Source organism: Rhodococcus sp. SJ-3 (assembly GCF_051918125.1).
Lineage (GTDB): Bacteria > Actinomycetota > Actinomycetes > Mycobacteriales > Mycobacteriaceae > Rhodococcus.
This window is the reverse complement of the sequence record NZ_CM123306.1, coordinates 5,213,064-5,270,734: the sequence shown is the minus strand read 5'-3', so window position 1 is coordinate 5,270,734 and position 57,671 is coordinate 5,213,064. Positions and strand designations below refer to the sequence as shown.

Below are 57,671 nucleotides of genomic sequence, written 5' to 3'. Positions count from 1 at the left end.
ACTTAGCGCGACTTTGCGCACCACTGGACCCCACATGCGTACTCGGGAACACGAATCCACCGCATGTCGCGCCGTTCGCAACATGCGGTGGACTTTTCGTTGCGGCATGCACGAGGGAAGTGTCCGTGAAATTGGCCGCTTCGAAATCGGATCTCGACAAGTCCGCGCTCGACAGATCGGAACGACTGAGATCGACACCTGCCAAGTGTCCGTGCCGCAGGTCGATCGACGGAAGGACTGAGGATGTCAGTCCGGTTCTCAGGTGTGACCAGCGAGATAGTCGCGACAGACGAGGCACGCTCGTTTCAGGCGGAGCAACTCCGCGAGCGTCGGCCCACCAACTCGATCGAAGCGACAACTCCTCGATTACTACTTTCCGGACGAACATTTCACTCCGCAAATCTGCGAGGTCTTGGGGTGGACGACCACAGTTATACCGTCGGATTACGTCGATGGCGGTTTGCGCTTCGCTATCGTTTCCTGAGGACACCCAGTCGTCCGCGAGCGAGAGCATTCCGTAGATTCCAGCCATGCGGACAGCAGGGGAGGTGTGTCCCAGCTGTTCTGAACATGCAGAGTACCGCTCTGCTCTCAGGCGATCCCGGTCGTGGCCTCTCATCTCTTCATGATGAGAGATATCGACCTGACGGTTCAGGGCTGCGCTTCTGAAGGCGAGCACGGCCGCCGTGACGACACCTCCCCCGGCGACTACCGTTGCGAGCGGCTGAGCCAACTCGATCATGAATCCCCCTCTTAAACTGATTGTGACAGAACATATTACCCAAGTTCGGTGAGCGAGACCGGCGCCCACACCGGCCACCGGATCACCCCCACCGGAGCCCCCGATGCGAACCTCGCAATCACCGCCGGGGTACCAGACGCCGTGTCGTACACGGTTGCCTGATCGGCGCGACCGATCGCGTCGACGACCAGCGGCCACAACCGCCGATACCGCGACCGGATCTTGTCCTCCGGCACCGAATGCCCACCCGATTCGACCCGATGCGCCACACGCCGCACCGACATCGCCTCCGGCACCAACATCACATGCAGCACGACCGTGAACCCGGCAGCCTGCGCCCGGTCGATCAGCTCGAGCTTCGACGGGTGGGAGAACACCGTCTCGGCGATGAACGACCGCCGCTGCCCGAGCAGTCGATCGCGCGCCGCAGCCGCCAATTGTGCCGCCTCGTACGACATTTCCTCCGCCCGGTCAGGCCAGCGTTGCCGCGCGATCACATCCGCGTTGACGAACACACTGCGCGGCAGCAGGGGAGCGAGGGTCAATTCGACGAACGTCGACTTACCGGCCCCGTTCGGGCCGACGATCAGGTCCAGACGCCTCATTCAGTGTCGAGAACCCGCGTCGTGCCGTCGGGGTGCTGTTCGACCAGCCGGCCCTCGGCGTCGAGCACGACGGTGGTGACGCCGCGCGCAGCGAGGACTCCGGTGTAGTCGGCGCCGGCAAGATCGTCGGCGATGCGGGCGTCGATCTCGGCGTTGAACAGCCGACCTTCGGCGGGGGTGAGCTCGGCGGTGGGGCGGGTGCCGGCGAGGGCGTCCCGTACGCGATGCAGCGATGCGGTTTCGTGGGCCGTCATGGCTCGGCCGATACGCGCCCAGTATTCGAGTTGCTGGCGACCCGTGCGATTCTGCCGGCCGCCCTCGGCAATGGCGCTGTCGACGAGCTCGGCGTCGAAGCGGGTGACCTTGTCGGTATACGAGGGCATCACGACCTCCATGTGTAGCAAACTGCTACTCATCGTAGCGGAGTGCTACAACCCGCGCATCCTCCCGTGCTGCACATGTGGCGAACCGGAAGGCTGCGGCGGGGGAGCAGGTCAGCGCTGGAGTGGACTGTAGAACACCAATCCGTTGCCCTTATTGTCGTACACCACGGCGCGGCGTTCGTGCGCGTCGTCGTACGGGTCCTTCACGATGCCTCCGCCGGCCTCTTCGATCGCCTTCGCGGCGGCGTCCACGTCGTCGGTCTTGATGCCGACGACGACCTGACCGTGGATCGGATGGTCGACGTCGGTGGCGAGTGCGAGGGTGACGCCGCCGCCGTCGAGGGCCGCGAAATGCGTGCCGTCGCGAAACTTCAGGCCCATACCCAGGGTGTCGCTGTAGAACTTGATCGACTCGTCGAGATCGTCGGTCGACAGCACGATCATCTTCACTTCATGGCTCAACATTGCCTCCTCGAACGAAAGTTGCCTCAGCGTAACCCGTTCCGAGTCCGATCGGTCAGGGCCGATGGTCACCCATCGTCGGCACTCCGCCGCACTCCGCGCTCTCCGAGGCTGCGGCGACGGAGGTGCACCCCAGCACGCCTAGAATGTGATGTACATCACTATTCCGAGGAGGTGTGCAATGGCCACACCTGACATGGAGGAAATCGACCAAGGCAAGCTGGAGCAGGCACTCGGGCAGCTGGTCATCGACATGGGCGCCGCGCTGAACAGTGCATTGGTCCTGATCGGCCTCGACCTGGGGTTCTGGGAAGCGCTCGACGGCAACGGCCCGACGACTCCCGAAGCGCTGGCAGAACACAGCGGCGTGCGTGAACGCTATGTGCGGGAATGGTTGTCGGCGCAAGCCGCAAGTGGGTACCTCATGCACGATGTGAGCACCGGGACCTTCACGCTCGCGCCGGAGCAGGCGATGGCCTTCGCCCGCATCGACAGCCCGGTCTATCTGGCTGGTGGCTACCATCTGATCAGTGCGGTCTTCAAAGACAGGGAAAGGATCACCGAACGAATTCGTCAGGGCCGAGGATTCGGCTGGCACGAACACGACACCGAGTTGTTCACCGGAACCGAGCAGTTCTTCCGGCCGGGCTATCGCGCCAATCTGGTCGACCAGTGGCTCCCTGCACTGAATGGCGTCGTCGACACACTCACGGCAGGCGCCGAGGTAGCCGACATCGGATGTGGGCACGGCGTCTCCACGACACTCATCGCGCAGGCTTTCCCGAACTCGACGGTGCACGGCTTCGACTATCACGACGGATCCATCACCCGGGCGCGAGCACTGGCGGCCGAGCAGGGCATCGACAACGTGGACTTCGCTGTCGCATCGGCGGCGGACTATCCGGGCCATGACTACGCCCTGGTGTGCTATTTCGACTGCCTGCACGACATGGGCGACCCGGTCGGTGCACTGGCTCATGCACGCGAGACGTTGGCCGACGACGGCACCGTGATGCTCGTCGAGCCGTATGCGCACGACGATCTCGCCGAGAATCTCAATCCGGTCGGGCGGATGTACTACGCGGCCTCGACGGTGCTGTGCACGCCGTCGTCGCTCGCTCAGCCGGTGGGGCTCGGCCTCGGCGCACAGGCCGGTGAACGGCGTCTCGCCGCGGTAGCAGCGGAAGCAGGGTTCCGTAGCTTCCGCCGGGCCACCGAAACGCCGTTCAACCTGGTGCTGGAGGCGCGTTCCTGAGGCGCTACCGTCCACCTCTCAAAACGTCACGTGACGTTTTGAGAGGTGGAGAAGCGGTGCCGGGGAGTGAATGGGGAGCCGGCGGACCGGGCCGCGGCGGAGAGCCCACGCAGACCGGGCACCGGCAGTCAGGTGTGCCGGTCACGGAAACGGACATGCGCTCGATGAGACGGGCTCGGAGTGATCCCGCAGAGGCCGACCCGAAAACCGGGTGACCGCCGATCGACGACAGCAAGGCCGAACCACGCGACGACGTGCACGGCACGATTCGTCGCACCGATGCGGCACACACCGATGCAGGCTGGGAACGCCCGATAGTGCGACAAAACCGCAGGTCGCAATTTTGCCGATAATCTACATTATGTCAAGTAATCGGAATCCGGGCCTACCCGATGGGGTGCTCGGGGCGGGTTCTGCTGATGTGGGTGACGTTGTGGGATGGTTTCGGCTCTGCAGATGAAGGCCCGCTGGTCCGCCCTGCTCGGCGGACTCGCTCCGGTCTCACGGTCCGCATCGGCACCGGTGCCGCCTGCGCGCGGTCGTCGGCGTGGGTGTCACCGGCGTGTCCGTTTCCTGCCGTCGCGGCGTCACACAATGTCGGCTCGATGGCCACGTGTCGCGGAATGCGCGCTACCCGGTGTCGTCACACAGAGTCGGCGAACCCACCCCCACTGCAGCGTCCGGCTCCCCGCTCGAGTTGATCTTGATGGATAATCACCATTATCCACGAAATCTATTGGTCTACAGGGGCTTTGCACGCTCAACCTCACGCCGTCAGGCAACGGAGCACGCCGAGGCGGCAACGCCATGTGGTCTCCGAGCCGTCGTGACCGCGGCGCCTTCGGGTACCGCGCCAGGATTCGACTCCCGTCCCACCGACGGGCGACAGTGACTACCGGTCCTCAGCCCCCTGTCGGCGCAGTCGTCCGAGCCTGGGCCACCACTCCCCTGCGTGCGCCCCTGCTACCGGGCTGTGACAGCGCCTGACCGGTGCCGTAGGAAAATAGTCGGATGGACTTGACCTTGATCGCGATCATCGGTGTCGCAAGCATCGTCTCGGTCGCGGCCTTCTCGAAACGACTCGGGTTGGCCGCTCCCCTAATGCTTGTGGTCTTCGGAACAATATTGAGCTTCGTACCGGGCGTACCCGACGTCGATATCGAACCCGAACTGATCCTGGCCGGGATTCTGCCTCCACTGCTGTACTCGGCGGCGGTCACCATGCCCGCACAGGACTTCCGCCGAAACTTCAAGGCCATCAGCGGACTCGCCGTCCTGCTGGTGATCGTCACGACCGCAGGCGCGGGCGTGCTGTTCCACCTTCTGATTCCCGACCTCGGGTGGGCCGTATGCTTCGCCCTCGGAGCCATCGTCAGCCCACCCGACGCGGTCGCTGCCACCGCAGTCGGACGGAAGCTCGGTCTGCCGTCACGCCTACTGACCGTGCTCGAAGGTGAAGGGCTCGTCAACGATGCCTCCGCCCTGGTTCTGCTGCGATCCGCGATCGCTGCGATGGCAGGCGCTGTGTCGCTCTGGCAGGTCGCGGGCGACTTCCTCCTCTCAGTGGTGGTCGCAACCGTGATCGGCATCGTCGTCGGAATCGTCAACGTCCGTGTGCGTGCCTGGTTCGAGGACTCCGTGCTCAACACCGCGGTCTCGTTCGTGATCCCGTTCGTCGCGTTCGTTCCGACCGAGCACCTCGGTGCGTCCGGTGTCCTCGCGGTAGTCGTGGCCGGTGTCGTCACCGGCCACCTCGGTCCCAGGTATCTGCGCGCAGAAGACCGCATCACCGAGGAAACGAACTGGCGCACCGTCGCATTTCTCCTCGAGTCCGCAATCTTCCTCATCATGGGCTTGAGTCTCGAACACCTCCTCGATGAGGTCCAGGACGCCGGCCTGCCCACCGGCCACGGCCTGCTGATCGGTCTCGTCGCGACCGTGTTCGTCATCGCAGTCCGCATGCTGTTCGTGGTCCCCCTCGTCGCCGTGCTCAAACGTGACGAGCGTAAGGCCGCAGAAATCCGTCCCCTGCTCGAACGCCGGAGAGAACGGCTGGCACAGCACCCGGACGAGTCCGGCCTGCACCCGCGCCGCCGGGCAATGGTCACGCGCCGCTTCGACCGTGCCAGCGCCGACATGGACTTTCTCGTCACCGAGACTCTCGGCTGGCGCAGCGGCGTAGTGCTCGCGTGGTCGGGCATGCGTGGGGCCATCACCCTCGCAGCCGCCCAGTCCTTACCCCACGACACGCCGTACCGGGCCGAACTGGTACTGATCGCCTTCGTCGTTGCCGTGACCACCTTGCTCCTGCAAGGACTGACTCTGCCGATGGTCATCCGCTGGGTGAAGGTGCCCGGCGATGACCCAGCGCGTCTTCGCGACGAGTACGGCCGTCTGCTCAGCGAACTGGCATACTCCGGGGAGCAGGCCCTCGCGGCCGGCGCCGCCGATGCCGATCCGGAAGTGCTCGATCGGGTGCGCAGCGACAGCCTGATCGGCAAACGCGAATCGCTCGGCACCACACCCGATCCGGTCCGTGACACACGCCGTGAAGAGTACCTCCGGCTACGGCTGCTCACCATCGAGGCGGAACGTCGAGCCCTCCTCGCCGTCCGCGACCGCGGGACCTACAGTTCGCAAACTCTCAACGCGGCGCAGCGTCGCCTCGATATCGAAGAGACCCGGTTGCAGATCGTCGGCGAACACGACTGAACCGGTCGAGCCATGTGTGTAGTGGGAGGCGGTCGGGGCTGTCATGCCCCGTTCCCTGCTGTGGGCGCGGCATTTCGGTACTGTGCAGCACACCGAACCCACGAGTCTCTCTATCTCAGGACGGCCGACGATGACTGCTGGAGTGTGGCTGACGCCCGGACAACTGTCCGAGCGTTCCGGTGTTGCGGTCTCGACGCTGCACTACTACGAGTCGCGTGGATTGATCGACAGTCGCCGCACGTCCGGTAATCAGCGTCGCTATCGGCGTGACACGTTGCGGAGGGTGGCGTTCATCCGGATCGCGCAGGGCGTGGGAGTGTCGCTGGAGGACATCAAGAAGGCACTCGACTCGCTTCCCGACAGTAGAGTGCCGACCGCGGAGGATTGGGCGCGCCTGTCGTTGATGTGGCACGACGAGCTGACCCGCCGTATCGAGGCGTTGACCGAGCTGCGTGACGATTTCTCAGGATGCATCGGGTGCGGATGCCTGAGCTTGAAGAGCTGCCCGTTGGCGAACCCGGGGGACGTGCTCGCCAAGGAAGGTCCGGGCCCTCGACGGCTTCCGGTGCGGGGCGACTGAACCGTTACCGAAGGTGTCGCCGTGAGCGCCCTACCGCGGCATCCGCCGCCACACCGCGCGCGGCAGCAACCGCATCCCGAAGAACACCGGCCGCAGCACCGCCGGCACCCACACCTCACCGCGACCACGCTGCAATGCCCGCACCGTCGCGTCCGCCACCTGCGGCGCGGTGCTCGAGAACGGTGCAGGACTCATTCCCTCGGTCATCCGGCCGATCACGAAGCCGGGCCGCACCAACAGCAGCGACACACCGCTGCCGTGCAGCGCGTCGGCCAAACCGGACGCGAACCCGTCCAATCCGGCTTTCGCCGACCCGTACACATAGTTCGCGCGGCGCACCCGCCACCCGGCGACCGACGAGAACACCACGATGCGCCCGCTGCCCTGCGCACGCATCCGCTGCGCCAGCACCGTGAGCAGCCCAACCTGAGCGACATAGTCGGTGTGCACGACCGCGACCGCGTGCGCGGGATCGGTTTCGGCGCGGGCCTGGTCCCCGAGGATCCCGAAGGCGAGCACCGCCACGTCGATCGGGCCGTGCGCAGCACTGATCGAGTCGAGCACGGCAGTGTGGGTGTCGAGTACGTCGGCGTCGAACTCGACGGTGTGCACCTCCGCCGCCCCGGCCGCCCACACCTGCGCAACCGGACTGACGAGGTCGTGGGCGCGGCGCGCGGCCAGCACCACGATGCGTCCCGGCGCCAATCGGGCGGCGATCTCGACGCCGATTTCGCTGCGTCCGCCGAACACGACGATGGGGCCTGTCGCCGCAGAACCGGCTGTGGTGTTGCTCATGATGCCAGTGTGCCGCGCGGCTCCCTCCGAAACGAGTCGGGGCCATGTCATAGGGTGCCGACGGCACACTTCGGCCGACCCACTCCCTCGGAAACGGAGCATCACCGGTGACGATCTCGACCCCTACCAGTACCTTCGCTGGACTCCCCGTCGAGCACTACAGTTCCGACACCACGACCCCCGCCGATCCCGCCGCGGTCGCATGGAAGGTCGCGACCGACTGGCGGCGCGGCGACGACGGATTCGTCGACGATCTCCTGTCTCTCGCCGGGCAACCCTGGGCCGGACAGATCACCACGCTGGTGTTCGGATGTTGGACCGAGGCCAGCGATCCACTGCCCGCAGACAAGGTGGTGCCGCTGCTCGCAGCATTCCCCGCGGTGCGGCACCTGTTCATCGGTGACATGACCTTCGAAGAGTCGGAAATCTCATGGATCGACTGGGGTGATCTCGGAGCGGTCCTCGCTGCGACCCCCCGGCTCGAAACGCTCCAGCTGCGCGGCGGCAGTACCTCCATCGTCAACGATCCGGTCTCGTTCGCCACACCCACGCTGCCGCGCCTGCGGTCGCTGACCGTCGAATCCGGTGGGCTACAGCGGGGATACCTCGACGCGCTGCTCGCCATCGACGCGTCCGACCTCACCGACCTCGAGCTCTGGCTCGGTGTCGACAACTACGGAGCCATCACCGATCTCGATCCGCTCACCGCGCTGCTCGCCGGCGACCGGTTCCCGGCGATGACCCACCTCGGGTTACGTAACAGCGACCTGGCCGACCGCGTCGCCGCGGCACTGGCACAGGCACCAGTCCTGCAGCGCATCACTGTGCTGGATCTGTCCAACGGCACGCTGACCGACACGGGAGCCGACGCGCTCGCCGCCGCCGATCTCGGCGCTGTGCGCACCTTGATCCTCGACCATCATTTCGTCTCCGATGAGGCGTTGATGCGGCTGCGCGCGGCGCACCCGCACGTGGCGATCTCGGCCGACGACCGGCAGGAACCCGAAGAGTACGGCGGCGAGGCCTATCTGTATACCGCTGTCTCCGAATGACTTCCACACCGACGATGCTGCTGGTCGGGAATCCGGGCAGTCGCCGCACGACTCTGCTTGCCGCGGCGTGCCGCCGGGCGGGTCACCGGGCACCGCAGGTGTTGAGTTGGCGCACGGTCCTCGCGGGCGGGCCCTCCCGGGCGGGTGCGGTGCTCGCCGCGGCCCTGGCCGCACCGGGAGCACCGGCTCTGGTGCGGATCGACTCCCCCGGCGACGACCCGATCGTTGACCGGTTGCTGCGTGAGGCTCCCGACTGTGCACCCCGCGGTGCGATCACCGCCGGTCCCGACTGGTATCGGGGTTTCTGCACTGCCACCGGCGCGCTCGGCGATGCGGCCGCCGCGGCCGGTGCACGTCTGACCACCGATCCCGCCGACCTGGGGGTGCTCTTCGACAAAGCCGCCTGCCACGTCCGTCTGGAGGCCGCCGGTGTCCCGGTACCTGCCGCGCTCGGGGCCGCTATCCGTGGCTGGGACGACCTGCGGGCCGGACTGCGGAGACGCGGCTGGACCAGGGTGTTCGTCAAGCCCGCTCACGGCTCGTCCGCGTCCGGGGTACTCGCGCTGCAACTGCGCAACCACCATGCGGGCGCCGACGTGCTTGCCCGCGGGCCGGTGCGGTGGCACCACGGGAAGCCGGTCAACAGCCTGCGGCCCGGCACATTCCGCGGCGACAAGGAGGTCGGGGCTCTCGTCGATGCGCTCGCCGTGCATCGACTGCACGTCGAACAGTGGTTTCCGAAACTTGTTCTGCGCGGCAAGGCCGTGGATGTGCGGGTCCTCGTGGTGGCCGGCACCGCGACGCACGCGGTGGTGCGCACTTCACGTGGCTCGGTGACGAACCTGCACCTGGGTAATGCACGCGGTGATCTCGCGGCACTGTGTGCGGTGCTCGGCGATGCGGGGTGGCGGCGGGTGCTCGACGTCGCCGAAGCCGCCGCCCGATGCTTCCCCGGCATGCACACCGTCGGTGTCGACGTGCTCGTCGGTGCGCGAGCCGGATCATCAGGGAGGATACCCACCCCGGTGGCGGTTGCCGAGGTCAACGCCTTCGGCGATTTGCTGCCCGACCTGCCCGGCCTCCACCGCCCCGAGCACGACACCTACGACGCCCAGATCCACAGCCTGACCGGAGCTTTCACTGCATGACCCAGATCCCCGCGTTCCGCGATGTCGTCGGCACCCACGACATCGTGTTCGTCACCCTCGACACGTTGCGTTTCGACGTCGCGGCCACCGAACTGGCCGCCGGCCGCACCCCGAACTTCGCCGCGCTGCTCCCCGGTGGGCAGTGGGAGCAGCGTCATACCCCCGCCACCTTCACTTTCCCCGCTCATCAGGCGTTCTTTGCCGGGTTCTTGCCCACCCCGGCCGACGGCGGCGACCACGAGCGGTTGTTCGCCGCGGAGTTCCCCGGCCACACCGAAGATCTCCTCGGGTCGGGCACCTGGCTGTTCGGCGAGGCCACCGTCGTCGAGGCGCTCGCCGCTGCCGGTTACCGCACCGTGTGTCTCGGCGGGGTGGGTTTCTTCAACCGGCAGACCGCGTTGGGTTCGGTGCTGCCCGACCTGTTCGAGGAAAGTCACTGGGCCGAGGCCACCGGGGTGACCGACCCCGAGAGCTTCGATCATCAACTCGACGTGCTCGACACACGCCTCGCCGTGGACGATCCGCGCCCCCGGTTCGTGTTCGTCAACGTGGCGGCGCTGCACCAGCCCAACCACTTCTATCTCGACGGCATCGCGAGTACTCCCGAGACGCGGCGCCCCGACACCCGGGAAAGTCACGCCGCGGCCTTGCGGTACGTCGATTCGCGGATTCCGCGCCTGACCACAATGCTCGCGGCCGGCCCCCGCCCGGTGTTCCTGATCGTGTGCTCCGATCACGGCACCGCGTACGGCGACGACAACCGGCACGGGCATCGCCTCGCCCACGACTGCGTGTGGACGGTGCCGTACGCGCACACCGTCCTGCCGCACCTCACCCCAGGAGCCACCGCATGACCGACGCCCCCATCGACTTCGACGCGTCCCCGTACCAGGGGTACCTGTACGCCTATCCGCACAAGAGTGCCTACCGTCCCCTCGACCCGTCGCCGCGGTTGCGGGACGTGTGGGCCGGGCAGGACCTGTCGTCGCTGTTCCTCTATGCCCACGTCCCGTTCTGCGAGATGCGCTGCGGTTTCTGCAATCTGTTCACCACCGCCCGCCCACCCGCGGATCGGGTCTCCGACTATCTGCAGGCACTGCGTCGTCAGGCCCGGCAGGTGCGCGCCGAACTCGACGCGACGGGCCGCGACGCCCACTTCGCCACCGCTGCGATCGGCGGCGGCACCCCCACCTATCTCGAACCGGCCGAACTCGACGACCTGTTCGATATCCTCACCGGCTTCGCCCCGGAACTTCCGTCTCTGCCGATCGGGGTGGAGACCTCCCCGGCGACTGCCACCGCGGATCGGCTCACGGTGCTCGCCGAGCGCGGGGTGCACCGCGTCAGCATGGGTGTCCAGAGTTTCCTCGACCGCGAAGCACACGCCGCGGGCCGTCCCCAACACCGCGCCGACGTCGACGCCGCCCTCGACCGGCTGCAGGACGGCCGGTTTCCCGTCGTCAACCTCGATTTGATCTACGGTATCGACGGGCAGACCCCCGACACCTGGCAGTATTCGCTGGACACGGCGCTCGCGCGGCGCCCCGAGGAGATCTACCTGTATCCGTTGTATGTGCGGCCGCTGACCGGGCTCGGTCGCCGCGCCGGCGACGAGGCGCTGCGGGATCCGGACTGGGACAGCCGTCGTCTCGGGCTGTATCGACAGGGCGTTGCCGCGCTCACCGCCGCCGGATATCGCCAGCATTCCATGCGGCAGTTCCGCCGGGCCGATGTGCCGGGCGACGACACCGATTACTGCTGCCAGAACGACGGCATGATCGGACTCGGCTGCGGTGCCCGCTCCTACACCGATACCCTGCACTACTCGTTCGACTATGCCGTCGGGATCCCCGCGGTGCGCACCATCCTCGACGAGTACAGCGCCACCACCGATTTCACCGCTGCCACCGTCGGAGCCCGCCTCGACGACCAGGAACAGCGTCGCCGCTGGCTGATCAAGACCCTGCTGCGCACCGAGGGGATGCGCACCGCCGATTACACCGGGCGGTTCGGCAGCGACCCGCTCGTCGACATTCCGCAACTCGGTGCCCTGACCGGTCGCGGTTGGTCCACCCATCGGCCCGATCCCGGGGGCGGGACCCGGATCCGATTGACCGACGACGGACTCGCGCACTCCGACGTCATCGGGCCGTGGCTGGTGTCGACGTCGGTCCGTGCGGCGATGGCCACGGCTGTGATCCGATGACCGACTCGTGCGCGCCCGAGTTGACGATCCTCTATCGCGGTCCGCTGGCCAGCTGCAACTACGATTGCCCGTATTGCCCGTTTGCGAAGCGTCGTGACAGTCGCGCCACGCTACGCGCCGACCGGGCCGCGCTCGCCCGGTTCGTCGAGTGGGTCACCCGCAATCCGCAGCGGCATCGGCAGCTGTCGATCCTGTTCACTCCGTGGGGTGAGGCCCTGACGCGCTCCTGGTATCGCGAGGCGCTGGCGGCGCTGTCGCATCTGCCGCATGTGGGGACCGTCGCGGTGCAGACCAACCTGTCGTGCCGCACCGGCTGGCTTGCGGCCGCCGACCCCGCCCGGGTTGCGTTGTGGTGCACCTATCATCCCGGTGAGACGACCCTCGAGAAGTTCGTGGCGCGCACCGACGAACTCGACGCGATGGGGATCCGGCATTCGGTGGGCATCGTCGGGCTCGCCGACAACCTCGCCGCCGCCCGCGCGCTGCGCGCGGCACTGCCGGAGCACACGTATCTGTGGGTCAACGCCGAGGACGGTCGCGGTTACGACCCGGCAGAGGAAGCGGTGTGGACCGCGCTCGATCCCCTGTTCGGGTACTCGGTGCATCCACATCCGGCGGCGGGGCAGCCGTGCCGCACCGGGGAGAGCGTGATCAGTGTCGACGGCGACGGGTTGGTGCGGCGCTGCCATTTCGTGGCGGCGCCGCTCGGCAACCTCTACGACGGCACATACCTGCACGCGCTACGGCCGCGTCCATGTCCGAACACGGTGTGCGACTGCCACATCGGGTATGTGCATCTCGAGACACTGCCGCTCTACGACGTGTTCGCCGGTGGGATCCTCGAACGCATCCCTGCTGGTCGCCCGGATCTGGCGGGTGTGTGCAGTCGGCCCCGGCCGGATGCGTCTCGGCGTGCCGGCATGCCAGGTATCGGCAGGAGCGCTGCAGGCGAGGTGGGCCGGAGGACGGCGTCGCGGTGATCCGGGGTCGGCGCAAGCATCGTCGACGGGTCATCTGGGGGCTGGTGGTAATACGTCGATGTGTAGGGGGCCGCAGGTCTCGATAAGCCAGTCGAGGCCGGGTCCGGACTGGAAGATCCGGCCGAATGAGCTGTCCTGCCGAAGTGCGTTCCGACAGCGGTCGCCGAACAGGACCACGGCCCGGGTGTCGTTGCATTTACGGGAGGCCCACGCCAGCCCGTCGAAGCCGGCTTCGTGGGCGGCCTTCGCCCACAGCACGGTGCGCGGGTATTCGCTGGCGTCGGTATCGGTGACATGCCGGGCTTCCACTCCGAGGCGGCGCAGGCCGAGGCCGCGCAAACTCGCCAGCTGCAGGTCGCGGGTCACCTCGATCTTGCCCATCACCTTGTCGGCATACGCAGCGTACGGGAGGATGCCGCCGCCGACGGGAATGTCGTGCAGCAGAGACTCTGCGAGCGCTGCCTCTTCCGTGTCGGCGGCGTACAGGACCGGCACCACCGGGCCACCGAAGAACGCGAATCGGGTCCGGCTGCCGTATCGGGGATTGAATTCGCCGACAGTTCGGGTGTTGCTGTGCACCCGGTACAGGCGTTGACCTGTAGTGAGGGGATCGGTGTCGGCGTCGAACGGCCGGGGCGGCGCGCCGGCCGTGTTCACCAGGAGACCCCGAAGGATTCTGCGGCGACTGTCAGGATCTGCTCGGCGTCGTCGATGATGTCCACGGGCCGACTACCGCTGAGGTAGGTCGTCGGTGTCATCATCCACTCGATCAGGCTCGTCTCATCCCAGCCGTGCTGGTCGCCGATGTCGCGGAGTGCGGCGATCACGGGCCGGATGCCGGTGGCCTCGAACTGGAAGGCGGGGTACAGCAGGTATTTTCCGCGACGCAGCGCGAGTAGCCGTCCCTCGCTGCGGGCTGCGGTGGCCGCGTTCCGCCGTGCGACGGCACGAGAGCTCATTCGGTCGGCGGCCTGCGCGCTGGTGAGCAGGCCGAACTCGGTGTCGATGCGGTCGTACAGATTCTGTTGGGCCTGCACGGCCCGCGCCAACGCGGGTGAGGCCGCCGTCAGCTGTGCAGCGTGGATTGCCGTGCCGAGTGCGGTGACATTGCGTCGAGTTTGTGCCAGGTCGGATGCGACGGCCATCGCCAGGCCTTCAGGGGTTGCTGTCTCGGGGTTCATCGCATACCTCCACATGCGTTCTGTGCGGTTAATGGTATCGCACTAAACGCATGTGGTGGTCTGCGCTGACTTCCCTACCAGGGGTTCGTCGTGCTGAGCCGGAACGTCAGCCCGGCAGCACCGTCAACCCGTGCGGACGCCGATTGACCGGCTCGCAGCCGTCGTCGGTGACGATGACGATGTCCTCGATGCGGGCACCCCATTCGCCGCGGAAATAGATGCCCGGTTCGACGCTGAACGCCATGCCCGCCCGCAGCGGTTCAGTGTTGCCCCCCACGATGTACGGCTCTTCGTGCACCGACAGGCCGATGCCGTGCCCGGTGCGGTGCACGAAGACCTCCGCGAGGCCCTCGGCGGCGAGCAGATCACGTGCCGCGGCGTCGATGTCCTCGGCGCGCGCCCCGGGTTTCACGGCATCGACCGCAGCCTGCTGCGCGGCCTCGAGCACCGCGATCTTCTCGGCGGCCGCGGCATCCGGGGCACCGATGCTGTAGGTGCGGGTCGAATCGGAGTTGTAACCCGGTTCGACCGGACCGCCGATGTCGATGACCACGATGTCGCCGGTGGTGATGACCCGGTCGGACACCTCGTGGTGCGGGTCGGCGCCGTGCGGACCCGACCCGACGATCACGAACGCGGCCTCGGTGTGGCCTTCGGCGATGATCGCGGCGGAGATGTCCGCGGCGACCTGCGCTTCGGTGCGGCCCGGGCGCAGCCATTCCCCCATCCTGGCGTGTACCCGGTCGATGGCAGCACCGGCGCGACGCAGTGCCTCGATTTCGTCACTGTCTTTGATCATGCGCAGATCCCGGATCACCCCGGTCGCGAGCACCGGAACGTGATCGAATGTCGCGGCGAGCGGCACCAGATGCAGCGCGGGCATCGCGTCGGCCACCGCAATCTTCCCGCCGGCGGGGACGAGGTCCGCGACGATCGCGTACGGGTTCTGCCCGTCTACCCAGTCCCGTACCGGCAGTGCGAGTTCGGCGACGGCGGACTCGTTCAGCGACGCCAACTCGAGGCGCGGCACGACGATCGCGGCGGTCGAGCCGTCGGTGGGGATCACCAGGGCGGTGAGGCGTTCGAACGATTCGGCGCGGGACCCGATGAGGTACCGCAGGTCGGGGCCGGGGGTGATCAGGAGCGCATCGAGTCCGGCAGCGGCACCGAGTTCGGCAGCGCGGCGCAGTCGGGCTCCGTAGCGGACGGCGGGGAAGCGGGACTCAGCGGTACTCATGTCGTCGAGCCTAATGCCCGGTGAACGATGGCAGGATGAGTCCGTGACCGAACCCGACATTTCCGCATCCGCCGACGCCGGGCCCGCCCTCCGGACGCCATCACTGTTGCTGCTGGACAGCGCGAGCCTGTGGTTCCGCGCGTTCTACGGCGTCCCCGCCTCCCTGACCGGACCGGACGGCACTCCCGTCAACGCGATCCGCGGGTTCGTCGACATGGTTGCATCGCTGATCCGGCGGCACCGCCCCACCCGGATGGTCGCCTGCCTGGATCTGGACTGGAGGCCCGCGTTCCGGGTCGTGGCGGTGCCCAGCTACAAGGCACACCGTGTCGCCGCCGGTTCTGTCGACGGCAGGGTCGAAGACGTCCCGCCCGCACTGGTCCCGCAGGTCCCGGTGATCCTCGAGATCCTCGCCGCCGCGGGCATCGCCACCGGCGGCGCCGACGGTTTCGAAGCCGACGACGTGATGGGCACCCTCGCCGCGACCGAACGCACCGATCCGGTGGTGGTCGTCAGCGGTGACCGGGATCTGCTGCAGGTCGTCACCGACACCCCGGTGCCCGTGCGGGTGCTGTACGTCGGCCGGGGCCTGGCCAAAGCAGAATTGTTCGACCCGGCTTCGGTCGCCGTCAAATACGGTGTTCCCGCCGAGCGGGCGGGCGCCGCCTACGCTGAGCTCGCGGCGCTGCGCGGCGACCCGTCGGACGGATTGCCCGGCGTCAAAGGTGTCGGGGAGAAGACCGCATCCGGGTTGCTGATGCAGTACGGGTCCCTCGCGGCGGTGCGCGCGGCGGCGCTCGACGAGTCCACATCACTCGCGAAAGGCATGCGCAGCAAGCTTGTCGCCGCGTCGGACTATCTCGACGTGGCGATGCCGGTGGTGCAGGTGGCCACCGACGCGCCGGTGCAGCGTTCGAAGGCCGACGAGTTGCCGTCGTCGCCGGCCGATGCGGACGCATTGACCGCCCTCGCGCAGCAGTGGGGTGTCGAACGGGCCGTGGGGTCGCTCACCGCGGCCCTCGCCGGTCGGTGACCTGCCGTATGACCGACCAGAATCCGATCGGGAGGATCGGACGAGTGACGTTGGCGACCCGCGGGACCGCCGGGCCCGGACAGGTGGAAGTGACCATCCGCGGCGGCCGGGAAACCTACACTGCGTGGTCCGCGGATCCGCTGCCGGCGATGTGCACCGTCCTGGTGATCGCCGAGCGCGGTGGCCGCACCCTCGACGTCGAGCCCTGGCTGGACCTGGATTTCGAGAACGCGGCAGGCGCTACCTGACACAGCACTATCCGACCAAGCAGTACCTGACCAGAGCAGCACCTGACCAGAGGAGTACGAATGTTCGGCTATCGAGTGCCCGCCCCCAACCAAGCCCTGCTCATCTCCGGCGGCAATCGCGGAGGAGACGGGGCGCCGTTCCGTGTGGTCACCGGCCAGGGCGCGTTCGTGATCCCGGTTCTGCGGAAAGCGGACATCCTGTCGCTGGACCTGCACGAGGCCATCATCAAGGAAACCTGCGTGACCACCCAGGGAGTGGAACTGTCCGTCAGCGCAGTCGTCGCGTTCAAGGTGGGCAACGACAAGGAATCGATCGTCAACGCCGCACAGCGTTTCCTGTCCTCGCAGAAGGGTGCGATGTCGAGCACCGTCGGGGAAATCTTCGCGGGTCACCTGCGGTCCATCATCGGCTCGATGACGGTCGAGGAAATTATTCGCAATCGTGAGGTGCTCGCCTCACAGGTGCTCGACAGTTCCAATGTGGAGATGGGGCGGATGGGTCTGATCGTGGATTCGATGCAGATCCGCTCCATCGACGACTGCGACTCCGGTTACATCGATTCCTTGCGGGCACCACACCTCGCGCAGGTGGAGCGGGAAGCGAAAATCGCGCAGGCCGAAGCAGATCGGGCCTCCGCCGAAGCCCAGCAGGAATCCCGTCGCCGTCAGGCGGAGTACATGCGTGAGACCGCCATCAAGGAAGCCGAGATCGAGGCGGAGACCGATCGTGTCAAGGCGGAGTCCGCGCAGGCGGGGCCGCTCGCGCAGGCCAAGGCGCAACGCGAGGTTCTCGAGGCGCAGTCGGAACTGGCGATCAAGCACGCGGCGCTGCGGGAGAAGCAGCTCGAGGCAGAGGTCATCAAACCCGCGGAGGCACGGGCGCGGGAGACCGAGATCTTGGCCAAGGCCAAGGCAGAGGAGATCCGGATCCTCGCCGAAGCTGCGGCGTCCAACGATCGTGTCGCACTGGATCAGACGTTGATCGAGCAGTTGCCGCTGATCGTGGAGGCCGCTGCGAAGGGCCTGGCGAACTCCAACCTGACCATCCTCAACGGTCAGGAGGGGGTCAACGACACCATCTCCGGCATGGTCGGTCAGGGTCTGGCTGTGTTCGGGGCGCTGCAGAAAGGCATACTGAGCGGCGACAAGGACGACGACCAGCAGGGCCTGCACGAAATCGCGGGCTGACCCCGCGCGAATCGCACCGACGGTCGGGGACACGGGCAGCTGCTGCCCGTGTCCCCGACCGCGACCATCTATCGGCGGTGTGCCAGGAGCGCGCGGCCGGTGTCCCATTCGCCGAGTAGCGCGGGGCCGGCAGGTTCGGTGTCGACCGGACGGTGATGCACCACCACCGTGGCACCTCCCGCCTCGATCACGGTGTCGGTTCCCACAGCGGCACACCGCGCCTCGGTGACGGCGATCCCCGATGCCAGCCCGGTACCCGTTCCTCGGGCGCGTACGGCGTTCGTGATCTTCCGCGGCTCGGCGCCGTCGATGTGCACGAACTGCTCCGCCTCACATCCGCCGCCGTCGATGGTTGCGAGCAACTGCGTGACGTAGACGGGGTCGGTCGTCGCGTCGTAGACGTAGCGGTGGCCGAGCACCGAATGCTCGATCTGCCCCACCAGTTGCGCAGTCGGCAGCGGCGCCCCGCGGTAGGTCAGCGGCACCTGATAGACGGCCCCGTCCGCGTCGCGCACCAGGTGAATCTCGATACCGACCTCACCGTCCGGGTCGTCGAAGCGGTACGCACCGAGCGGTTCGAGTACCGGAGCGGTTCCCGGGTAGTAGTCGGCGGCCGGCAACCAGGCAGTAATCACGTCCTGCTTGCTCGGCGACAGGTCGGCTGAATACAGGAGGGCCATGGCGTGAGCATAACGGGGCGGGGCGTCGAACCCCGGCCGATCCGGATGCGGTGAGGCGCCGGCGATGGCGGTGTCGACGAACGTGGCACGTCCACGGAATCGGCGCCAACGAAAACCCTGTTGCCCGGCTGCCGCGGCCGTTGCTAGGTTTCCGGGGACCGTGCAAGAGAGCGAGGAGGTGGTACCCGTGAACGCAGTATCGATACGGGTGCTCCCCTGTGGGGTCACGGTCGGACGATAGGTCGTCCGGGAGCGCCGCTCGAGCGCACTCCCGAAAGGCACGACCATGCTCTTCACTTCCGAACACTCCCCTTCCGAACCAGGCGTCGACGACGGCGTTGTCGAACGCACCTTCGTTCTCGGTGAGGTTCCCGGCATCCTGTGGACGCCCGCAGCAGCCTCCGCTGCTGTCCCGTTGATCCTGCTCGGTCATCCGCCACTCGGACTCCACGCGATGTACCCGAGACTGGCGGCCCGGGCCCGCGCCGCCGTGGCGCAGGGCTACGCCGCGGCCACCCTCGAGAACCCCGGAAGCGGTGACCGGCCTCGATCGGCCGCCGCCGATCAGGCCCGAGCCGACCTGCGCCGGGCACTGCAGTCCGGGGAGCCCGTCGGCGACGCGCTCGTCGACCGGCTCATCCTTCCGCTGGTCGACAGGGCGGTCCCGGAACTGCAGACCGCCCTCGACGCCCTGCTCGCGCTGCCGCAGATCCGCGGCCCGGTGGGGTATTCGGGAGGGGTGATCGCCACCGGCGTCCGGCTGGCGGTGGTCGAGCCACGCATCACCGCGGCTGTTCTGTTCGCAGGGAGTTTCGTGCCCCGCACCATCGTCGAGGACGCCCGGCAGGTCACCATTCCGCTGCATGTCCTGGTGCAATGGGACGACGACGGAAACGATCGGCGTGCGGCGTTGGAGTTGTTCGACGCGTTCGGCTCCGCGGAGAAGGCGCTGCACGCGCACATGGGCGGGCACGCCGGTGTCCCGCAGCACGCGAGCGATGAGGCGAACCGGTTCTTCGCTCGGCACCTGAACTGAGGCCCGGTCGGCGGTGCGTCGCGGCGCCGCCGACCGGCCCTCCCGCGGGGGTGCACAGTTTTCGGCCCCCGCAAAATCCTGATCGTCATAAGTGGGGATTATGACGATCAACGATAATACATGCATAGTTGCGCATATGGATCGTGGATTGAAACGAAAAGGCAGCGACTATGTCGTTTGCTCAGTCGAGAGTGCGTAGTACCTGCGATTTTATGATTTAATATCATTTCGTTTCGAGTTACATTTCGAAACACGTACGTTTATGGAACAGTCGGAGACGGTCGAAGGGGTCCGGAATGAGCGATACGACGAATGCGGCGTCCGCGTCACGCGCAGAAGCCGGCAAACCACGCGTCGGCCGACCCCGCAAATACGACTCCCCCGCCGATCGTGTCCGCGCCCACCGTGAACGTGCACGGCTGCGGAAGGAAGCTGAACAACTCGCAGAACTGACCGACCCCGCCAGCCCGAGCGACGCAGCCGCCAACCTCACCGCCGCGGTGACGGCACTACGCACCCTCACCGCCGCAAGCCTCGAACAACACAGCGCGGTCGCCACCCAGATCACGGCGGCGCTCGACAAACTCACCGATCCCGGCGCACTCGACGCGCAGCTGCACCGCGCCGCCACCGAACTCGCCAAGGTCAAGGCCGACGCCGACGCGAAGATCGCCCGCCTGAACGAACAACTCAGCCACGCCACCGACGACCGCGACAACGCCGACGCGGCCGTCGAGGCCGTCGACCGCGAACTGTCCGACGCACGCGCCGCGCATGACGAGCAGATCCGCACACTCGACACCGCGCATCACGACGAACTGACGCGCCTGCATGAAGAGCACGCCGATGCGCTGCGCCGCCACCGAGACGAGCACGCGGCCGCGATCGCCGAACACGAACAGAACGTCAACGACCTGCACGCGACGATCACCACGCAGCGCGAACATCTCGACGCGGCGACGATCGAACGCGACCGGCTCCGCACCGAGGTCGGTGAGCATCGGGACCGGCTCACCCGCGCCGACACCGCGGCCGAACGCGCCCGCGCAGACACCGAGCGGCACGCCACGACCATCGACCGCCTCGAATCCGACCTCGGTCTCGAACGGACCCGTGTCGCCGAGCTCCGTGATGCGCTCGAAGACGCGCGCGTCACCTCCGCCACCGCGCGTGCTGCAGAAACCGCCGCCCGCGACCGCGGCGACGAACTGCGCACCGAGGTCACTGCGCTGCGCGCCGAACTGTCCGCGCTCCGAGCCGACGCCGAGACGAACCGCGCGGAACTCACCCGCCTGCGCGCGGCCACCGCACGGTCTCGGGACGGACACGATCCCTCGGACTAGATCCCGGCCGGACAGCTGCTCGCAGCGCGGACGTCTCGGCTTCTTCGGTGACGATGCCCCGAGCCGTGGGGCCCCGCGAGGTCTGGACCCCGTTCCCACGACAGGGTCATCATGGAGAGGTGACCCGCTCACGGACCGTCGACTCCGCGGCGCATTTCGTCGCCGCGCGGGCACATTCGGCACGGGAGATCCCGCGTTCACCGAACCCCTCCGTGAGCACCGTCCCATTCACCGAACACCGGAAGGAATGGCACCGTGTCCAAGAGCGAAAGCGAAAACCCGGCGATCGCATCCCCTACACCGAAAGCGCACCGCCCCCGCACGATCCGTGACTGGTGGCCCGACCAACTCGATCTGAGTGTGCTCCGTCCGCAGTCTCCCGCGACCGACCCGATGGGTGTGGACTTCGACTATCCGAGCGAGTTCGCGTCCCTCGACGTCGATGCCCTCGAACGGGACATCGTCGAGGTGATGACGACGTCGCAACCGTGGTGGCCCGCCGATCACGGCCACTACGGTCCCCTCTTCATCCGGATGAGCTGGCATGCTGCAGGCACCTATCGGATCGCCGACGGTCGCGGCGGCGGTGGCCAGGGCGCACAGCGGCTCGCGCCGCTCAACAGCTGGCCGGACAACGCCAGTCTCGACAAGGCACGACGGTTGCTGTGGCCGATCAAGAAGAAATACGGCAGGAAGATCTCCTGGGCCGACCTGATCATCTTCGCCGGTAACTGCGCCTACGAATCGATGGGTTTCACGACCTTCGGGTTCGGGTTCGGCCGCGAAGACATCTGGGAGCCGGACGAGGTGTACTGGGGTCCGGAGGACACCTGGCTCGGGGACGAACGCTACAGCGGTGAACGGGATCTCGCCGGTCCGCTCGGCGCGGTGCAGATGGGGCTGATCTACGTCAATCCCGAAGGCCCCAACGGCACCCCGGATCCGATCGCCGCGGCCGTCGATATCCGCGAGACGTTCGGGCGGATGGCAATGAACGACATCGAGACCGCCGCGTTGATCGTCGGCGGCCACACCGTCGGTAAGACGCACGGCGCGGGCCCCGCCGATCTGGTCGGCCCCGAACCCGAAGCCGCCCCGATCGAACAGCAGGGCCTGGGCTGGAAGAATGCCTACGGCACCGGGGTCGGTGGTGACGCGATCACCAGCGGTCTGGAAGGTACCTGGACCCCCACCCCCACGACCTGGGACAACTCGTTCCTCGACACCCTCTACCGCTACGAGTGGGAGAAGACGACGAGTCCCGCCGGTGCGTTCCAGTGGATTCCGAAGGACGGTGCCGCGGCCGATGCCGTGCCCGATGCGCACGACCCGTCGAAACGCCATCCCCCGGTGATGCTCACCACCGACCTGTCGTTGCGCTTCGACGAGATCTACGGCCCGATCACTCGCCGCTGGCTCGATCATCCCGAGGAACTCGAGGCCGAATTCGGTAAGGCCTGGTACAAACTGCTGCACCGCGACATGGGGCCGATCACTCGCTATCTGGGCCCGCGGATCCCCGAAGCGCAAGTGTGGCAGGACCCGGTGCCCGCGGTCGATCACCCGCTCGTCGGCGCCAGCGAGGTCGCCGCGTTGAAGCAGATGATCCTCGACTCGGGTCTGTCGATCCGGCAACTGGTCACCACGGCCTGGGCGGCCGCGGCGAGCTTCCGCGGCACCGACAAGCGCGGCGGCGCCAACGGAGCCCGCCTGCGGCTCTCGCCGCAGAAAGATTGGGAGGTCAACGAACCGGCCGCCGTGGCAGAGGTCATCGTGGTGCTCGACCGGATCCGGCAGGAATTCGACGACCGGCAGAGCGGGGACACGAAGATCTCACTCGCCGACCTCATCGTCCTCGGCGGATGCGCCGGGATCGAACAGGCCGCGGTCGCGGCGGGACACGACATCACGGTCCCGTTCACACCGGGACGCACCGATGCCGCACAAGAGCAGACCGACGCCGAGTCCTTCGCGGTGCTCGAACCGAAGGCGGACGGATTCCGCAACTATCTGCGGGCCGGGGAGAAACAACCACCGGAACGGCTGCTCCTCGATCGAGCGAACCTGCTGACGTTGACGGCACCCGAGATGACGGTGCTGCTCGGTGGGATGCGCGTACTCGACACCGATCACGGTGGGGCTTCCCACGGGGTGCTGACGGACCGGCCCGGAATGTTGACCACCGATTTCTTCGTGACCATCACGGACATGGGTATCGAATGGTTCCCCTCGACCAGCGAGGAGCACGTCTACGAGGGACGTGACCGAGTCACCGGTCACTCCCGGGGAACGGCGACTGCCGTCGATCTCGTGTTCGGATCGCACTCACAGCTGCGGGGTATCGCCGAGGTGTATGCGAGCGATGACGCCCAGCCCAAGTTCGTCCGGGATTTCGTGGCCGCATGGGACAAGGTGATGAACCTGGACCGGTTCGACGTCGCCTGAACTCGCGGCGATCGATCAGCCCAGGTCGGCTACCGCGGTGTTGGCGCCGCAGAGAACCACGCACAGGGTCCGGCCCGCGGCAGGCGTGACCGTCCCCGCCAGAACGGGCGCGAGCGCCGCGGCCGTGCCGTGTTCGACGACGATGCGTAGCTCGTCCCACAACCAGCGTCGCGCGTCGACGATAGCGGCGTCGTCGACGACGAGACTGTCGATACGTCCGCTGCTCGCCGCAGCCCACGCGAGGTTCCCGATGCGGGTGGCACCGAGCGAATCGGCGGCGATGCTGTCCACCTCGATATCGATCGGTCCCCCCGCGGCCAGCGCACGGTGCAGGGCGGCAGCACCGGCCGGTTCGACGCCGTGGATCACGTCGGTGTCGCGGGCGCCGGCGGTGACCCCGGCGACCAGTCCCCCGCCTCCGACTGCGACAAGACACTCCATGGGAGACCCGATCTGTTCGGCCAGTTCGAGCGCGATGGTACCGGCGCCGGCGACGATGTCCGGTAGGTCGTAGGCGTGCAACGTCACGGCGCCGAGTTCACCGGCGAGAGTCGCGGCGTGCGCTGCGGCGTCGGCATAGGACCAGCCCGCCCGGTGCACGGTCGCGCCGAGCCGCCGCAACCGGTCGAGCTTCGCCGGTGGCACGGCGTCGGGAACAACGACGGTGCAGGGTGTGCCCCAGTATCGGGCCGCCCAGGCGGCACCGATAGCGGCGTTGCCGCCGGAGGCGATGAGTACGCCCGCAGCGGGGAGCGTGCCGTTCTCGCGGGCGCGGCCGAGCGCGTTGAGGCTGCCGCGGACCTTGAAGGATCCACCGTGCTGCAAGTATTCGAGTTTGAATACCACCTCGACCGGGCCGTTCGGGGTGGGCACCGCTGCCGTGACGATCGGGGTGCGCCGCACGATCGAGGTGATGCGGCGTGCAGCGTCGACGACGGACTCGTGATCGACCGCTGTGGCCGGTGCTGTTGCTCGGGGGTTGTCGTGGTCGGAGCTCACCGGTACACGATCCATCCGAAGAGCCCGAACTGCACGATCGCGTCGGCGACGTCACCGTCGATCAGGCGGGGGTTCTCGGCGCGGACCGCGTCACGAGTGTGCGCATAGTGGGCGTCATCGTCGAGGAGTATCGTGCTGATCCCGCGTTGCGCGACACTCCCGTCGATGATGTGGATCGTGCCACCTGTCTCCGTGATACGTGCGGTGGCGACGCCGTCCCATTCCTCGACTGTCGCCCACGCGGCGACTCCGCCGCCCTCGATGGCCTCACGCAGGATCTGGCCGATCAGCTCGCTCGTCGGGTGCACTGCGCGAGCGTAGCGGATCGCCGCACAACCACGAGAGCACTACGGTTTCTCGTGCGGATCCGGAGTGTCGACCCAGAAGAACACCTCCTGTACCTGCCGGTCGAACGCGGCGCTGATGCGCATTGCCACATCCAAGCTCGGTTGCTGCTGTGTGCGTTCGAGGGAGCCGATCGTCTGCGCGTGTGTCCCGGTCAGGATCGCCAACTGGTGGCGGGACAGTCTACGTGTGCTCCGGAGTTCCCGAACGACATTGCCGATGCGGCGTTCCGTCCTGTGTCGAGACATGGTCTCCATGTTAGGAAAACACAATAGTTCAATGTAGTTTTCGAACCAGTTCGGTGGGTCCGCGGAAGTTGGAGCCGCGCAGAAATCCCCGCCCACGGGCAGTGAGCGGGGATTTCGGATGACACGCTCCGGTGGAAACGGTCAGTTCGGGCGGCTGACCTCGTAGGTGCCGTTGTCGTCGGTGAACGTCAACGTCACCGAACGGTGCTGCCCGTCGACGGTGAGGGTGCATTCGAAACTCGCCCCGGCCTCGACCTTCTGATCACCCGGGCACGACACGTCACCGACTTCCTGCGCGCCGTACGACTCGGTGAGGACCTGCGCCACACCGGCCTGCGCGGCCTCGGAATCGAGAGTGGTACCGCCGCCGAGAGTCATGAACCCGATCACCGCGACGATCACCACCACGAGCACACCGACGCCGCCGAGGATCAACGGCAGCTTCGAGCGAGTGCCCCCGGGTGTTCCGTCCGGGTGGTGCGGCGGCTGCCACGGTCCACTACCGGGTTGCTGTTGCTGTGCTCCCCACCCGGGTTGGCCTCCCGGCCCGGGGGCCGGCTGCTGCCAGGGCTGCCCGGGCTGTCCCTGCGGGGGCCACTGCTGTCCACCCATCTGACCCGGCTGCTGTCCGGGCTGTCCCCACCCGGGCTGAGCCGACGGCGTCGTGGGTGTGCCCCAGGGCTGCGGACCGGCACCCGACGAGCTCGGGGCACCCCACTGCGGGGCCTGCTGACCCCACTGGTCGTTGGACTGTGGGGCCTGCCCACCGTGTGGTGCGCCCCACGCGGGCGCTCCGGCCTGACCGGGCTGTTGTTGCTGTCCCCACTGCTGGTGCGATTGCTGCCCCCACTGTTGCGTCGGCGCCGCAGAGTCTCCGCCCGGGGCGGCACCCCACTGCGGCGTCGGTGGCTGCGGCGATGCAGGCTCGACGCCGGACGGGGGCGGGGCCCACGGGTCGCGTGCCTGCTCGTTCCCGTTCGGGTCCTGCGGTTCGTTCGGGCCGGTCATCGTCGCCTCCACTCGGCATCGTTCATAGGTTCAGCGTAATGCTCACCAACGTTCGGTCCCCCGTGTGGTAGCGGGCGTATCAAATCACACATACCGGACCGGTGGGAGACCGCCCACGCCTCGGCCTCGGTCACCTGGGCACTCATGCCTCGGTCACCTGGGCACTCATGCCGCGGTCGCATCGACGGCCACGACCCCACGGCGAATCGCGGCGACCGCCCGTCCCGCCGCCTTCGCCAACGCCGGATCCTGCGCGGTCGTGCGAATCTGATCGAGCAGATCGATCAACTGTCGACACCACCGCACGAAGTCACCGGGCGAAAGTTCACTGCCCGCGGCAACGGCCGCCAACAGCGACTCGGTCAACGACGCGGTACCCGCCCAGGTGTAGGCAGCGGAGACGAACCCGAAATCCGGCTCGCGGGTCGTCGGCAACCGATGACGCAGCTCATCGGCCCGCAGCGCGTCGCACAGCTGTACCGTGTCGGCCAAAGCCCGCCGGATCGGACCGGTCGGGCCCCGCACCTCCGGCGCATCATCGCCCCGCGACTCGAAAATCACCGTCGAGACGACCGCGGCGAGCTCCGCCGGCGAGAGCCCCGCCCACACCCCGGCGCGCAGACACTCGGCGACCAGCAGATCCGATTCGGTGTAGATCCGGGCGAGCCGTTCCCCCGCGTCGGTCGTCGCCGGATCGTCCCCACCGGTCAGGTAACCGCGCTCCGACAGCAACAACACGATCCGTTCGAACGTGCGCGCCAGCGAATCGGTGGTCGCCTCCGTCTTGCGTCGCTGATGCTCGGTGTCGCGCAACAACCGGTTGTAGCGTTCCCCGACCCGCGCCAACGCCTCCACCTCCGGGTTCGCCCGCGCCGGGTGCGTGCGCAGCGCGCGGCGCAACGCGTCGATCTCGCGGGTATCGCCGCCGGTGCGGGACCGCTTCGCTCGACGCGGCGGCACCAGACCCTTCGACCGCAACGCCGACGAGATATCCCGCCTGCCACGTCCGGTCCGCGGATCGGCGTGCCGCGGCAACTTCAATCGCCCCACCACCACCGCCGGGGTGGGGAAGTCTCCCGCCGAGAGCCGCCCCGACCAGCCGTCGGCGGTCACCACGTAGGGACGCGGATCGGTGACATCATGGTCCGGGTCGATGATCACCGCCAGCCCGGTGCGCCGCCCCGCCGGAACCGCGACGATCTCCCCGGGGCGCAACGCCACCAGCGACGCGACCGATTCCTGCCGCCGATCCTGCCGCTTCTTCCGCTCGTGCTGCCGCTCGGCGTCGGTCAGATCGGCCCGCAACCGCACGTAATCGAAGATCTCGCTGTCGGCGCCGCCGAGCTGCTCGCGCATCTTTTCCAGCTGCTGTTCGTTACGTGCGATGCCGCGGGTGGCGCCGACGACCGACTTGTCGGCCTGGAACTGCGCGAACGACATCTCGAGCAGCGCGCGGGACCGCTGCACCCCGACCGCGTCGATCAGGTTGACCGCCATGTTGTACGACGGGCGGAACGAACTGCGCAGCGGGAAGGTACGGGTCGAGGCCAGACCCGCGACGGCGGCCGGTTCCACACCCGGCTGCCACAACACCACCGCGTGGCCCTCGACGTCGATACCGCGACGACCGGCCCGGCCGGTGAGTTGCGTGTACTCGCCGGGGGTCAGTTCCGCGTGGGTTTCCCCGTTGTATTTGACCAACCGTTCGAGCACCACCGTGCGGGCAGGCATGTTGATGCCCAACGCGAGGGTTTCGGTGGCGAACACCGCCCGCACCAGACCACGCACGAACAGTTCCTCGACGGTGTGCCGGAACGCAGGCAACATTCCCGCGTGATGCGCGGCGATACCGCGCTCGAGGGCAGTGCGCCACGACGCGAACCCCAACACCTCGAGGTCGGCGCGCGGCAACTCGCGGGTGTGCTCGGTGACGATCCGCCGGATTTCGGCGGCTTCGTCGTCGGTGGTCAGATGCAGCCCGGACCGCAGGCACTGGGACACCGCCGCGTCGCAACCGGCGCGGGAGAACACGAAGGTGATCGCGGGCAGCAGCCCTTCGGCGTCGAGGCGGACGATCACATCGGGTCGGGGAATCGGCCGGAAGGTGCTTCGTCCGCGCGACTGCCACCGATCACCGTCGATGCTGGCGCGGCGCCGCACCTGCGCTGCCAGTTCCGGATCGACCACGACCCCGCGGCGTCGCTCCGCTACGGGAGTATCGGTGGGTTCGGCGCGGGTATCGAACAGGTCGTAGAGCCGGGGCCCGACCATCATGTGCTGGTGCAGCGGAATGGGGCGCACCTCGTCGACGACGACCGCGGTGTCGCCACGCACCGTGGTCATCCAGTCACCGAACTCCTCGGCGTTGGACACCGTCGCGGACAGGCTCACCAACCGGACATCCTCCGGCAGGTGCAGGATCACCTCTTCCCACACCGCGCCCCGGAACCGGTCGGCGAGGAAATGCACTTCGTCCATCACCACATGGCTCAGCCCGATGAGGGTCGGCGACGACGCGTAGAGCATGTTGCGCAGGACTTCGGTGGTCATCACCACCACCGGCGCATTCGGGTTGATCGACTGGTCGCCGGTGAGCAACCCCACCTGTTGCTTACCGTGCCGGGCGCACAGATCGGCGTACTTCTGGTTGCTCAGCGCCTTGATCGGGGTGGTGTAGAAGCATTTGGTGCCTGCATGGACCGCCAGGTGCACCGCGAACTCCCCGACAACGGTTTTGCCCGCGCCGGTGGGTGCGCACACCAACACCGAGTGCCCGCCCTCGAGCGCGCGGCACGCCTGCTGTTGGAACGGATCGAGTGGGAACGGCAGGCCGGCTGCGAACACCGTCAACTGGGGCGCAGTCTCGGCCGACGACATGTCGGGGGTGTCCATCACAGGGTGTCGGAATAGTCGGTGGCGGCCGGTGCCGGTTTCTCGACCGGGGTCGGTGCCGCAATGGACGAACCTTCCTCGTCGTCGAGGTCGCCCCAGCCTTCGTCGCGGGCCTTGCGAGCGCGGCGCTTGTCGTTCAGGCGCGCGATCTGGATGGAGAACTCGACCAGGATCGTCAGCGCCAACGCCAACGCCAGCATCGAGAACGGGTCCTGGCCGGGGGTGGCGATCGCCGCGAACACGAACACCGCCATGATCAGGCCACGCCGCCACGCCTGGAGCTTTTCGTACGACAGCATCCCCACCGCGTTGAGTGCGACGAGCACCAGCGGGATCTCGAACGACACCCCGAAGATCACCAGCAGGTTGATCATGAATCCGAAGTACTCGGAACCCGACAGCGCGGTGACCTGCACATCGTTGCCGACAGTCAACAGGAACGACAACGCGTGGGTGACCACAAGATACGCCAGGACCGCACCGGCGACGAACAACACCGCGCCGGAAGTGACGAACCCGACGGCGTACCGGCGTTCCTTCGCATAGAGACCGGGAGTGATGAACGCCCACAGTTGGTAGAGCCACACCGGGCAGGCGAGCACCACACCCGCGGTGGCCGCGACCTTCAATCGCAGCATGAACTGTTCGAACGGGCCGGTGGCCAGCAGATAGCAACCGCCGTCACTGCTGAAATCGGCGCGCGCGGACGCGGGCAGCGAACAGTACGGTTCGAGCAGGATCGCACCGAGACTCGACGTGCCGAACGGGCCGTGGCTGTACCAGAAGAACCCGGCGATGGTAGTGACGATCACCGCGGCAACGGCGATGAGCAACCGCGTGCGCAGCTCGTAGAGATGCTCGACCAGCGACATGTTGCCGTCGGGGTTGGTCTTGCGCCGACTGCGGCGTGGATCGAACGGGATGCGCACGGTGCGGGTCTCAGCTCCTGTCAGGGCCACCACCGTGGTGGGGGCACTGGGTCAGCGGAAACCGGGACACCCGGCGGGTGCCCCGGTGGGGAGAAGTCGATCAGGCCGACCGCTGGTCGGGCTGCGTCACCTTCTGGGTCGACACCTGGGTCGGCTCGGTCACGGTCGGCGCCGGCAACGGGTTCGGCGTCGGCTGAGCGGGCGTCGGAGCGTCGTCGTTCTGCATCTCCTTGACCTCACTCTTGAAGATCCGGAGCGAACGGCCCAGACCGCGCGCGGCATCCGGCAGCTTCTTCGAGCCGAACAAGATGATGACGACCAACGCGACGATGGCCCAGTGCCACGGGCTCATTGCACCCATTTACAACCTCCACTGATTGGCTCTGCACGATGCTACCGGACAGCAGCACATCGGCGGCCCCGAGAACGCGGTTCGACGCAGTGTTCGCACAGCGTTCACATCACGGTCGTTTCATTCCCCCCTCGGTTCTGTGATTCACACCGAGGGCTCGTCACCAAGCGCGGCGTAGGCGTCGAGCGCGGCCACCGCCCGCTCCCGGACCGCGTCACGCAGAGGGCCCGGACCGAGCACGGTCACACCGGCGCCGAGCCCCACCACCAGGCGCACCAACCACTCCGGCGACGCGAACCGCAGCACCGCTTCACAGCCGCCGTCGGGCAGCACCACCGCGTCGGTGAGCGGGTAGTAGTCGAGCAGCCAGGTGTAGGACGGGGCGATCCGCAACCGCGCGGCCGGAAGCGAAGGATCTCCCGCGAACAACTCGAGGTGCTCGTCGACATCGAGTGACTGCTGCGGGGGCCGCGCGGGTTCGTCGAGGACCCGCGCCTCGTCGATCCGGTCGAAGCGGAACAGCCGCACCCCTTCAGCCGTGCGGCACCACGCCTGCAGATATGTGTGTTCGTCGACGAGCACAATGCGGATCGGATCGACGTCGCGTTCGGAGACGGTGTCGCGGGACGCCGAATAGTAGGTCAGATGTACCGCACGCCTGTCCCGGACTGCATCCCGCACCCGCGCCGCGACGGGATCGTCGGGAACCGGGGCGATCGCAGTCTCGGGTCCGGCCGCAGCGCTTCCGGCGGCCGCCTCGATTTTGGCGATGGCGCTCTGCGCCGCCGTCGGATCGACCACCCCGGGCATCTCGAGCAGCGACCGCAGTGCCACGAGCAACACCGTCGCCTCGGTGGAGGTCAACCGCAGTGGCCGGTCGATACCCGCGGTGAAGGTCACCACGATGCTTTCCTCGGAGAACGACAGGTCGATCAGATCGCCGGGCCCGTAGCCGGGCAGCCCGCACACCCACAGCTGATTGAGATCGTCCATGATCTGTTTCGGGGTGACCCCCAGATCGCGGGCGGCAGCGGCCGCGCTGATCCCGGGACGCGCAGTGAAATACGGCACCAGATTCAGCAGCCGGGTCAATCGCCCCGCCAGTCGGGTACTGCTCACCGCTGTTCCTCCCCCACCGTCTCGTCGTCCGCGCTCTCGCCGGTGGCTCCGCCTGGTGCTGTCGCTCCGCCTGCCGCGACCTGTGCCAGGATCCGCCGGACCTCGTCGCGCAACTCGGGTGGGTCGAGCACCAACGCGTCGGCACCCTGCCCCGCGAGGGTACGGGCGATCCATTCTCCGGCGCGCAGCGGCACCTCGACCACACTGCCGGCGCGACCCCCGACCTGCCGAGAACCCCGGTCACGGCCGAGCCGGCGTACCTCGTATGCGCGGCCGGCGGCCACCCACACCCGCGCCGTCCCGGTCACATCGCCGGGGCGGGTCGCGGCGAGCACCCGGGCCCGCAGATCCACCTGCTCGGGGATCTGCACCGCACCCGGCGCACCGACCGCGGTGACCTCATCGGAGATCCGCGACAGGCGGAAGGTACGAGTCGCGTCCCGGTCCCGGTCGTGCCCCACCAGATACCAGCGACCGTGCACCGTCACCACACCCCACGGCTCGACCGTGCGCAGCGTCCACGGGTCGGTGGGCGCGCTGCGATGCTCGAACTGCACGGCCTGCCGCTCGTCGACCGCGGTGAGCAACTTCTGCAAGGCCGGTTCGGAACCGCGGGCCCGCGCCGGGATCGCCGCGACCGTGCCCGCCGGGTCGGCGTCGACCTGCACCCCCGCGGCCCGCAACTTGAGCAACGCGCCCTGCGCCGCCGACGTCAACTCCGGTGATTCCCACAGGGCGGCCGCGACCGCCACCGCCGCGGTTTCCTCCCGGCTCAGGTCGATCTCCGGCAACGCATAGGCGTCCCGGTTGATCCGATACCCCTCGACCGTCGAATACCGCGACGCCAACCCTGTCTCGAGGGGAATCCCGAGGTCGCGGAGTTCGTTCTTGTCGCGTTCGAACATGCGGCTGAACGCCTCGTCGCTCGCGCACTCCGCGTAGCCCGCCACCGACGCCCGGATCTTCTCCGCGGTGAGGAACTGACGGGTCGACAGCAACGCGATGACCAGGTTGACCAACCGTTCGACTTTCGAAATCGCCACAGGCCAACCCTAATGCCCCCGGCGCCCGGTCGCCCCGCCCCCATCCCACCGAGGCGGGACACGCGGGTAGAGCAACCCGTCCGGCAGTGAAGCTACATCGAGGCGATGAGCCGCTCGACCCGTTCATCGACGGACCGGAACGGGTCCTTGCACAACACCGTGCGCTGCGCCTGATCATTGAGCTTGAGATGCACCCAGTCGACGGTGAAATCGCGGCCCGCTTCCTGCGCCGCCGCGATGAAATCACCACGCAACTTCGCGCGGGTCGTCTGCGGCGGCGTCTCCACCGCCCGATCCACCGCCTCGTCGGTGGTCAACCGTGTCGCCAAACCCTTGCGCTGCAACAGATCGAACACACCCCGACCACGTTTGATGTCGTGATACGCCAGATCCAGCTGCGCGATCTTCGGATCCGACAACTCCATGTCGTACCGATCCTGGTACCGCTGGAACAGTTTGCGTTTGATCACCCAGTCGACCTCGGTGTCGACCTTCGCGAAATCCTGCGATTCGACGGCATCGAGCACTCGACCCCACAGATCCACCACCTGCGCCACATGCGCATCCGGCTCACGGTGCCGCAGATACTCCACCGCCCGCGCGTGGTACTCGCGTTGAATGTCGAGAGCGCTGGCCTGCCGCCCGCCCGCCAGACGCACCGGGCGTCGCCCGGTCATATCGTGACTGACCTCGCGGATCGCACGAATCGGATTGTCCAACGCGAAATCACGGAACGAGATCCCGGCCTCGATCATCTCGAGCACCAACGACGCCGACCCCACCTTGAGCATCGTCGTGGTTTCCGACATGTTCGAATCGCCCACGATCACATGAAGCCGACGGTACTTCTCGGCATCGGCGTGCGGTTCGTCGCGGGTGTTGATGATCGGCCGCGACCGCGTCGTCGCCGACGACACCCCTTCCCAGATGTGTTCGGCACGCTGCGACAGACAGAAAGTGGCCGCCTTCGGTGTCTGCAGCACCTTCCCGGCCCCGCAGATCAACTGCCGCGTCACCAGGAACGGCAACAACACATCGGAGATCCGCGAGAACTCCCCGACGCGGGCCACCAAGAAATTCTCGTGGCACCCGTACGAATTCCCGGCCGAATCGGTGTTGTTCTTGAACAGGTAGATGTCACCGCCGATACCTTCCTCGGCGAGACGTTCCTCCGCATCGACAAGCAGATCCTCGAGCACCCGCTCCCCCGCATGATCGTGCTCGACCAACTGAAGCAGATCGTCGCACTCGGCGGTCGCGTACTCCGGGTGGGAACCCACATCGAGATACAGGCGTGCCCCGTTCCGAAGGAACACATTCGAGCTGCGACCCCACGACACCACCCGCCGGAACAGATAGCGGGCCACCTCGTCCGGGCTCAACCTGCGATGCCCGTGGAAGGTGCACGTGACGCCGAACTCCGTCTCGATACCCATGATTCGTCGCTGCACACTTCGACAGTACCGCGCACACACAACACCGAGGGGGCGCAACGCATCTACAGTTCTCAGCTGTGACCTTCCATCGACACACCCGGGAAGCCGACCACGCGCTCTTCGCACTCACCGACCGCGTCCCCACCGCCGTCGACCCGCTCTTCCGGCGCCTGACCCGCAGCGCCGACCACAGTGTGCTGTGGATAGGGTGCGCCGCCGTGTGCGTCCTGTGCGGCGGTCGCGCCCGCCGCGGCGCGGTCCGCGGACTGGCCTCCGTGGCCGGGGCCAGCGCCCTGGCCAACGGCGTCCTCAAACCATTGCTGCCGCGCCGACGACCACCGTCCCGCACCGACCCGCGATTCGCGCGGCGCCTCGTGCCGATCCCGACGTCCTCGTCGTTCCCGTCCGGACATTCCGCCTCCGCGGCAGCGTTCGTCACGGGTGTCGCCCTCGAATCACCGGTGGCGGGCGCCGCACTGGCTCCGCTCGCGGCCGCCGTCGCCTATTCGCGAGTGCACACCGGGGTGCATTGGCCCGGCGATGTGCTCGTCGGCGCGGTCGCCGGCGCCGCGGTCGCGTTGTCCACCCGCCGCTGGTGGGCGGTCCGCGCCGCCGAACCGGCCCGAGCCGACACCGCCGCCGACGCCCCGGCCCTGCCCGACGGTCACGGACTGCTGGTGGTGGTCAACCCGCAGTCCGGCAGCAGCGACACCACCGCCGCCGATCTGACCGACCTACTCCCCCGGGCACGCATCGAACTGCTCGACCCCGACACCGAACTCGGGCCGTACCTCGACCGGCTCATCACCGACGCCCGCCCCGCCGCGGTGGGAGTGTGCGGCGGAGACGGCACGGTCGCGACAGTCGCCGCCGCAGCGCACCGTCACGCGCTGCCACTCGCAGTCTTCCCCGGCGGCACCCTCAACCACTTCGCGGTGGACGTCGGAGCCCGCACCGCCGCTGACACCGCGCACGCGGTCACCGGCGGTCTGGCAGCGCGCATCGACCTCGGGGCGGTGACCATCACCGGCCCCGGCGGACACAGCGACCGGCTCTTCCTGAACACCACCAGTCTCGGCGGCTACCCCGATGCGGTGCGGCTCCGGGAAACATGGGAGCCGCGCATCGGGAAATGGCCCGCGGCGGCGGCCGCGATGGTCGCGGTGCTCGCTACCGCCGCCCCCATCCGAGCACGCGTGGACGGCGTCGAGACCGCACTGTGGCTACTGTTCGCCGGCAACGGCTGCTACCGGCCCACCGACCAAGTGCCCATGTCACGGACCGCGCTCGACGCAGGCACCCTCGACGTGCGCTACCTGCGCGCGGATCGACGCTGGTCCCGCATTCGACTGTTGTTCGCCGCAGCAACCGGCACCCTCGGCGCCAGCGGCGTGTACCGGCAGCGGGATGTGACCTCCGTGTCGGTGCAACTCGACGGTCCGCCGGTCGCGTTCGCCACCGACGGGGAGGCCAACGCCGACGGCACCGCCTTCGAAATGAAGGCGGTGCCGTCGGCGCTGACCGTGTATCGGTTACCGGACGCTCAGCTCGATCCCTGATCGGTACCGTCCTCGGCCTCCGGAGCGTCCTGCGTCACCGCCGGGGCCGACGCGGCGGGCAGCAGCGCGTCGAGGGCCGCACCGGAGATACGGCGAAACGCACGCCGCGGCCGGGACCGCTCGAGCACGGCCACCTCCAACTCTCCGCGCCCGAGGACCCGGCCCGTGGTGTCCGCCCCCGTGGAAGTGCCCTTCTGCAGCGCGGACACCGCCACTTGCACAGCGTCCGCCAATCCCAGACCCGGCCGGTACGACTCGCGGACCGCCGCCAGGATCGGCTCGGTGTTGCCGCCCATCACCACGAACTGCGGTTCGTCGACGATCGACCCGTCGTAGGTGATGCGATACAGCTGCGCCGACGCGGTATCGCCTGCCTGCCCGACCTCCGCGACACAGATCTCCACCTCGTACGGCTTGGGCTGGTCGGTGAAGATCGTCCCGAGGGTCTGCGCGTACGCATTCGCCAGCGACCGACCCGTCACATCACGCCGATCGTACGAATACCCGAGCATGTCTGCGCGCATGATCCCGGAGCGCCGCAACGCCTCGAACTCGTTGTACTTGCCGACCGCAGCGAACCCGAGCCGGTCGTACAACTCACTGATCTTGTGCAGCGCCTTCGACGGATTCTCCGCCACGAACACCACACCGTCCGCATAGATCAACGCGATCACACTGCGGCCCCGGGCAATACCCTTACGGGCCAACTCCGAGCGATCCCGCATGATCTGCTCGGCGGACGCGTAATACGGCAACGTCATCGGGCACCTCCTGCCGCACGGTCGACCACGATTGCCTGCGCCAACTCGGCCAGATCCGCTTCCGGGACCACCATCGCCCCCGCCGCGGTGACCGACACCGCCGTCGGGTAGATTCCGCGGGTCGTGTCCGGACCCCCGGTTGCCGAATCATCATCGGCCGCGTCGTACAACGCCTCGACGGCGGTGCGCAGCGCCACCGCGGCGTCGGCATCGGCGCGATAGAGCTTCTTGAGCGCCGACTTCGCGAACACCGACCCGGACCCCACCGCGTGATACCCGGCGCGCTCCTCGTAGCGGCCCCCCACCACGTCGTACGACACGATCCGCCCCGCCCGACGCGGGTCCGGTGCATCCACATCGAAGCCGACGAGCAACGGCACCACCGCAAGACCCTGCATGGCCGCACCGAGATTGCCCCGCACCATCGACGCAAGCCGGTTCGCTTTGCCGTCGAAGGTCAGCGACACACCCTCGATCTTCTCGTAATGTTCGAGCTCGACCGCGAACAACCGCACCATCTCCACGGCCAAGCCCGCAGTACCGGCGATACCCGCCGCCGAATACGCATCGGTGACGAACACCTTCTCCACGTCCCGGGACGCAATCATGTTGCCCATCGTGGCCCGCCGATCACCGGCAAGAATCACCCCACCGTCGAACGTGACCGCCACGATCGTCGTGCCGTGCGGTGCGAGCTCACCGAAACTGCCCAGCTCACGCGCGAACCGGTTCTCCGGCAACAACTCCGGCGCATACGCCCGCAAGTGGTCGGTGAACGACGACAAGGGTGACGCGAGGTGCAGGCGCCCCTGCACCTCGCGGTAAGGAAGCGAGGATCTGTCCGCTGTCACTGGCCACCCTTCTGCACATACGCCCGGACGAAGTCCTCCGCATTCTCCTCGAGCACATCATCGATCTCGTCGAGGAGATCGTCGGTCTCCGAGGCCAGCTTCTCGCGGCGTTCCTGACCCGCACCGCCGTCGCCGGTCACCTCGTCGTCGTCTCCGCCGCCACCGCGTGTGGTCTGCTCCTGCGCCATAGCCGCGACCTCCTCCTGTACTCGAGTGGCACACGACCCCGGTCGGCGACCGTGCCGCACGCCACGACATTGATCTCCACACTACCGAGCAGACGCCCCCGCGCGCGGCGTCCCGGCGCGTGTCGCCGACCCACCACCGCACTGTCGCGGGCGGGTCCGACAGTCAGTGCGTGAGCTGATCGACCAGTTCCGCCGCGGACTGCGCCGTCTCGAGCAACTGCCCGACATGCGCGCGGCTGCCCCGCAACGGCTCGAGAGTCGGGATCCGCACCAGCGACTCACCACCGAGATCGAAGATCACCGAATCCCACGAGGCCGCCGCGATATCGGCACCGAACCGGCGCAGGCACTCACCACGGAAATACGCGCGGGTGTCCGCCGGCGGAGTGTGTACCGCATCGAGCACCTGTTGTTCGGTGACCAGACGTTGCATCGAACCGCGGGCCACGAGCCGGTTGTAGAGCCCCTTGTCGAGACGCACATCCGAATACTGCAGATCCACCATGTGCAGCCTCGGCGCCGACCAGGCCAGACTCTCCCGTTGCCGGAACCCTTCGAGCAATCGCAGCTTCGCGGGCCAGTCCAGCAGATCTGCGCATTCCATCGGGTCCCGCTCGAGCAGGTCGAGCACCAACGCCCACTTGTCGAGAATGTCGACGACCCGTGAATCGTCGGTGCCGTCATGGAACTTCGCGGCCCGCTCGTGGTAGAGCCGCTGCAACGCCAGACCCGTGACTTCCCGGCCATCGGACAATGCGACCGTTTTGCGCAGCGTCGGATCGTGACTGATGTGGTGCACCGCCGTGACCGGCCGCGCCAACTGCAGATCCGACAGATCGATGCCCGCTTCGATCAGATCGAGCACCAACGCCGTCGTACCGACCTTCAGGTACGTCGACATCTCCGCGAGGTTCGCGTCCCCGATGATCACATGCAGACGCCGATATTTGTCGGGGTCGGCGTGCGGTTCGTCGCGGGTATTGATGATGCCGCGCTTGAGGGTGGTCTCCAAGCCGACCTCGACCTCGATGTAATCGGCGCGCTGCGACAGCTGGAAACCGGGTTCGTCCCCGGACTGGCCGAGCCCCACCCGCCCGGACCCACAGATCACCTGCCGCGACGCAAAGAACGGCGTCAGTCCCGCCACCACCGCCGAGAACGGGGTGTCCCGCGCCATCAGATAGTTCTCGTGCGTGCCGTAGGAGGCGCCCTTGCCGTCGACGTTGTTCTTGTACAACTGCAGGCGCGGCGCCCCGGGCACACTCGACGCGTGCCTGGCCGCGGCCTCCATCACCCGCTCGCCGGCCTTGTCCCAGATCACCGCATCGAGCGGATCGGTAACTTCCGGCGCCGAGAACTCGGGGTGCGCATGATCGACATACAGCCGCGCCCCGTTGGTGAGGATCATGTTGGCCGCACCGACCTCATCGGCGTCGATCACCGGGGCGGGCCCGTTGAAACGCCCCAGATCGAAGCCACGCGCATCCCGCAGCGGTGACTCCACCTCGTAGTCCCAGCGGGTCCGCTTCGCGCGCGGCACCCCCGCCGCCGCCGCATACGCCAGCACCGCCTGGGTGGATGTGAGGATGGGGTTCGCTGTGGGGTCACTGGGCGACGAAATCCCGTACTCGACCTCGATACCGATGATCCGCTGCATACCGTCGAGACTAGGTGATCGACGAGTCCGCGCCAGCGCGGCAGGCCACGCAATCCAGATAGCTCGACGCATCGATCAACCGCAACACCGCCGCGACCGGCCACGGCGCCCATCCCGCGCGCGGATCCTCGCCGATACTCGGGTCGGACACCGGCACTCGCCGACCACGGGTGAGTATCACCGCGGCCCCGGCAGCCCGCACATTGCGCACCCAATCGGTATCGGTGCCGTAGGTCAACGCCACCCGAAAACGTGCCCCGTCGGTGAACAGCAACACCGGGGTCCGGTACCGCCGACCGGACCGGCGACCGCGATGCTCGACGACGCCGGCGCCCGGCAGATACCGGGCCACCGGCGTCGCGATCCGGTTGGTGACCACCCGATTGGCTCGGGCCAACGCGCGTGGCAACGGCATGATGCACCCCTGTGCCGGAGTACCCGCTGCTACAGGTACTGGCCGGTGTTCGATTCGGTGTCGATCGCGCGACTCGTACTCGCGTTCTTGCCCGTCACCAGCGTGCGGATGTACACGATCCGCTCGCCCTTCTTGCCGGAGATCCGCGCCCAGTCGTCGGGGTTGGTGGTGTTGGGCAGATCCTCGTTCTCGGCGAACTCGTCGACGATCGAATCGAGCAGATGCTGTACCCGCAGACCGTTGGTGCCCGTGTCCAGCACCGCTTTGATCGCGTACTTCTTCGCGCGGTCGACGATGTTCTGGATCATCGCGCCGGAGTTGAAGTCCTTGAAGTACAGGACCTCCTTGTCGCCGTTCGCGTAGGTGACCTCCAGGAACCGGTTCTCCTCCGATTCGGCGTACATCCGATCGACGACCCGCTCGATCATCGCCCGCACACACGCCGACCGATCGCCCCCGAACTCGGCGATGTCATCGGCGTGCACCGGCAACTGCTCGGTCAGGTACTTCGAGAAGATGTCCAGCGCAGCCTCCGCATCGGGACGCTCGATCTTGATCTTCACATCGAGCCGGCCGGGGCGCAGGATCGCCGGGTCGATCATGTCCTCGCGGTTGGACGCACCGATGACGATGACGTTCTCCAGGCCCTCCACACCATCGATCTCGCTGAGCAACTGCGGCACGACCGTCGTCTCCACATCCGAAGACACACCCGAACCGCGGGTACGGAAGATCGAATCCATCTCGTCGAAGAACACGATCACCGGGGTACCCTCGGACGCCTTCTCCCTGGCGCGCTGGAAGATCATCCGGATGTGCCGCTCGGTTTCACCGACGAACTTGTTGAGCAATTCCGGGCCCTTGATGTTGAGGAAGAATGACTTGGCTTCCTTCGAATCTTCCCCGCGAGCCTCGGCGATCTTCTTCGCCAGCGAATTGGCGACCGCCTTCGCGATGAGCGTCTTTCCGCATCCGGGCGGCCCGTAGAGCAGCACACCCTTCGGCGGCCGCAGCGCATACTCGTGGAACAGGTCCTTGTGCAGGAACGGTAACTCGACCGCATCGCGAATCTGCTCGATCTGCCGGCCCAGACCACCGATATCGCCGTAGTCGACATCCGGCACCTCTTCGAGCACCAGATCCTCGACCTCGGCCTTCGGGATCCGTTCGAACGCGTACCCGGCCTTGCTGTCGACCAGCAACGAATCGCCCGGCCGCAATGTGAACCGGTCACCGTTCTCGTCGGTGACCTCCTCGACCGACGAATCGAGAGTGCGGGCCGCGATCTGCGCAAGCGGTGCCGACAGCCACACCACTCGTTCCTCGTCGGCATGCCCGACCACCAGCGCGCGGCGCCCGTCGTCGAGCAGTTCGCGCAGTGTCGTGATCTCACCGACGCGTTCGAACCCACCGACCTCGACCACCGTCAATGCCTCGTTCAGACGCACCGTCTGGCCGGTCCGGAACGATTCGATCTCCAGATTCGGTGACACCCCCACCCGCATCTTGCGACCCGAGGTGAACACATCGACGGTACTGTCCTCGAATGCCTCGAGCAGCACCCCGTATCCGCTGGGCGGTTGACCGAGACGATCGACCTCCTCGCGCAGCGTGAGCAACTGCTGACGCGCCTCCTTGAGGGTCTCGAGCAGTTTCCCGTTCCGTACCGTGACCGACTCGAGCCTCGATTCGAGGTCGCGGACACGGTCGGACGGTTCGGTGAGCCTGGTCCGGAGGGCGACCACCTCGGCGCGCAGTTCTTCGAGTTCCCGTGCGGCAGCACCCGAGTCCGGATTCTCTGACGAGGTCATGTGCGACTCCCTCCACTTGGTCATTCCACGCTACCGGCAGTTCGCCGAAAGCGGGGGGCGACACGAAATCCTGGTGTTGCGAACGCGTGTCGGCTCAGTCACGGGCGCACGGTGACACCCCGCGTCCCCACACTGTTAGCCTTGCCTAATCTCGACGCCCGCGCCGTTACTGTTCGTTCCCGAAAGGATCACTTCTGTGAACACCCGCACCTTCTGGGCTGCCGCGGCGACCGTTGTCGCCGTCGCGCTGCTTCCCGCCTGCTCCTCGGACAGCGACACCACGACCGACACCAGCGCAGCCACGACCACCAGCGCCGAGGCCACGACAAGCGCCGCCGCGACCACCAGCACGGCCGCCGCCGGCGAAGCCCCCGTCACCGCAGAGACGCTGCAGGCACAGATGGACGTGTTCTTCGATCCTGCCGCACCCGTCGAGGACAAAGCCGCCGTCATCGAGAACGGCGACAGCCGCACCGACGTGCTCACCCAATTCAACGGAGTGCTCGCCGGCTACCCGCTGACTGCCACGGTCGGTGACATCACCGCCGTCGACGACACCACCGTCACCGCCACCACCGAGGTCGGCGGCCCGCACGGCGGCGCACCCATGCCACTGACATTCACCGAGGTCGACGGCACCTGGGTCCTGGCCGACGCCAGTGTCTGCTCCATCCTCGCGATGGGTCAGCTGACCTGCGAATAAGCACGCCCAGCTGCCTCGCGGCGCCTCAGCCCTTGCTGGGGCGCCGCTGCGGCTTCGGGGTCTGCACCCCGTCCTGCAACCGGCGGGCACTGACCAGGAACGCGGTATGGCCCTGCATCCGATGCTCCGGACGCACCGCCAACCCCACCACATGCCAGCCCCGCACCATCGACTCCCACGAACGCGGTTCCGTCCAGCACGTCTGCTCCCGCAGCGCCTCGACCACCCGCGACAACTGCGTCGTCGTCGCCACATACACGATCAGCACCCCACCGGGCACCAACGCCTTCTTCACCGTCTCGAGCACATCCCACGGCGCCAGCATGTCCAGCACCACACGGTCGACCTTGCCGTGGACCTCGACGTCGTAGTCCGCCAGATCCGCCAGCGTCGTCGTCCAGTTCTCCGGACGCTGCCCGAAGAACGTCGTCACATTCCGCTCGGCGTACTCGAGATGATCCTCGCGCACCTCGTACGAGATGACCGTGCCGGTAGACCCGACCGCCCGCAGCAACGAACACGTCAACGCCCCGGACCCCGCACCCGCCTCGAGCACCCGCGCCCCGGGGAAGATGTCACCCTCCTGCACGATCTGCGCGGCATCCTTCGGGTAGATCACCTGCGCCCCGCGCGGCATCGACATCACATAATCGACCAGCAGCGGACGCAACGCCAGATACGGAGTGCCGTTCGTCGACGTCACCACCACACCCTCATCGGTGCCGATCAAGTCGTCGTGCAGAATCCCACCGCGATGCGTGTGGAACTCCTTGCCCGGCTCGAGCACCACCGTGTACTTGCGGCCCTTGGCGTCGGTCAACTGCACCCGATCCCCCACCTCGAACGGTCCGCTGCGCCCGAGTCCGCCTACTGCCATCGCCGTGCCACCTTCGCCTACATGCGACCGTCACAGCCCGTGACGTCCAGGCCCGACACGGTGCCAGGCCGCACACCAGCCTGCCAGGCCACCACTCGAGACCCCACACACACCCCACATGCCATCATCGGACACCCACCCGAAACGATCTTGGAGACCCACCGCGTGCACAACACCGCCTACTACCTGCCCCTCCCCACACCCGAAAGCCCACTCGGCAGCGACCCCCACATCGAGTGCTTCCGGCCCACTCGCCACACGGTCAGCACCTGGGGTCCCGACCTCCAGCACGGCGCGCCCCCGTCCGCGCTACTCGTCCGCGCCCTCGAACGACACCGCCCCCGTCCCGACACCCGCCTGACCCGCATCTGCATCGACCTGCTCGGCCCCGTACCACTGACCGACCTCGAAGTCCGTACCCGCATCGACCGGCCCGGCCGACAAATCGAACTCGTTGTCGCCGAGCTGTGGGCCACCACCCCCGACGGCACCACCCGCGCCGTCGCCCGCGCCACCGGATGGCGCCTGCAGACCCAGCACCTCCCCGACGTCGCCCGCACCTCCGAACCGGCACTCGCGCCCTTCGACGCCGCCGCCGAACCCTCCGACATGACCCTGTTCGGCCTCAGTGGCTACATCGACACCCTCGACTGGCACATCGTCACCCCACTGGGAGTACCCGGACCGTCCGCCGCATGGGTCCGCGCCCGCCTCGACCTCGTCGCGGGAGAAACCCTCACATCCCTCGAACGACTCTTCACCGTCGCCGACGTCGCCAACGGCATCGGGTCCAAACTCGACCCCGCCCACTGGCTGTTCCTCAACACCGACCTGACCGTGCACCTGTTCCGCGCACCCGACAGCGAAGCACCCGAGAGCCGATGGACCGGCATCTCCGCCGAAACCTCCATCGGCCCCGACGGAATCGGGATGACCGCCGGAGTACTCCACGACGTACACGGACCGCTCGGACGGATCACCCAGAACGTGCAAGTGCGGCCCCGCTGACGCGAGACCGCACCGTCACATCACCGAGGCCGTCGCCTCACTCCCCGGCGACACCTCGCATCGCACGGCACGACCGGATATCCGACGCCAGAATCGCACGGGCACCGATCTCGGCCAGCCGGTCCATCACCGCATTGTGACCCTTGCGCGGCACCATCGCCCGCACCGCCACCGAATACTCATTCGCCAACGGCGAGATCGTCGGCGATTCCAGACCGGGAGTCACCTTCACCGCAGCATCGAGCAGGTGCTTCGGGCAGTCGTAGTCGATCATCACGTACTGCTGTGCAAATACCACACCCTCGAGCCGAGCAATCAACTGATTGCGGGCCCGATCTGTTCGATCCGCGCCCTCCCGCTCGATCAGCACACCCTCCGAATCGCACAGCGACTCCCCGAATGCCACCAAATCATGCTGCCGCAAAGTACGACCGGACCCCACCACATCGGCAATCGCATCCGCGACGCCGAGCTGAATCGAGATCTCCACCGCACCATCGAGCCGGATCACCGTCGCCTCGATCCCCCGCTCGGCCAGATCCTTACGCACCAGGTACGCGTACGACGTCGCGATCCGCAGTCCCTGCAGATCCTCGACCTTCCACGATCGCTCCTTCGGACCCGCATATCGGAACTGCGAGCGCCCGAAACCCAACGACAACCGCTCGGTCACCGGCGCACCCGAATCCCCCGCCAGGTCCCGGCCGGTGATACCCAGATCCAGCTCACCCGACCCGACGTAGATCGCTATGTCCTTGGGACGCAGGAAGAAGAATTCGACCTCGTTGACCGGGTCGATCACGGTCAGATCCCGAGAATCGGAACGCCAACGGTAACCGGCTTCCCGCAGAATCTCGGCCGCGGACTCGGACAATGAACCCTTGTTCGGAACTGCAACGCGCAGCATGGAAGGAATCCTTTCGGAGGGAAGGGGCAAAGAAGTCGATCAGGACACATCCGGGGCACGGACAGCGCCGCCACCGAAACGGCAGCCACCGCCCGTCACAGATGCTTGTAGACGTCCTCGAGCTTCAGGCCACGCCCCACCATCAACACCTGCGTCCAGTACAGCAGCTGCGAGATCTCCTCCGCGAGCTCCTCATCGGACTGGTACTCGGCGGCGATCCACACTTCGCCGGCTTCCTCGAGTACCTTCTTGCCCTGCGCATGGACACCGGCATCCAACGCAGCGACAGTGCCGGAACCCTCAGGGCGGGTCGCAGCACGTTCGGTCAGCTCGGCGAACAGGGATTCGAAGGTCTTCACGGAAACCGATTGTTTCATGCCGCACCCCCGCACCCACAATCAGGACACCACTGCACTCACCATGACAACTTCCGCGCACTGTCGAACCGACGCACCGTTCCATTCACCGGATCGGTGAACTCCAAAGTGCGCGCCAACAACTGCAACGGCGCGGTGAACTGCCCCGGCGCGCGGCGCACGAACACCGGATAGAAATTGTCGCCCTCGATCGGCACGCCCAACGACATCAGATGCAACCGCAGTTGATGCGTGCGACCCGTACGCGGGTACAACCGGTACCGCGCCCGGTCCCCACGATGCTCCACCAGCTCGATCAGCGTCTCCGAATTCGGCTCCCCCGGTACCTGCGTCGCGGTTAGCTCGCCGTGCCGTTTGACAATCCGCGTGCGCACCACCTGCGGAAACTTCACATCGGGCCGGTACCCGGCGATCGCTTCGTACACCTTGCGTACCCGTTGCTGCTCGAACAGCGCCTGATACGGACGCCGCAATGCCGGATCACTCGTGCACAACAACACCCCGGCGGTCATCCGATCGAGCCGATGCACCGGCACCAGATCCGGCAGATCCAGATCCCGCCGCAACCGCACCGTCACCGTCTCCCGGATATGCGCACCCCGCGGGATCGTCGACAGGAAATGCGGCTTGTCGACCACCACCAGGCCCTCACCGCGATACAGCACCTCCACCGCAAACGGCACCGGCGTCTCCGGCGGCGGCTCCCGATAGAAATACACGAACCGGCCCGGCTGGAACCGAGACAGCTCATCGACCGGCCGTCCATGCTCGTCGACAAGTTCCCCCGACTCCATCCGGGCGTGCCAATCCTCCTCCGGATGCGCGTCGAGCAAGAACCCGAGCACCGTGCGCGCGGCACCCGCGGCCGGCATCCGGAGCCGATCGGGGCCCAATCCGTCGCGCACCGGCAACGGCGGACCGGCCACCTCAGGAACCGGTCTCGGCCGTGTCCGGAACACACTCCTCGCACACCAACGTCAACTCACGGCCGTTGACATCCGGATGGTTGCGGTACCGCGACGTCGGTGTTCCGCACCTCGTACACCGGCCCAACGTCACCGCCGCCTCGGAGAACTCCACATTCATCCGACCGTCGAACACATACAGCGAGCCCTCCCACAAACCGGCATCACCGAACGCCTCTCCGTACCTGACGATCCCGCCGTCGAGCTGGTACACCTCTTCGAAACCACGATTGCGCATCAGCACCGACAACACCTCACACCGCACCCCACCCGTGCAATACGTCACCACCGGCTTCGACTTGAGATGGTCGTACCGGCCGCTGTCCAACTCCGCAATGAACTCGCGGGTGGTGTCCACCTCGGGCACCACCGCACCCCGAAACCGCCCGATCTGCGCCTCGAGCCTGTTACGGCCGTCGAAGAACACCACATCGTCGCGCTCGGACATCAACGCGTGCACGGCGTGCGGCGACAGGTGCGTCCCGCCGCCGACCACACCGGACTCGTCGACCTTGATCTCGTCCGGGCTCCCGAACGTGACGATCTCGGAACGCACCTTCACCGACAACCGCGGAAAATCGTCGCCCGTGCCGTCGGACCACTTGACATCGATATCGCGAAACCCCGGGTAGCTGCGTAGTCCCCGCACATACTTCTTCACCGCCGCAATATCACCACCGACAGTGCCGTTGATGCCGTGCTCGGAGAGCAATATCCGGCCCGTCAACCCGTTCGACGCCGCCAAGGTGTGCTGCCACAACCGGATCGCCTCCGGGTCGGGCAACGCCGTGAACTTGTAGAACAAGACGATCTTCGGGACCGCCACGATCACTGCCGCCCGGATGCGTGCAACGCGTGCAGATCAACCACCGACAGGTTTTCCAACGTAGAACGAAACACCCGCCTCGACGAGGTCGGCACCGTCGTCAGCGACGGCACCACCAACACCGTGCACCCCGCCGCATCCGCAGCTGCTGCTCCCGTCGGCGAATCCTCCACCGCCAGACACTGCGCCGGATCGAGCCCGAGCAACTCCGCTGCCCGTAGATACGGCGCAGGATCCGGCTTGCCCGCAGGCACCTCATCGCCGCACACCGTGTAATCGAAATGCTCACGACCGAGGGTGTCGAGCGCGACATCGCACAACGCCCGACCCGTGTTGGTCACCAACGCCTGCCCCAGCCCCGACGCCCGAACCGAACCCAACGCCTCCAGCGCACCAGGCCGCCACGGCAACCCCTGCGCGAACAACCCGGACATGTACGTGTTGAGCCAATCCTCGGCGGCGGTCTGCTCGTCCGGAGTCGGCTCCAGCCCCAGACCGTCGAATGTGCGCCACACCGACAGATCGAGCGGACCGCCGATCGTCGAGATCCGCGTCGCCTCCGACATCGGGCCACCCAGATGCAGCGACAACTCGCGCATCCCGATGTCCCACAACTGCTCCGATTCGAGCAGCGTGCCGTCCATATCCCACAACACCGCCTGCAACCCACCCACGGACTGCGACGCGGTGGCCACCTCGCTGATCAACTCAGACATTGAAATACTTGGCTTCCGGGTGATGCAACACGAACGCATCGGTGGACTGCTCGGGATGCAACTGCAACTCCTCCGACAACTCCACCCCGATCCGCTCGGGCTCGAGCAACTCGACGAGCTTGATCCGATCCTCGAGATCCGGGCATGCCCCGTAACCGAACGCGAACCGCGCACCCCGGTAGGCGAGCTTGAAATACTCGGCCACCTCGTCCGGATCCTCATCGGCAGCGGTACCACCGCCCGAGAACGCAAGTTCTTGCCGGATCCGCCGATGCCAGTACTCGGCCAGGGCCTCGGTCAACTGCACACCGATGCCGTGCACCTCCAGATAGTCACGATACGAATTCGACGCAAACAGCTCGTTCGCGAAATCCGCGATGGGCTGTCCCATCGTCACCAATTGGAACGGCCACACATCGACTTCACCCGAAGTGAGCGCATCCTGGCGTGACCGCACGAAATCCGCGATGCACAGGAACCTCGACCGCTGCTGACGCGGGAACGTGAACCGGTACCGCTCCGGCGCATCCGGCCGCGGCTCCGCCAGGATCACCACCTCATCACCCTCGGACACCGCGGGGAAGTACCCGTACACCACCGCAGCATGTTGCAGGATGCCCTCGGTCGAGAGCCGGTCCAGCCAATACCGCAACCGCGGCCGGCCGTCCGTCTCCACCAGTTCCTCGTAGGTCGGCCCGTCCCCGGCTCGCTGCCCACGCAGACCCCACTGCCCCAGGAACAACGCCCGCTCGTCCACCAACGACGCATACTCGGCCAACGCGATGCCCTTGACCACCCGCGTGCCCCAGAACGGCGGCGCAGGCACCGGCAGGTCCGCCTGCACATCGCTGCGCGCCGGAATGACCACCGGCGTCTCCGACGCCTTGCGCTTCTCCGCAATGCGCTTACTACGCTCGTGCCGCTCCTTGCGCTCAGCCGCCTTGCGCGCGGCCTCGAGCGCTTCCGGGCTGTTCGGATCCGGTCCTTCACCACGCTTGATCGCCATCACGCGATCCATCAACGACAAACCCTCGAACGCATCGCGCGCGTACGACACCTCACCCGCGTACACATCCGCGAGGTCGTTCTCGACGTAACTACGCGTCAAAGCCGCACCACCGAGAAGCACCGGGAACTGCTCGGCAACACCCCGAGAGTTCAGCTCCTCCAAGTTCTCCTTCATCACCACGGTCGACTTCACCAGCAGACCGGACATTCCGATGACATCGGCACGCTTGTCGATCGCCGCGTCGAGGATCGTCGCAATCGGCTGCTTGATCCCGAGGTTGACCACCTCGTATCCGTTGTTCGACAGGATGATGTCGACGAGGTTCTTCCCGATGTCGTGCACATCGCCCTTGACGGTCGCCAGCACGATCCGGCCCTTACCGTCGTCGCCCGTCGACTCCATGTGCGGCTCGAGATGCGCCACCGCAGCCTTCATCACCTCGGCGGACTGCAACACGAACGGCAGCTGCATCTGCCCCGACCCGAACAGTTCCCCGACCGTCTTCATCCCCGACAGCAAAGTGTCGTTGATGATCTCGAGCGGCGGCACCTCCTTCATCGCCTCGTCGAGATCGGCTTCGAGACCATTGCGTTCACCGTCGACGATCCGCCGCTCCAGCCGCTCGAACAGCGGCAATGCCGCAAGCTCCTGCGCGCGGGACTCCCGCGCCGACGCCGCCGAGACACCCTCGAACAACTCCATCAGCTTCTGCAAGGGGTCATAACCCTCACTGCGCCGGTCGTACACCAGGTCCAGCGCGACCTGCCGGTGCTCCTCGGGAATCCGCGCCATCGGCAGAATCTTCGACGCGTGCACAATCGCCGTATCGAGACCGGCCTCCGTGCACTCGTTCAAGAACACCGAGTTGAGGACCTGCCGCGCCGCCGGATTCAAACCGAACGACACATTGGACACACCCAGGGTGAAGTGCACCCGCGGATGGAGACGATGCAGTTCGCGGATCGCCTCGATGGTCTCGATCGCGTCGCGTCGCACCTCCTCCTGACCGGTGGAGATGGGAAACGTCAACGCATCGACGATGATGTCGTCCGGATCGAGCCCCCAATTCTCCGTCAGATCCGTGATCAGGCGCTCGGCGATCCGCACCTTGTGCTCCGCGGTGCGGGCCTGTCCTTCCTCGTCGATCGTCAGCGCCACCACCGCCGCGCCGTGTTCGACGACATGCGTCATGATCCGCTCGAACCGCGATCCGGGGCCGGCCCCGTCCTCGTAGTTCACCGAGTTCACCGCGCACCGGCCACCGAGATGCTCGAGACCGGCCCGGATCACCTCCGGTTCGGTCGAGTCGATCATGATCGGCAATGTCGACGACGTCGCGAACCGTGACGCCAGCTCTGACATATCGATCGCCCCGTCGCGACCCACATAGTCGACGTTGAGGTCGAGCATGTGCGCCCCATCGCGGATCTGATCCTTCGCGATGTCGAGGCACTTCTCCCAGTCTGCGGAGAGCATCGCCTCACGGAAAGCCTTCGACCCGTTGGTGTTGGTGCGCTCACCGATCATCAGGATCGACGCGTCCTGCTCGAACGGCACCGCTGTGTACAGCGACGACACACCAGGCTCGTGCTCCGGTTCCCGCTTCGCCGGCCGAACTGCACGCACCGCCTCAGCGACCTGGCGAATGTGCTCCGGCGTAGTACCGCAGCACCCACCGACCAGGGTCAGCCCGAACTCGGACACGAACCCGGCGAGCGCCTCCGCGAGTTCACCGGGCTGCAGCGGGTACTCCGCACCGTTCTTGCCGAGCACGGGCAGCCCCGCATTCGGCATCACCGACACAGGCACCCGGGCATGCTGTGACAGATACCGCAGGTGCTCACTCATCTCGGCAGGACCGGTGGCGCAGTTGAGTCCGATCATGTCGATACCGAGCGGCTCGAGCGCTGTGAGCGCGGCTCCGATTTCGGAACCGAGCAGCATCGTCCCTGTGGTCTCCACCGTGACGTGGGCAATGATCGGGATCCGACGGCCGACCCGGTCCATCGCGCGGCGACTGCCGATGATCGCGGACTTCGCCTGCAGCAGGTCCTGGCAGGTTTCCACGAGGATTGCGTCGGCACCACCGTCGAGCATTCCGAGCGCGGCTTCACTGTAGGCGTCTCGCAATACGGCGAACGGCGCATGGCCGAGGGTGGGGAGTTTGGTGCCAGGACCCATCGAACCGAGCACCATCCGAGCTACACCGTCGGCAGAGGGCCCCATCTCGTCCGCGACCTCACGCGCGAGTCGGGTACCGCGCTCGGCGAGGTCACGAATGCGGTCGGCAATGTCGTAATCCGCGAGGTTGGGCAGGTTGCAGCCGAAAGTATTGGTCGAAACGATGTCGGCACCGGCTTCGAAGTACGCCCGGTGGATCCCCTTGATCACATCGGGACGAGTCTCGTTCAAGATCTCGTTGCACCCCTCCAGGCCGCGGAAGTCGTCGAGCGACAGATCCGCAGCCTGCAACATGGTGCCCATCGCCCCGTCTCCGATGACAACGCGCTGCTTCAACGCATCGAACAAGGCAGAGTTCAGTGGGGTGGACATGGCAACCAGAGTAGTGGGCGCACAAACCGCGCTCCGCCGTAGGCTGGACGGGTGAGTGCAAGTGAGTATCCTGAGACCCCGGAGCAGGCTGTTCCCGAATTCCGCAACCCGGTGCTCGTCGCCGCGTTCGAGGGATGGAACGACGCAGGCGACGCTGCGACCGGGGCTGTCGAGCATCTCGAACTGATCTGGGACGCCGAACCGTTCGCCGAGCTGGACTCCGAGGAATACTACGACTACCAGGTCAACCGCCCCCAGGTGCGCCTCGTCGACGGCGTGACCCGGCAGATCGAGTGGCCCGCAACCCGCCTGTCCGCGTGCTCCCCGCCTGGGAGCGACCGCGACGTCGTGCTGCTGCGCGGCATCGAACCGAACATGCGCTGGCGCAGTTTCTGCGATGCGATCCTCGAACTCGTCGACGACCTGGGAATCCACACGGTCGTGGTGCTGGGTGCGCTCCTCGCCGACACCCCGCACACCCGCCCGGTACCGGTGACCGGCACGGCGTACAGCGCAGACGCGGCCAAGCAGTTCAATCTCGAGAAGTCGCGGTACGAAGGACCGACAGGCATCAACGGGGTTCTGCAGGATGCCTGCGTTCGCGCAGGCATCCCCGCCGTGTCCTTCTGGGCCGCTGTCCCTCACTACGTGTCGAATCCGCCCAACCCAAAAGCCACGGTCGCGTTGCTGCGACGCCTCGAAGACGTCCTCGACGTCGAGGTTCCGCTCGGTGAGCTTCCCGCGCTCGCCGAAGAATGGGAAGAGACGGTCACCTCGATGACCGAGGACGACGAGGACATCGCCGACTACGTCCGCGGCCTGGAGGAACGTGGTGACGCCGAGACCGACATCTCCGACGTGATTGCCAAGATCGACGGAGACGCCCTCGCGGCTGAATTCGAGCGATACCTCAAACGGAGAGGCCCCGGCGGGTTCGCTCAGTGAGCGGATATCGCGACTCGCTCCAGCGCGCAGCACTGTACGTCGGTGGCTTTCTCGGTCCGTTCGGTGGGGGCCTCGTCGTGTCGATGCTGCCCGAAATCGGGGAGGACACCGGGGTGTCTGCCGGAGTTGCCGCGACGACGGTCACCGCGTACCTGGGCGTGTTCGCCGTGTTCATGCTGTTCTCCGGAACCCTCGGTGCGCGCTGGGGCCGACTGCGGACTGTCCGTGCTGCCTACGTCGTGTACGCGTCGGTCTCGATTGCTGCGGCGCTCGCGCCGACATTCTCGCTGTTGATCGGCGCTCGCATGCTGCAGGGCGCGGGAAATGCTTTCACCACACCCCTGCTGCTCGCAGCCCTGGCTGCGATCACTCCACGCAAGTCCCTCGGGCGTGCGCTCGGCCTGTTCGGTGCGATGCAAGCGGCCGGACAGACGACAGCGCCGCTCATCGGCGGGCTCGCGGCGGAGGTGAATTGGCGGTGGGCGTTCGTCGTGCTCGCCGTCGCTGCAGTCGTCCTCGCTGTGATCGGTCTGCCCGACAGTATGGATGAAGCCGAGGAAGGTCCGGCTCGGCTTCGTGATGCTCTGCGTCCACGAGTGCTCCGAACGGGAGTTGTCGCTCTCCTCGGATTCGGCGCGCTCGGAGGACTGGGGTTTCTCCTGGCGTTCCGTGTCGAAGACGACTTCGGCCTCTCCCCTGCAGGTCGAGGTGCACTACTGACGGTGTTCGGTCTGGCAGGGATTCTCACAGCTCGTCGTGTGGGAACACTCATCGACCGGATCGGCGCTCACAGCTCGGTGCTCATCGGTGCGGTCTCCGGCGCCGCCCTGCTTGTCGCGGCAGGGACGTTGGGAAGCATCGGTGTCATCGCGGCAGTGTGGTTCGCCGCTGGTATTGCCTCACAGTGCGTTCTGGTCGCCGCGAACGCTGCGGTCCTCGGCGACTCGGGAGGAAATCGTGGTGGCGCGGTTTCGGTGGTTCTGGCGTTTCGCTTCGGCGGCGCTGCCCTGGCACCTGTTGTACTCACTCCGCTGTACGCCGCGCATCCCACAGCATCGTTCGTGGTTCCAGCGGTGCTGCTGGCAGTGGTTGCGCCCCTGATGATGCCGGCCGACCCCGGGCGGACAGAGGAACACTGACGGCCCGGGTTCGTCGTTGTCAGTGGTGAGGTTTGTGCATGAGGACGGGGTGATTTCTGTTTATTCAGGTTTTCCGTATAGTTCGGAATACTTCCCGGTTGTCGCGATGGCTGTCTCTTTATGCAAGCGAGCGGGCCACTGTCGACCCGCGTCACCCTCATGCTTGCAGACGTCTACCCCGGAGTCTCGAGATTCCCTAAGGGCTGCGGGTTCTGCTCCCCTACCGAACGTGGCTTCCGACGGGCCGCTACTGCCCTGCCGGAAGCGCGCGCAATGCCTTCACGGTCGCGTCGACAGCCCGCGCCGCCTCCGCCCCCTTGGTGACGAAGTGCCGCGTGAAGTAGTCGACGTGCTCCGAGTGCTCGTGGAAATGGTGCGGGGTGAGCACAACCGAGAAGACGGGAACATCGGTGTCCAGCTGCACGCGCATCAGACCGTCGATCACGGCCGTCGCCACGAAATCGTGCCTGTAGATGCCGCCGTCGACGACCAGGCCGGCCGCCACGATCGCGTCGTATCGGCCGGAGCGTGCGAGACGCTGAGCATGCAGAGGGATCTCGAATGCGCCCGGAACCTCGAAGAAATCCAGCGAGTCCTTGGTGTACCCCAGCTCGACGATCTCGTCGGTGAAGCCGTCCTTTGCCTGGTCGACGATAGTGCGATGCCATGTGGCCTGGATGAATGCGATTCGGCGCGCGGTGTCACTCATGTCGATGAAGTTAGCGCATGCGCTTACTCGATCCTGCGGCTTGTGCCGATGTGATGTGGGTGACAGCACCGCAGATTTCGTTTAATTCGGTATTCCGTCCCGTACAGACTGCTAGCGTGACGGATGTGACGCAACAGGACTCCTCCGATACGCCTGCAACTGCCGGGCCCAAGCCGGAACGGCCGATCGATATCTACCGCCGCGCGTCGGTCTGTCTCGAGGCGTGCTTGCCCCTCGGATGGACACTGTCCAGCGACAGGCCCCGCTCCCCCGAGGCGCCTCAACGATTGGTCGTCACCTCCCCCGAAGGCGAATCGGTGTCATTCGCGATCATCGCCTCCCGGGGGGTACTCAGCGGCGACATCGCGCGCATCACCGCCGAACTCTCCGACTCCGACCGCGGCTTCGTGTGCGCGCATTACCTGTCCGATCCCGTGCGCCGCCAGCTCGATCAACACGGGATCTCCTACGCAGACGCCACCGGAAATCTCACTCTGGTGGCATCTCGGCCCGCTGTGTGGGTACGCAATCGCGGAGCCGACGCCGATCCGTGGAGGGGCCCGGGCCGGCCCTCGGGCGTGCTGACCGGAGAACCGTCCGACCGGGTGGTTCGTGCCTTGGCCGACCACTCCGGCGAGATGACGGTGCCCGAACTCATCAAACTCTCCGGCGCGTCAACCGGGGCCACCTACCGCGTGGTCGAGGTGCTCGTCGAGCGCGAGCTCATCCGACGCATCCCCCGCGGCAGCATCACCGAAGTGCGATGGGAACAGATGCTGCGTGCCTGGGCGACAGAACGGAAGATGTGCGCAACCCGGCGCTTCACCGCGCCGGACGGCCTCGAGATCGTCCGAAACCAACTCTCCGAGCGAATCGACCTCACCTACGCCCTCAGCGGTGTCGGCGCCACCGACTACGCACAATCCGATGTGCTCGAGCTGTACGCAGACGATCCCGACGACTTCGCCGGCGCGTTGGGCTTACGGCCCGTGGACCGCGGCGGCGACGTGGTAGTCGCGATTCCGTGGTCGTCGGTGGTGTTCGACCGCATGGATCGCTCGCGACCGCTGCGCAGTGTGGCGCCGTCGCACGTCTACGCAGACTTGCTGTCGGGCCCGTTCCGCAATCTGGAGGCGGCCGAACACGTGCGTGCACACCTGACCTCGGACGAAGCGCACTGGCGACGCCCCATCCACTGACCCACTCACCCGGTGCCTGTACGGTTCGAAGCAGTACCCGCACCACAGGAGGTTCGCCCGAGATGGATCCCGCATCGACGGTGGGGGGCCTCCCGTCGGCGCTCGACTCGGCAGCACTGTCGCGCCGATTGGGCACACGCAAGCCCGCAGTCTTCCTCGACTACGACGGCGTGCTCACGCCTATCGTCGACAGGCCCGAGGATGCAGTCCTGTCGACCACCATGCGCAGTACAGTCCGTGCATTGGCCGACCGCTGCCCCGTCTGCATCGTCACCGGCCGCGACCGAGCAGTCGTCCAGCAATTGATGGGCATCGACGACCTGACCGTGGCGGGAAGCCACGGTTTCGACATCTGGAAGCCCGGCCAGGGTGCGATCTCCCCCGACTCCCTCGGTGATTTCACCGAGCTCGTCGCCGACACCACCGCCTCGTTGCGTGAACGGCTCGCCGACACGGACGGAGTGAGCCTCGAACCGAAGCGCGCTTCGGTGGCCGTGCACTACAGGAACGCCGGACCGCAGGCACGTCGACACACACATGATGTCGTCCATGCGTTGCTCGAGGAACTGCCGGATCGGCTCGAGTTGATTCCCGGGAAGATGGTGTACGAGCTGCGGCCCGCGGTCGACTGGAACAAGGGCAAGGCCGTCCTTCACCTGATCGATGTACTCGGCCTCGACTCCGACGACATCATCCCGATCTACCTCGGCGACGACATCACCGACGAGGATGCATTCACTGCTGTCCGCGGCACCGGAATCGGGATTCTCGTGGGCAGCCCCGACGATCCGGAGATGCAGGATCGGGTCACCGCAGCCGAATTCGGCCTCGCGTCGGTGGACGACGTGGCACGCTTCCTGTCCGAGTTGGGTTGTTGACAAGCAGGTAGCCGAGCGGCTCGATCGCCAGGAGGTAGTCCGTGTACGACCCCGAGTTCAGCCTCGAGTACGACGGGTTCGATCCCGAAGCGGAGGGCCTTCGGGAATCGATGACCTCGACCGGCAACGGCTACCTCTGTACCCGAGGCACCGCCGAGTGGGAGGACATGGGCGAGGTCCATTACCCGGGCACATACGCACATCGCTGCTACAACCGTGAGACGACGATCATCGGTGGGAGTCCCGTCCTCAACGAGGATCTGGTCAATCTCCCGAACTGGCTCGTTCTGAAACTGCGGATCGACGGTGAGGACGCGATCCGGCTGTCGAACGTCGACGTGCTGTCGTACCGGCATGTGTACGATATCCGGACTGCGACGGTCATCCGAGAACTACGCGTGCGCGACCGGAAGGGGCGCGAGACCTCGTTACGTAGCCGACGTTTCGTCAGTATGGCGCACTCGCACCAGGGTGCCCTGGAATGGACACTCACACCCGAGAACTGGTCGGGTCGCGTCGAGATCGTCTCGGCACTCGACGGCCGTGTGACCAACCGTGCGGTGGCCCGCTACCGCGATCTCGAAGGCCGTCACCTCGATCCTGTAGCGCCGCGCACATTCGGTCCGGACACCATCGCGCTGAAAGTGCAGATCCGGCAATCGGACATCTACATCGCACAGGCCGCGCGCACCCGAGTGTTCGTCGGCGATGCCGAACCCGCCGATGTCGAGCGCGACCTCTATCAGATGGAGGACTACATCCAGCAGGTCTTGGCGTTCGATGTTGCAGAGGGGAACGCGATCCGCGTCGAGAAGATCGTCTCGATGTTCACCTCGCGCGACGACGCGATCACCGAGCCGCTCGCCTCCGCAGGCCGACATGTACTGCGGTATCCGGATTTCGCCGGCGCCTATCTGGAGCACAGGGCGGCGTGGGACGAGCTGTGGGACATCTGCGATATCCGGCTACCGCGGGAGCCGCGGACCCAATTGCTGCTGAGACTGCACGTCGCGCATGTCCTGCAGGTGTGTTCGCGCCATACCTCTCGGCTGGATGCGGGTGTCCCTGCCCGCGGTCTCAACGGCGAAGCTTATCGCGGACATGTCTTCTGGGATGAGTTGTACGTGTATCCATTCCTCGATCTGAGGATTCCGGAGGTCACCAAGGGGCTGATCATGTACCGGTACCGGAGGTTGGCAGAAGCGCAGGCTGCAGCATCCGACGCCGGGTACCGGGGTGCGATGTACCCGTGGCAGAGCGGCTCCGACGGGACGGAGGAGACTCAGCTCGTCCATCTCAATCCGCTGTCGGGTCAGTGGGATCCGGATCTGAGCCGTAACCAGCGGCACGTGAGTGCGGCGATCTTCTACAACGTGTGGAGGTACTACCAGGCAACCGACGATTTCGACTTCATCGCCGATCACGGGGCCGAGATGATGCTCGAGATCGCCCGGTTCTGGGCGTCGATCGCCGAGTACAACCCGGAGCGGGACCGTTTCGAGATCCACGGCGTGATGGGTCCCGACGAGTTCCATGAACGCCGACCTGATTCCGAAGCACCTGGCCTGCCGAACAACGCGTACACGAACGTGATGGTGGCGTGGATCGCGGCCAAGGCGATCGAGATACTCGACCTCCTGTCGATGAGTCGGCAGACGGCGCTGCGTGCCACGTTGCGGGTGACGAATGAAGAACTGCAACGGTGGTCGGCGATGAGCCGGAAGATGTTCGTCCCATTTCACGATGGGGTGATCAGCCAATTCGAGGGCTACGAGAAGCTCGACGAGATCGACTGGGAGCATTACCGCGCCTCGTATCCGAACATTCAGCGGATGGATCGTATCCTGCGGGCCGAGGGGCTCGACCCCAATCGGTACAAGGTGTCGAAGCAGGCCGATGCGGTGATGCTGTTCTTCCTGTTCGACGACCACGAGTT

55 protein-coding genes (2 of these 55 cut by a window edge) are annotated in these 57,671 nt (G+C 66.7%); 22 read left to right on the top strand and 33 right to left on the bottom strand.

The genetic code is table 11. The features are described 5' to 3' along the window. The 4 genes from ACTDXD_RS24560 to ACTDXD_RS24545 form a co-directional block, all read right to left on the bottom strand. A protein-coding gene (locus ACTDXD_RS24560; RefSeq protein ID WP_440127778.1) for a pentapeptide repeat-containing protein crosses the window boundary here: on the bottom strand, positions 1–388 show its 5' portion. Its footprint begins 17 nt before the window's first position; 388 of the gene's 405 nt are visible here — the first part of the coding sequence; it begins with the start codon at positions 386–388; its stop codon lies beyond the left edge, outside the window. A gap of 389 nt (positions 389–777) precedes the next feature. After that, entirely contained in the window at positions 778–1,347 is a 570-nt protein-coding gene (locus tag ACTDXD_RS24555) for a zeta toxin family protein (protein ID WP_440124783.1), read from the bottom strand. Then, on the bottom strand, positions 1,344–1,730 hold the full coding sequence (locus ACTDXD_RS24550) for a TA system antitoxin ParD family protein (protein WP_440124782.1): 387 nt from the start codon (positions 1,728–1,730) through the stop codon (positions 1,344–1,346). The genes ACTDXD_RS24555 and ACTDXD_RS24550 overlap by 4 nt, the downstream gene beginning before the upstream one ends. Before the next feature lie 111 nt (positions 1,731–1,841). Continuing rightward, the gene (locus ACTDXD_RS24545; RefSeq protein WP_440124781.1) at positions 1,842–2,195 is read right to left on the bottom strand and encodes a VOC family protein; all 354 of its coding nucleotides are present in this window, start codon (positions 2,193–2,195) and stop codon (positions 1,842–1,844) included. A gap of 178 nt (positions 2,196–2,373) precedes the next feature. Here ACTDXD_RS24545 and ACTDXD_RS24540 point away from each other — a divergent pair, with 178 nt between their 5' ends. The 3 genes from ACTDXD_RS24540 (at position 2,374) to soxR (ending at position 6,739) form a co-directional block, all read left to right on the top strand. Continuing rightward, a complete protein-coding gene (locus tag ACTDXD_RS24540) occupies positions 2,374–3,447 on the top strand; it encodes a class I SAM-dependent methyltransferase (protein WP_440124780.1) in 1,074 nt (357 codons plus the stop codon). Between the two features lie 1,011 nt (positions 3,448–4,458). Next, the gene (locus ACTDXD_RS24535) at positions 4,459–6,159 is read left to right on the top strand and encodes a cation:proton antiporter (RefSeq protein WP_440124779.1); all 1,701 of its coding nucleotides are present in this window, start codon (positions 4,459–4,461) and stop codon (positions 6,157–6,159) included. Between the two features lie 130 nt (positions 6,160–6,289). Beyond that, positions 6,290–6,739 (top strand): redox-sensitive transcriptional activator SoxR, encoded by a 450-nt coding sequence (gene soxR, locus ACTDXD_RS24530; protein ID WP_169690209.1) that lies wholly within the window; start codon positions 6,290–6,292, stop codon positions 6,737–6,739. Between the two features lie 30 nt (positions 6,740–6,769). Here soxR and ACTDXD_RS24525 read toward each other — a convergent pair whose 3' ends face one another. Next, positions 6,770–7,534: an SDR family NAD(P)-dependent oxidoreductase gene (locus tag ACTDXD_RS24525; RefSeq protein WP_440124778.1), complete on the bottom strand. Its 765-nt coding sequence runs from the start codon at positions 7,532–7,534 to the stop codon at positions 6,770–6,772. Positions 7,535–7,641: 107 nt separating this feature from the next. Here ACTDXD_RS24525 and ACTDXD_RS24520 point away from each other — a divergent pair, with 107 nt between their 5' ends. From ACTDXD_RS24520 to ACTDXD_RS24500, 5 genes are read left to right on the top strand one after another with little or no spacing between them, the layout of a single operon-like run. After that, positions 7,642–8,586 carry a hypothetical protein gene (locus ACTDXD_RS24520; RefSeq protein ID WP_440124777.1) on the top strand — a complete coding sequence of 315 codons (945 nt, stop codon included), beginning with the start codon at positions 7,642–7,644 and terminating at the stop codon, positions 8,584–8,586. Beyond that, a complete protein-coding gene (locus ACTDXD_RS24515; protein WP_440124776.1) occupies positions 8,583–9,734 on the top strand; it encodes an STM4014 family protein in 1,152 nt (383 codons plus the stop codon). The genes ACTDXD_RS24520 and ACTDXD_RS24515 overlap by 4 nt, the downstream gene beginning before the upstream one ends. Continuing rightward, complete coding sequence (locus ACTDXD_RS24510; protein WP_440124775.1) at positions 9,731–10,588, top strand: STM4013/SEN3800 family hydrolase; 858 nt, start codon at positions 9,731–9,733, stop codon at positions 10,586–10,588. The genes ACTDXD_RS24515 and ACTDXD_RS24510 overlap by 4 nt, the downstream gene beginning before the upstream one ends. After that, positions 10,585–11,940, top strand: coding sequence for an STM4012 family radical SAM protein (locus ACTDXD_RS24505; RefSeq protein WP_440124774.1), 1,356 nt, complete (start codon positions 10,585–10,587; stop codon positions 11,938–11,940). The genes ACTDXD_RS24510 and ACTDXD_RS24505 overlap by 4 nt, the downstream gene beginning before the upstream one ends. Further along, positions 11,937–12,920, top strand: coding sequence for an STM4011 family radical SAM protein (locus ACTDXD_RS24500; protein ID WP_440124773.1), 984 nt, complete (start codon positions 11,937–11,939; stop codon positions 12,918–12,920). Before ACTDXD_RS24505 ends, ACTDXD_RS24500 begins: the two co-directional genes overlap by 4 nt. Before the next feature lie 30 nt (positions 12,921–12,950). Here ACTDXD_RS24500 and ACTDXD_RS24495 read toward each other — a convergent pair whose 3' ends face one another. From ACTDXD_RS24495 to ACTDXD_RS24485, 3 genes are all read right to left on the bottom strand, one after another. Next, complete coding sequence (locus tag ACTDXD_RS24495) at positions 12,951–13,577, bottom strand: RES family NAD+ phosphorylase (protein ID WP_440124772.1); 627 nt, start codon at positions 13,575–13,577, stop codon at positions 12,951–12,953. After that, positions 13,574–14,101: a hypothetical protein gene (locus ACTDXD_RS24490; protein WP_440124771.1), complete on the bottom strand. Its 528-nt coding sequence runs from the start codon at positions 14,099–14,101 to the stop codon at positions 13,574–13,576. Before ACTDXD_RS24490 ends, ACTDXD_RS24495 begins: the two co-directional genes overlap by 4 nt. A gap of 106 nt (positions 14,102–14,207) precedes the next feature. Next, positions 14,208–15,338, bottom strand: a complete 1,131-nt coding sequence (locus ACTDXD_RS24485) for a M24 family metallopeptidase (RefSeq protein WP_440124770.1) — start codon at positions 15,336–15,338, stop codon at positions 14,208–14,210. A 43-nt stretch (positions 15,339–15,381) separates the two neighbouring features. On the opposite strand from ACTDXD_RS24485, the gene ACTDXD_RS24480 reads away from it, so the two are divergent. The 3 genes from ACTDXD_RS24480 to ACTDXD_RS24470 are packed head-to-tail and all read left to right on the top strand — an operon-like array spanning position 15,382 to position 17,807. Next, entirely contained in the window at positions 15,382–16,371 is a 990-nt protein-coding gene (locus tag ACTDXD_RS24480) for a 5'-3' exonuclease (RefSeq protein ID WP_440124769.1), read from the top strand. A gap of 44 nt (positions 16,372–16,415) precedes the next feature. Further along, positions 16,416–16,619 carry a hypothetical protein gene (locus ACTDXD_RS24475; protein WP_440124768.1) on the top strand — a complete coding sequence of 68 codons (204 nt, stop codon included), beginning with the start codon at positions 16,416–16,418 and terminating at the stop codon, positions 16,617–16,619. A gap of 60 nt (positions 16,620–16,679) precedes the next feature. Next, the gene (locus ACTDXD_RS24470; RefSeq protein WP_440124767.1) at positions 16,680–17,807 is read left to right on the top strand and encodes a flotillin family protein; all 1,128 of its coding nucleotides are present in this window, start codon (positions 16,680–16,682) and stop codon (positions 17,805–17,807) included. A gap of 68 nt (positions 17,808–17,875) precedes the next feature. Here ACTDXD_RS24470 and ACTDXD_RS24465 read toward each other — a convergent pair whose 3' ends face one another. Beyond that, positions 17,876–18,487 (bottom strand): maltokinase N-terminal cap-like domain-containing protein, encoded by a 612-nt coding sequence (locus tag ACTDXD_RS24465; RefSeq protein ID WP_440124766.1) that lies wholly within the window; start codon positions 18,485–18,487, stop codon positions 17,876–17,878. Positions 18,488–18,773: 286 nt separating this feature from the next. Here ACTDXD_RS24465 and ACTDXD_RS24460 point away from each other — a divergent pair, with 286 nt between their 5' ends. The 3 genes from ACTDXD_RS24460 to katG all read left to right on the top strand — a co-directional run bounded on the left by ACTDXD_RS24460 (position 18,774) and on the right by katG (position 23,311). Then, positions 18,774–19,523 carry an alpha/beta hydrolase gene (locus ACTDXD_RS24460; RefSeq protein WP_440124765.1) on the top strand — a complete coding sequence of 250 codons (750 nt, stop codon included), beginning with the start codon at positions 18,774–18,776 and terminating at the stop codon, positions 19,521–19,523. Positions 19,524–19,819: 296 nt separating this feature from the next. Continuing rightward, a complete protein-coding gene (locus tag ACTDXD_RS24455; protein WP_440124764.1) occupies positions 19,820–20,866 on the top strand; it encodes a hypothetical protein in 1,047 nt (348 codons plus the stop codon). Between the two features lie 255 nt (positions 20,867–21,121). Then, positions 21,122–23,311, top strand: a complete 2,190-nt coding sequence (gene katG, locus ACTDXD_RS24450; RefSeq protein ID WP_440124763.1) for a catalase/peroxidase HPI — start codon at positions 21,122–21,124, stop codon at positions 23,309–23,311. A gap of 15 nt (positions 23,312–23,326) precedes the next feature. Here the strand turns inward: katG and ACTDXD_RS24445 are convergent, their stop codons facing one another. The 10 genes from ACTDXD_RS24445 to pafA all read right to left on the bottom strand — a co-directional run bounded on the left by ACTDXD_RS24445 (position 23,327) and on the right by pafA (position 33,697). Next, positions 23,327–24,325, bottom strand: a complete 999-nt coding sequence (locus tag ACTDXD_RS24445; RefSeq protein ID WP_440124762.1) for a serine/threonine dehydratase — start codon at positions 24,323–24,325, stop codon at positions 23,327–23,329. Continuing rightward, a complete protein-coding gene (locus ACTDXD_RS24440) occupies positions 24,307–24,618 on the bottom strand; it encodes a hypothetical protein (protein WP_440124761.1) in 312 nt (103 codons plus the stop codon). Before ACTDXD_RS24440 ends, ACTDXD_RS24445 begins: the two co-directional genes overlap by 19 nt. A 39-nt stretch (positions 24,619–24,657) precedes the next feature. Next, a complete protein-coding gene (locus tag ACTDXD_RS24435; protein ID WP_440124760.1) occupies positions 24,658–24,903 on the bottom strand; it encodes a helix-turn-helix transcriptional regulator in 246 nt (81 codons plus the stop codon). Positions 24,904–25,044: 141 nt separating this feature from the next. Beyond that, positions 25,045–25,911, bottom strand: a complete 867-nt coding sequence (locus ACTDXD_RS24430; protein ID WP_440124759.1) for a DUF4333 domain-containing protein — start codon at positions 25,909–25,911, stop codon at positions 25,045–25,047. A 165-nt stretch (positions 25,912–26,076) separates the two neighbouring features. After that, positions 26,077–28,803, bottom strand: a complete 2,727-nt coding sequence (locus tag ACTDXD_RS24425; protein ID WP_440124758.1) for a DEAD/DEAH box helicase — start codon at positions 28,801–28,803, stop codon at positions 26,077–26,079. Further along, positions 28,803–29,732 carry a twin-arginine translocase subunit TatC gene (tatC, locus tag ACTDXD_RS24420; protein ID WP_440124757.1) on the bottom strand — a complete coding sequence of 310 codons (930 nt, stop codon included), beginning with the start codon at positions 29,730–29,732 and terminating at the stop codon, positions 28,803–28,805. Before tatC ends, ACTDXD_RS24425 begins: the two co-directional genes overlap by 1 nt. A gap of 100 nt (positions 29,733–29,832) precedes the next feature. Further along, positions 29,833–30,093 (bottom strand): Sec-independent protein translocase subunit TatA, encoded by a 261-nt coding sequence (gene tatA, locus ACTDXD_RS24415; protein WP_440124756.1) that lies wholly within the window; start codon positions 30,091–30,093, stop codon positions 29,833–29,835. A 135-nt stretch (positions 30,094–30,228) separates the two neighbouring features. Then, complete coding sequence (locus ACTDXD_RS24410; RefSeq protein ID WP_440124755.1) at positions 30,229–31,203, bottom strand: helix-turn-helix transcriptional regulator; 975 nt, start codon at positions 31,201–31,203, stop codon at positions 30,229–30,231. Next, a complete protein-coding gene (locus ACTDXD_RS24405; RefSeq protein ID WP_440124754.1) occupies positions 31,200–32,246 on the bottom strand; it encodes a helix-turn-helix transcriptional regulator in 1,047 nt (348 codons plus the stop codon). The genes ACTDXD_RS24410 and ACTDXD_RS24405 overlap by 4 nt, the downstream gene beginning before the upstream one ends. A gap of 92 nt (positions 32,247–32,338) precedes the next feature. Next, positions 32,339–33,697 carry a Pup--protein ligase gene (gene pafA, locus ACTDXD_RS24400; protein WP_440124753.1) on the bottom strand — a complete coding sequence of 453 codons (1,359 nt, stop codon included), beginning with the start codon at positions 33,695–33,697 and terminating at the stop codon, positions 32,339–32,341. Positions 33,698–33,759: 62 nt separating this feature from the next. On the opposite strand from pafA, the gene ACTDXD_RS24395 reads away from it, so the two are divergent. Then, positions 33,760–35,241 carry a bifunctional phosphatase PAP2/diacylglycerol kinase family protein gene (locus ACTDXD_RS24395; RefSeq protein WP_440124752.1) on the top strand — a complete coding sequence of 494 codons (1,482 nt, stop codon included), beginning with the start codon at positions 33,760–33,762 and terminating at the stop codon, positions 35,239–35,241. Here ACTDXD_RS24395 and prcA read toward each other — a convergent pair. The 6 genes from prcA to arc form a co-directional block, all read right to left on the bottom strand. After that, positions 35,226–36,002 carry a proteasome subunit alpha gene (gene prcA, locus ACTDXD_RS24390; protein WP_440124751.1) on the bottom strand — a complete coding sequence of 259 codons (777 nt, stop codon included), beginning with the start codon at positions 36,000–36,002 and terminating at the stop codon, positions 35,226–35,228. The genes ACTDXD_RS24395 and prcA overlap by 16 nt on opposite strands. Next, positions 35,999–36,853: a proteasome subunit beta gene (gene prcB / locus ACTDXD_RS24385; RefSeq protein WP_440124750.1), complete on the bottom strand. Its 855-nt coding sequence runs from the start codon at positions 36,851–36,853 to the stop codon at positions 35,999–36,001. Before prcB ends, prcA begins: the two co-directional genes overlap by 4 nt. Continuing rightward, entirely contained in the window at positions 36,850–37,041 is a 192-nt protein-coding gene (locus ACTDXD_RS24380; protein ID WP_169690235.1) for a ubiquitin-like protein Pup, read from the bottom strand. The genes prcB and ACTDXD_RS24380 overlap by 4 nt, the downstream gene beginning before the upstream one ends. Before the next feature lie 163 nt (positions 37,042–37,204). Beyond that, positions 37,205–38,698, bottom strand: coding sequence for a depupylase/deamidase Dop (gene dop / locus ACTDXD_RS24375; protein WP_440124749.1), 1,494 nt, complete (start codon positions 38,696–38,698; stop codon positions 37,205–37,207). 10 nt (positions 38,699–38,708) lie between these two features. Continuing rightward, positions 38,709–39,113, bottom strand: coding sequence for a nitroreductase family deazaflavin-dependent oxidoreductase (locus tag ACTDXD_RS24370; protein WP_440124748.1), 405 nt, complete (start codon positions 39,111–39,113; stop codon positions 38,709–38,711). Positions 39,114–39,142: 29 nt separating this feature from the next. Then, on the bottom strand, positions 39,143–40,924 hold the full coding sequence (gene arc / locus ACTDXD_RS24365; RefSeq protein ID WP_440124747.1) for a proteasome ATPase: 1,782 nt from the start codon (positions 40,922–40,924) through the stop codon (positions 39,143–39,145). Positions 40,925–41,120: 196 nt separating this feature from the next. Between arc and ACTDXD_RS24360 the strand changes: the two genes are divergently transcribed. Continuing rightward, entirely contained in the window at positions 41,121–41,627 is a 507-nt protein-coding gene (locus tag ACTDXD_RS24360; RefSeq protein WP_440124746.1) for a nuclear transport factor 2 family protein, read from the top strand. A 25-nt stretch (positions 41,628–41,652) separates the two neighbouring features. Here ACTDXD_RS24360 and ACTDXD_RS24355 read toward each other — a convergent pair whose 3' ends face one another. Next, entirely contained in the window at positions 41,653–42,504 is an 852-nt protein-coding gene (locus ACTDXD_RS24355) for a tRNA (adenine-N1)-methyltransferase (protein WP_440124745.1), read from the bottom strand. Positions 42,505–42,669: 165 nt separating this feature from the next. Here ACTDXD_RS24355 and ACTDXD_RS24350 point away from each other — a divergent pair, with 165 nt between their 5' ends. Further along, positions 42,670–43,512 carry a thioesterase family protein gene (locus ACTDXD_RS24350; RefSeq protein WP_440124744.1) on the top strand — a complete coding sequence of 281 codons (843 nt, stop codon included), beginning with the start codon at positions 42,670–42,672 and terminating at the stop codon, positions 43,510–43,512. Positions 43,513–43,549: 37 nt separating this feature from the next. Here the strand turns inward: ACTDXD_RS24350 and hisG are convergent, their stop codons facing one another. From hisG to metH, 6 genes are all read right to left on the bottom strand, one after another. Beyond that, positions 43,550–44,419, bottom strand: coding sequence for an ATP phosphoribosyltransferase (hisG, locus tag ACTDXD_RS24345; protein ID WP_440124743.1), 870 nt, complete (start codon positions 44,417–44,419; stop codon positions 43,550–43,552). Positions 44,420–44,514: 95 nt separating this feature from the next. Then, entirely contained in the window at positions 44,515–44,796 is a 282-nt protein-coding gene (locus ACTDXD_RS24340) for a phosphoribosyl-ATP diphosphatase (protein WP_199233311.1), read from the bottom strand. A 38-nt stretch (positions 44,797–44,834) separates the two neighbouring features. Further along, a complete protein-coding gene (locus ACTDXD_RS24335; RefSeq protein ID WP_440124742.1) occupies positions 44,835–45,722 on the bottom strand; it encodes a pseudouridine synthase in 888 nt (295 codons plus the stop codon). Between the two features lies 1 nt (position 45,723). Further along, positions 45,724–46,587 carry an oxygen-dependent tRNA uridine(34) hydroxylase TrhO gene (gene trhO, locus ACTDXD_RS24330; protein WP_440124741.1) on the bottom strand — a complete coding sequence of 288 codons (864 nt, stop codon included), beginning with the start codon at positions 46,585–46,587 and terminating at the stop codon, positions 45,724–45,726. A gap of 2 nt (positions 46,588–46,589) precedes the next feature. Beyond that, complete coding sequence (locus ACTDXD_RS24325; protein WP_440124740.1) at positions 46,590–47,303, bottom strand: HAD family hydrolase; 714 nt, start codon at positions 47,301–47,303, stop codon at positions 46,590–46,592. Further along, a complete protein-coding gene (metH, locus tag ACTDXD_RS24320) occupies positions 47,296–50,865 on the bottom strand; it encodes a methionine synthase (protein ID WP_440124739.1) in 3,570 nt (1,189 codons plus the stop codon). Before metH ends, ACTDXD_RS24325 begins: the two co-directional genes overlap by 8 nt. Positions 50,866–50,916: 51 nt before the next feature. On the opposite strand from metH, the gene ACTDXD_RS24315 reads away from it, so the two are divergent. Together ACTDXD_RS24315 and ACTDXD_RS24310 are read left to right on the top strand one after the other, a co-directional pair. Then, positions 50,917–51,810, top strand: a complete 894-nt coding sequence (locus ACTDXD_RS24315; RefSeq protein ID WP_440124738.1) for a PAC2 family protein — start codon at positions 50,917–50,919, stop codon at positions 51,808–51,810. Then, positions 51,807–52,949 (top strand): MFS transporter, encoded by a 1,143-nt coding sequence (locus tag ACTDXD_RS24310; protein ID WP_440124737.1) that lies wholly within the window; start codon positions 51,807–51,809, stop codon positions 52,947–52,949. Before ACTDXD_RS24315 ends, ACTDXD_RS24310 begins: the two co-directional genes overlap by 4 nt. A 247-nt stretch (positions 52,950–53,196) precedes the next feature. On the opposite strand, the gene ACTDXD_RS24305 is transcribed toward ACTDXD_RS24310, so the two are convergent. Then, a complete protein-coding gene (locus tag ACTDXD_RS24305; protein WP_440124736.1) occupies positions 53,197–53,658 on the bottom strand; it encodes a 6,7-dimethyl-8-ribityllumazine synthase in 462 nt (153 codons plus the stop codon). A gap of 116 nt (positions 53,659–53,774) precedes the next feature. Between ACTDXD_RS24305 and ACTDXD_RS24300 the strand changes: the two genes are divergently transcribed. The 3 genes from ACTDXD_RS24300 to ACTDXD_RS24290 all read left to right on the top strand — a co-directional run. Then, on the top strand, positions 53,775–54,857 hold the full coding sequence (locus tag ACTDXD_RS24300) for a helix-turn-helix domain-containing protein (protein ID WP_440124735.1): 1,083 nt from the start codon (positions 53,775–53,777) through the stop codon (positions 54,855–54,857). 62 nt (positions 54,858–54,919) lie between these two features. Further along, the gene (gene otsB, locus ACTDXD_RS24295; protein ID WP_440124734.1) at positions 54,920–55,735 is read left to right on the top strand and encodes a trehalose-phosphatase; all 816 of its coding nucleotides are present in this window, start codon (positions 54,920–54,922) and stop codon (positions 55,733–55,735) included. Positions 55,736–55,776: 41 nt separating this feature from the next. Continuing rightward, positions 55,777–57,671, top strand: the 5' portion of a protein-coding gene (locus ACTDXD_RS24290) for a glycoside hydrolase family 65 protein (RefSeq protein WP_440124733.1). 526 nt of this gene lie beyond the right edge of the window; 1,895 of the gene's 2,421 nt are visible here — the first part of the coding sequence; the start codon lies at positions 55,777–55,779; its stop codon lies off the right edge, out of view.

Bases quoted from the DNA above. Each gene is read 5' to 3' on its own strand.
- ACTDXD_RS24555 (WP_440124783.1), bottom strand. From the start codon at position 1,347: ATGAGGCGTCTGGACCTGATCGTCGGCCCGAACGGGGCCGGTAAGTCG.
- ACTDXD_RS24550 (WP_440124782.1), bottom strand. From the start codon at position 1,730: ATGCCCTCGTATACCGACAAGGTCACCCGCTTCGACGCCGAGCTCGTC.
- ACTDXD_RS24545 (WP_440124781.1), bottom strand. From the start codon at position 2,195: ATGTTGAGCCATGAAGTGAAGATGATCGTGCTGTCGACCGACGATCTC.
- ACTDXD_RS24540 (WP_440124780.1), top strand. From the start codon at position 2,374: ATGGCCACACCTGACATGGAGGAAATCGACCAAGGCAAGCTGGAGCAG.
- ACTDXD_RS24535 (WP_440124779.1), top strand. From the start codon at position 4,459: ATGGACTTGACCTTGATCGCGATCATCGGTGTCGCAAGCATCGTCTCG.
- soxR (WP_169690209.1), top strand. From the start codon at position 6,290: ATGACTGCTGGAGTGTGGCTGACGCCCGGACAACTGTCCGAGCGTTCC.
- ACTDXD_RS24525 (WP_440124778.1), bottom strand. From the start codon at position 7,534: ATGAGCAACACCACAGCCGGTTCTGCGGCGACAGGCCCCATCGTCGTG.
- ACTDXD_RS24515 (WP_440124776.1), top strand. From the start codon at position 8,583: ATGACTTCCACACCGACGATGCTGCTGGTCGGGAATCCGGGCAGTCGC.
- ACTDXD_RS24510 (WP_440124775.1), top strand. From the start codon at position 9,731: ATGACCCAGATCCCCGCGTTCCGCGATGTCGTCGGCACCCACGACATC.
- ACTDXD_RS24505 (WP_440124774.1), top strand. From the start codon at position 10,585: ATGACCGACGCCCCCATCGACTTCGACGCGTCCCCGTACCAGGGGTAC.
- ACTDXD_RS24500 (WP_440124773.1), top strand. From the start codon at position 11,937: ATGACCGACTCGTGCGCGCCCGAGTTGACGATCCTCTATCGCGGTCCG.
- ACTDXD_RS24490 (WP_440124771.1), bottom strand. From the start codon at position 14,101: ATGAACCCCGAGACAGCAACCCCTGAAGGCCTGGCGATGGCCGTCGCA.
- ACTDXD_RS24485 (WP_440124770.1), bottom strand. From the start codon at position 15,338: ATGAGTACCGCTGAGTCCCGCTTCCCCGCCGTCCGCTACGGAGCCCGA.
- ACTDXD_RS24470 (WP_440124767.1), top strand. From the start codon at position 16,680: ATGTTCGGCTATCGAGTGCCCGCCCCCAACCAAGCCCTGCTCATCTCC.
- ACTDXD_RS24465 (WP_440124766.1), bottom strand. From the start codon at position 18,487: ATGGCCCTCCTGTATTCAGCCGACCTGTCGCCGAGCAAGCAGGACGTG.
- ACTDXD_RS24460 (WP_440124765.1), top strand. From the start codon at position 18,774: ATGCTCTTCACTTCCGAACACTCCCCTTCCGAACCAGGCGTCGACGAC.
- ACTDXD_RS24455 (WP_440124764.1), top strand. From the start codon at position 19,820: ATGAGCGATACGACGAATGCGGCGTCCGCGTCACGCGCAGAAGCCGGC.
- ACTDXD_RS24445 (WP_440124762.1), bottom strand. From the start codon at position 24,325: ATGGATCGTGTACCGGTGAGCTCCGACCACGACAACCCCCGAGCAACA.
- ACTDXD_RS24435 (WP_440124760.1), bottom strand. From the start codon at position 24,903: ATGTCTCGACACAGGACGGAACGCCGCATCGGCAATGTCGTTCGGGAA.
- ACTDXD_RS24430 (WP_440124759.1), bottom strand. From the start codon at position 25,911: ATGACCGGCCCGAACGAACCGCAGGACCCGAACGGGAACGAGCAGGCA.
- ACTDXD_RS24425 (WP_440124758.1), bottom strand. From the start codon at position 28,803: ATGGACACCCCCGACATGTCGTCGGCCGAGACTGCGCCCCAGTTGACG.
- tatA (WP_440124756.1), bottom strand. From the start codon at position 30,093: ATGGGTGCAATGAGCCCGTGGCACTGGGCCATCGTCGCGTTGGTCGTC.
- prcA (WP_440124751.1), bottom strand. From the start codon at position 36,002: ATGACGTTGCCGTATTACGCGTCCGCCGAGCAGATCATGCGGGATCGC.
- ACTDXD_RS24380 (WP_169690235.1), bottom strand. From the start codon at position 37,041: ATGGCGCAGGAGCAGACCACACGCGGTGGCGGCGGAGACGACGACGAG.
- dop (WP_440124749.1), bottom strand. From the start codon at position 38,698: ATGCAGCGGATCATCGGTATCGAGGTCGAGTACGGGATTTCGTCGCCC.
- ACTDXD_RS24370 (WP_440124748.1), bottom strand. From the start codon at position 39,113: ATGCCGTTGCCACGCGCGTTGGCCCGAGCCAATCGGGTGGTCACCAAC.
- arc (WP_440124747.1), bottom strand. From the start codon at position 40,924: ATGACCTCGTCAGAGAATCCGGACTCGGGTGCTGCCGCACGGGAACTC.
- ACTDXD_RS24355 (WP_440124745.1), bottom strand. From the start codon at position 42,504: ATGGCAGTAGGCGGACTCGGGCGCAGCGGACCGTTCGAGGTGGGGGAT.
- hisG (WP_440124743.1), bottom strand. From the start codon at position 44,419: ATGCTGCGCGTTGCAGTTCCGAACAAGGGTTCATTGTCCGAGTCCGCG.
- ACTDXD_RS24340 (WP_199233311.1), bottom strand. From the start codon at position 44,796: ATGAAACAATCGGTTTCCGTGAAGACCTTCGAATCCCTGTTCGCCGAG.
- ACTDXD_RS24325 (WP_440124740.1), bottom strand. From the start codon at position 47,303: ATGTCTGAGTTGATCAGCGAGGTGGCCACCGCGTCGCAGTCCGTGGGT.
- metH (WP_440124739.1), bottom strand. From the start codon at position 50,865: ATGTCCACCCCACTGAACTCTGCCTTGTTCGATGCGTTGAAGCAGCGC.
- ACTDXD_RS24305 (WP_440124736.1), bottom strand. From the start codon at position 53,658: ATGAGTGACACCGCGCGCCGAATCGCATTCATCCAGGCCACATGGCAT.
- otsB (WP_440124734.1), top strand. From the start codon at position 54,920: ATGGATCCCGCATCGACGGTGGGGGGCCTCCCGTCGGCGCTCGACTCG.